This window comes from Deltaproteobacteria bacterium (assembly GCA_018668695.1).
GTDB lineage: Bacteria > Myxococcota > XYA12-FULL-58-9 > XYA12-FULL-58-9 > JABJBS01 > JABJBS01.
The window spans coordinates 1-47,339 of sequence record JABJBS010000292.1 but is presented as its reverse complement, the minus strand read 5'-3'; the positions used below and the strand labels follow the sequence as shown (position 1 = coordinate 47,339).

41 protein-coding genes and 1 pseudogene are annotated in these 47,339 nt (G+C 49.2%); 19 read left to right on the top strand and 23 right to left on the bottom strand.

Annotation, left to right across the window (positions count from 1 at the left end; genetic code table 11):
* Window positions 1–155: hypothetical protein (locus tag HOK28_15660; protein MBT6434535.1), on the bottom strand; the 155-nt coding region annotated here is incomplete at its 3' end.
* A 254-nt stretch (window positions 156–409) separates the two neighbouring features.
* Between HOK28_15660 and HOK28_15655 the strand changes: the two genes are divergently transcribed.
* On the top strand, window positions 410–2,119 hold the full coding sequence (locus HOK28_15655; protein MBT6434534.1) for a phosphatidylserine/phosphatidylglycerophosphate/cardiolipin synthase family protein: 1,710 nt from the start codon (window positions 410–412) through the stop codon (window positions 2,117–2,119).
* Window positions 2,120–2,142: 23 nt separating this feature from the next.
* On the opposite strand, the gene HOK28_15650 is transcribed toward HOK28_15655, so the two are convergent.
* Together HOK28_15650 and msrB are read right to left on the bottom strand one after the other, a co-directional pair.
* Window positions 2,143–2,901 carry an alpha/beta hydrolase gene (locus HOK28_15650; protein ID MBT6434533.1) on the bottom strand — a complete coding sequence of 253 codons (759 nt, stop codon included), beginning with the start codon at window positions 2,899–2,901 and terminating at the stop codon, window positions 2,143–2,145.
* A gap of 81 nt (window positions 2,902–2,982) precedes the next feature.
* A complete protein-coding gene (gene msrB / locus HOK28_15645; GenBank protein MBT6434532.1) occupies window positions 2,983–4,047 on the bottom strand; it encodes a peptide-methionine (R)-S-oxide reductase MsrB in 1,065 nt (354 codons plus the stop codon).
* Window positions 4,048–4,198: 151 nt separating this feature from the next.
* Here msrB and HOK28_15640 point away from each other — a divergent pair, with 151 nt between their 5' ends.
* The 3 genes from HOK28_15640 to HOK28_15630 all read left to right on the top strand — a co-directional run bounded on the left by HOK28_15640 (window position 4,199) and on the right by HOK28_15630 (window position 8,740).
* Entirely contained in the window at window positions 4,199–5,584 is a 1,386-nt protein-coding gene (locus HOK28_15640; GenBank protein MBT6434531.1) for a TldD/PmbA family protein, read from the top strand.
* Entirely contained in the window at window positions 5,581–6,918 is a 1,338-nt protein-coding gene (locus tag HOK28_15635; protein MBT6434530.1) for a TldD/PmbA family protein, read from the top strand. The genes HOK28_15640 and HOK28_15635 overlap by 4 nt, the downstream gene beginning before the upstream one ends.
* A gap of 118 nt (window positions 6,919–7,036) precedes the next feature.
* Window positions 7,037–8,740 carry an acyl-CoA dehydrogenase gene (locus HOK28_15630; protein MBT6434529.1) on the top strand — a complete coding sequence of 568 codons (1,704 nt, stop codon included), beginning with the start codon at window positions 7,037–7,039 and terminating at the stop codon, window positions 8,738–8,740.
* An 85-nt stretch (window positions 8,741–8,825) separates the two neighbouring features.
* Here the strand turns inward: HOK28_15630 and HOK28_15625 are convergent, their stop codons facing one another.
* From HOK28_15625 to HOK28_15600, 6 genes are all read right to left on the bottom strand, one after another.
* Window positions 8,826–9,749: a hypothetical protein gene (locus tag HOK28_15625; protein ID MBT6434528.1), complete on the bottom strand. Its 924-nt coding sequence runs from the start codon at window positions 9,747–9,749 to the stop codon at window positions 8,826–8,828.
* Window positions 9,750–9,877: 128 nt separating this feature from the next.
* A complete protein-coding gene (locus HOK28_15620; GenBank protein MBT6434527.1) occupies window positions 9,878–10,198 on the bottom strand; it encodes a hypothetical protein in 321 nt (106 codons plus the stop codon).
* Window positions 10,198–10,515: a hypothetical protein gene (locus HOK28_15615; protein MBT6434526.1), complete on the bottom strand. Its 318-nt coding sequence runs from the start codon at window positions 10,513–10,515 to the stop codon at window positions 10,198–10,200. Before HOK28_15615 ends, HOK28_15620 begins: the two co-directional genes overlap by 1 nt.
* The gene (locus HOK28_15610; protein ID MBT6434525.1) at window positions 10,512–10,970 is read right to left on the bottom strand and encodes a hypothetical protein; all 459 of its coding nucleotides are present in this window, start codon (window positions 10,968–10,970) and stop codon (window positions 10,512–10,514) included. Before HOK28_15610 ends, HOK28_15615 begins: the two co-directional genes overlap by 4 nt.
* Before the next feature lie 87 nt (window positions 10,971–11,057).
* On the bottom strand, window positions 11,058–11,915 hold the full coding sequence (locus HOK28_15605; GenBank protein ID MBT6434524.1) for a hypothetical protein: 858 nt from the start codon (window positions 11,913–11,915) through the stop codon (window positions 11,058–11,060).
* 19 nt (window positions 11,916–11,934) lie between these two features.
* Window positions 11,935–12,510 carry a hypothetical protein gene (locus tag HOK28_15600; GenBank protein ID MBT6434523.1) on the bottom strand — a complete coding sequence of 192 codons (576 nt, stop codon included), beginning with the start codon at window positions 12,508–12,510 and terminating at the stop codon, window positions 11,935–11,937.
* Between the two features lie 268 nt (window positions 12,511–12,778).
* Between HOK28_15600 and HOK28_15595 the strand changes: the two genes are divergently transcribed.
* Window positions 12,779–13,792 carry an alpha/beta fold hydrolase gene (locus HOK28_15595; protein ID MBT6434522.1) on the top strand — a complete coding sequence of 338 codons (1,014 nt, stop codon included), beginning with the start codon at window positions 12,779–12,781 and terminating at the stop codon, window positions 13,790–13,792.
* Window positions 13,793–13,844: 52 nt separating this feature from the next.
* Here the strand turns inward: HOK28_15595 and HOK28_15590 are convergent, their stop codons facing one another.
* From HOK28_15590 to HOK28_15570, 5 genes are all read right to left on the bottom strand, one after another.
* Window positions 13,845–15,191 carry an acyltransferase gene (locus tag HOK28_15590; GenBank protein ID MBT6434521.1) on the bottom strand — a complete coding sequence of 449 codons (1,347 nt, stop codon included), beginning with the start codon at window positions 15,189–15,191 and terminating at the stop codon, window positions 13,845–13,847.
* A 74-nt stretch (window positions 15,192–15,265) separates the two neighbouring features.
* Window positions 15,266–16,552: an aminotransferase class I/II-fold pyridoxal phosphate-dependent enzyme gene (locus HOK28_15585; GenBank protein MBT6434520.1), complete on the bottom strand. Its 1,287-nt coding sequence runs from the start codon at window positions 16,550–16,552 to the stop codon at window positions 15,266–15,268.
* 156 nt (window positions 16,553–16,708) lie between these two features.
* Window positions 16,709–18,340 carry a PQQ-binding-like beta-propeller repeat protein gene (locus tag HOK28_15580; GenBank protein ID MBT6434519.1) on the bottom strand — a complete coding sequence of 544 codons (1,632 nt, stop codon included), beginning with the start codon at window positions 18,338–18,340 and terminating at the stop codon, window positions 16,709–16,711.
* 91 nt (window positions 18,341–18,431) lie between these two features.
* Window positions 18,432–20,006: a sulfatase-like hydrolase/transferase gene (locus HOK28_15575; protein MBT6434518.1), complete on the bottom strand. Its 1,575-nt coding sequence runs from the start codon at window positions 20,004–20,006 to the stop codon at window positions 18,432–18,434.
* Window positions 20,007–20,176: 170 nt separating this feature from the next.
* Window positions 20,177–21,442 (bottom strand): O-acetylhomoserine aminocarboxypropyltransferase/cysteine synthase, encoded by a 1,266-nt coding sequence (locus HOK28_15570; GenBank protein ID MBT6434517.1) that lies wholly within the window; start codon window positions 21,440–21,442, stop codon window positions 20,177–20,179.
* A gap of 538 nt (window positions 21,443–21,980) precedes the next feature.
* On the opposite strand from HOK28_15570, the gene HOK28_15565 reads away from it, so the two are divergent.
* Window positions 21,981–22,340 (top strand): hypothetical protein, encoded by a 360-nt coding sequence (locus tag HOK28_15565; protein MBT6434516.1) that lies wholly within the window; start codon window positions 21,981–21,983, stop codon window positions 22,338–22,340.
* A gap of 23 nt (window positions 22,341–22,363) precedes the next feature.
* Here HOK28_15565 and HOK28_15560 read toward each other — a convergent pair whose 3' ends face one another.
* Complete coding sequence (locus tag HOK28_15560; protein ID MBT6434515.1) at window positions 22,364–23,542, bottom strand: hypothetical protein; 1,179 nt, start codon at window positions 23,540–23,542, stop codon at window positions 22,364–22,366.
* Window positions 23,543–23,932: 390 nt separating this feature from the next.
* Here HOK28_15560 and HOK28_15555 point away from each other — a divergent pair.
* Together HOK28_15555 and HOK28_15550 are read left to right on the top strand one after the other, a co-directional pair.
* Window positions 23,933–24,133, top strand: a pseudogene (locus HOK28_15555) (DUF4397 domain-containing protein).
* Between the two features lie 312 nt (window positions 24,134–24,445).
* Window positions 24,446–24,835 (top strand): VOC family protein, encoded by a 390-nt coding sequence (locus tag HOK28_15550; protein ID MBT6434514.1) that lies wholly within the window; start codon window positions 24,446–24,448, stop codon window positions 24,833–24,835.
* A 6-nt stretch (window positions 24,836–24,841) separates the two neighbouring features.
* On the opposite strand, the gene HOK28_15545 is transcribed toward HOK28_15550, so the two are convergent.
* The 4 genes from HOK28_15545 to HOK28_15530 form a co-directional block, all read right to left on the bottom strand.
* Window positions 24,842–25,642 (bottom strand): hypothetical protein, encoded by an 801-nt coding sequence (locus tag HOK28_15545; protein ID MBT6434513.1) that lies wholly within the window; start codon window positions 25,640–25,642, stop codon window positions 24,842–24,844.
* Window positions 25,635–25,940, bottom strand: coding sequence for a DUF2007 domain-containing protein (locus HOK28_15540; GenBank protein MBT6434512.1), 306 nt, complete (start codon window positions 25,938–25,940; stop codon window positions 25,635–25,637). The genes HOK28_15545 and HOK28_15540 overlap by 8 nt, the downstream gene beginning before the upstream one ends.
* 112 nt (window positions 25,941–26,052) lie before the next feature.
* Window positions 26,053–27,402 (bottom strand): 7-dehydrocholesterol reductase, encoded by a 1,350-nt coding sequence (locus HOK28_15535; protein ID MBT6434511.1) that lies wholly within the window; start codon window positions 27,400–27,402, stop codon window positions 26,053–26,055.
* Between the two features lie 154 nt (window positions 27,403–27,556).
* On the bottom strand, window positions 27,557–28,102 hold the full coding sequence (locus tag HOK28_15530; protein MBT6434510.1) for a hypothetical protein: 546 nt from the start codon (window positions 28,100–28,102) through the stop codon (window positions 27,557–27,559).
* Between the two features lie 206 nt (window positions 28,103–28,308).
* On the opposite strand from HOK28_15530, the gene HOK28_15525 reads away from it, so the two are divergent.
* Window positions 28,309–29,697 carry an adenylate/guanylate cyclase domain-containing protein gene (locus HOK28_15525; GenBank protein ID MBT6434509.1) on the top strand — a complete coding sequence of 463 codons (1,389 nt, stop codon included), beginning with the start codon at window positions 28,309–28,311 and terminating at the stop codon, window positions 29,695–29,697.
* A 71-nt stretch (window positions 29,698–29,768) separates the two neighbouring features.
* Here HOK28_15525 and HOK28_15520 read toward each other — a convergent pair whose 3' ends face one another.
* On the bottom strand, window positions 29,769–30,560 hold the full coding sequence (locus HOK28_15520; GenBank protein MBT6434508.1) for a hypothetical protein: 792 nt from the start codon (window positions 30,558–30,560) through the stop codon (window positions 29,769–29,771).
* Window positions 30,561–31,110: 550 nt separating this feature from the next.
* Window positions 31,111–33,531: a TonB-dependent receptor plug domain-containing protein gene (locus tag HOK28_15515; protein MBT6434507.1), complete on the bottom strand. Its 2,421-nt coding sequence runs from the start codon at window positions 33,529–33,531 to the stop codon at window positions 31,111–31,113.
* A 348-nt stretch (window positions 33,532–33,879) separates the two neighbouring features.
* Here HOK28_15515 and HOK28_15510 point away from each other — a divergent pair, with 348 nt between their 5' ends.
* A complete protein-coding gene (locus tag HOK28_15510; GenBank protein ID MBT6434506.1) occupies window positions 33,880–35,070 on the top strand; it encodes a hypothetical protein in 1,191 nt (396 codons plus the stop codon).
* A gap of 21 nt (window positions 35,071–35,091) precedes the next feature.
* On the opposite strand, the gene HOK28_15505 is transcribed toward HOK28_15510, so the two are convergent.
* Together HOK28_15505 and HOK28_15500 are read right to left on the bottom strand one after the other, a co-directional pair.
* Entirely contained in the window at window positions 35,092–35,817 is a 726-nt protein-coding gene (locus HOK28_15505; GenBank protein MBT6434505.1) for a YebC/PmpR family DNA-binding transcriptional regulator, read from the bottom strand.
* Window positions 35,818–36,136: 319 nt separating this feature from the next.
* Window positions 36,137–36,376: a hypothetical protein gene (locus tag HOK28_15500; protein MBT6434504.1), complete on the bottom strand. Its 240-nt coding sequence runs from the start codon at window positions 36,374–36,376 to the stop codon at window positions 36,137–36,139.
* On the opposite strand from HOK28_15500, the gene HOK28_15495 reads away from it, so the two are divergent.
* From HOK28_15495 to HOK28_15455, 9 genes are all read left to right on the top strand, one after another.
* A complete protein-coding gene (locus HOK28_15495) occupies window positions 36,375–37,427 on the top strand; it encodes a pirin family protein (protein ID MBT6434503.1) in 1,053 nt (350 codons plus the stop codon). The two genes, HOK28_15500 and HOK28_15495, sit on opposite strands and share 2 nt — an antisense overlap.
* A gap of 390 nt (window positions 37,428–37,817) precedes the next feature.
* Window positions 37,818–38,465: a hypothetical protein gene (locus HOK28_15490; protein MBT6434502.1), complete on the top strand. Its 648-nt coding sequence runs from the start codon at window positions 37,818–37,820 to the stop codon at window positions 38,463–38,465.
* A gap of 19 nt (window positions 38,466–38,484) precedes the next feature.
* On the top strand, window positions 38,485–40,362 hold the full coding sequence (locus tag HOK28_15485; protein ID MBT6434501.1) for a hypothetical protein: 1,878 nt from the start codon (window positions 38,485–38,487) through the stop codon (window positions 40,360–40,362).
* Window positions 40,363–40,786: 424 nt separating this feature from the next.
* A complete protein-coding gene (locus tag HOK28_15480; GenBank protein ID MBT6434500.1) occupies window positions 40,787–41,458 on the top strand; it encodes an SRPBCC family protein in 672 nt (223 codons plus the stop codon).
* Window positions 41,455–42,468, top strand: coding sequence for a 3-oxoacyl-ACP synthase (locus HOK28_15475; protein MBT6434499.1), 1,014 nt, complete (start codon window positions 41,455–41,457; stop codon window positions 42,466–42,468). The genes HOK28_15480 and HOK28_15475 overlap by 4 nt, the downstream gene beginning before the upstream one ends.
* A 22-nt stretch (window positions 42,469–42,490) precedes the next feature.
* A complete protein-coding gene (locus HOK28_15470) occupies window positions 42,491–44,248 on the top strand; it encodes a thiamine pyrophosphate-binding protein (GenBank protein MBT6434498.1) in 1,758 nt (585 codons plus the stop codon).
* A gap of 29 nt (window positions 44,249–44,277) precedes the next feature.
* A complete protein-coding gene (locus HOK28_15465) occupies window positions 44,278–45,030 on the top strand; it encodes an O-methyltransferase (GenBank protein MBT6434497.1) in 753 nt (250 codons plus the stop codon).
* A 59-nt stretch (window positions 45,031–45,089) separates the two neighbouring features.
* Window positions 45,090–46,082, top strand: a complete 993-nt coding sequence (locus HOK28_15460; GenBank protein ID MBT6434496.1) for a MerR family transcriptional regulator — start codon at window positions 45,090–45,092, stop codon at window positions 46,080–46,082.
* An 85-nt stretch (window positions 46,083–46,167) separates the two neighbouring features.
* Window positions 46,168–47,073, top strand: coding sequence for a DMT family transporter (locus HOK28_15455; protein MBT6434495.1), 906 nt, complete (start codon window positions 46,168–46,170; stop codon window positions 47,071–47,073).
* Window positions 47,074–47,339: the final 266 nt, after the last annotated feature.

Genomic DNA, 47,339 nt, shown 5'->3' with positions numbered 1-47,339 from the left:
TGGTGAACGCCTTTGTCGAATTCAAAATGAGTTTCTTCCCCAAAATGAATGGCCAACTCATCCATTTCTTCGAACAAGGATTTAGCTTCCTTTTTCGAGCAGGCATAAACCTCAGTAGACGGTAGCTTACGGTGCACATGTACTTCTGAACTCATTCTAATGTTCTCCCTCTCCGCATAGCTTAAAGGTAACCTCTAGACCGATTCAATGGGGTGACTCTTTAAGGGTGAAATTTTAGCTTTCGTGAGTTCCCAAATCGAATTTTCATCTCTCGCACCCTCCAGTCATTCAGTACCAAAAGCCAAAACCCAGGAGGTTCTCGATACTTTAACGCAATGCCCCAAATTACTCGCAACACATGGGTCAAATCCGCCGATAATATGGCTGACACCTAACCGAGGATTTTACCATGCTGCAGAACATTCAACCCAATCTCAGCCTACCAAAAGCTCAACCATTACAAGGCCTTGGCAAAAACATGCAGACGGTGTCGGCATCTGGTTCAAAGCGTTTAGGTGTAACCGCGGAACCCGCTACTCGAGCTGAGCCCTCCCAATTAATCCTCAATACAGGCCGGCTGGTCGATCATCCCACCGATAAAAGCAGCGCTGAGATGATTAGCCACATGCTCAAACTTCGTGCTGAGGCTGCCAAGGGCACCACTATTAATCCGAGTGACCTGATCGCTTACGGGAAAACCAGCGTCGGAAACCAGGTCGATGTTGCTTTGGACCGAGCCTATTTTACCGAATTTGTCATCCCCGAGATTAAGAACGCCAAGGACTCTATTCATATTGCAATGCTAACCTTCGACGGTGGACACTTCGGTCAATACCTTGTGGATCTCCTCATCGAGAAGAAGCGAGAAAATCCTGAAATGGCCATTCGAGTCTTGGTCGATGCCGGGATGAGCGATGCTTCCTATCCGTGGAGTCAAGGACGCAAAAATCTGAAACGTCTTGAAGATGCGGGCATCGATCTGAAGCTCAGTTCACCACTTGAGCATGGGTTGGAACATCGAAAAACAATCATCATCGATGGTACCACCGCCTTGGTCGGTGCCTCATGTATTGGAGACGAGTACTTCGCCAATGATGCATATTGGGATGCTTTTACCAAAGCCAGTGAAACCACGTCTCTCAAATCAGCTAGAGAAGCTGCCTTCTCACCCGGCACAGGCGTTGGCGAACCTGCATTTGTGATCACGCCTGAAATGCTTCGACCCGAATACCAAGACTTTGGAATGAAGATTCAAGGCCCCGCCCTTCACAATCTACAAGCTGCCTTTCTACAAAGCTGGATTGATAGAGATAAATCACTGGAGCCCGGCACCAACGATGCAGACCTCGTCGAACGATATTTTCCCGCAGCACAAGTCGCTGGGAAAATGCCTGTTAAACTTACCCACGGTGCACCTTGGGGCCCTGGCGAAATGCAACAAAACCTCTTGGCTATTATTCACGGCGCTGAAAAAACTTTGGATATTGAAATGGCCTACGTCCATGTAGCGGAGTTCCACGAAGCACTGACCGAAGCCGCTAAGCGAGGCGTTAAAATACGTCTGATCACCAACTCCAAAGATGGAATCGACTTCGAGCCAAGCTGGCATATCTACCGGCAATACTACGAAGGGATTCTTTCTGAGCCGAATATAAAGATATTCGAATTGAAGAATTACTCCCATCGTAAATTTATGGTCGCCGATTCAGAGGTTGTCTTCAGCTCCAGCGGTCAAGCAGAGTTCAACTCGTGGGAGCGCGGTTGGGACGACATCGCTCTCATTCACAGCAAAGAACTGGCGGCGAGTATCGAAGACAAAGTTTTTAAGCATTCACTCGATGACGGTGCTTGCGACGAAGTCACATTGGCATCGCTTCAGAATGAAAGCATGTGGACACAAATCAAAACCGCAGTGATCACCTTTTTCTACAATCTCTTCGCCAACAGTTATCGCAGCCTTGTAAGCCCTCACCTCAACGACGAACCCCGCCGCGTCATGGTTGGCCCCTCCTCTTCAAAGAGCAAGCTGCTGCCTGTAAATTCGTGGATGCAACCACAAGACACAAATGTGCTCTCGCCTGCTCCCAGTATAGATTCGCAACGCTCTATTTTTAGATAATATCTTATTATGAGACAGACTGTTCAACGAGAGAAAGAACCGACGAGCGCTTTAATGTGCGAGACAATGTCCTCACCTTTACCCATCACTAAATCATTGTGACCATAACCTGTATAATGCGCAAAGGCATGAAGGTTTGTCGCTGAACGGGCCAGAGATTGCCCCATTGAGAATGGTACAATCTCATCTTGCTGGCTGTGGACAACCATAACCGGACACCGGATACTTGGTAGCTTCTTTAACGAATCCATTTTCGTAGGAACGAGAAACTTAGGCACACCAGGGATGAGCTTCTGGGCCATATCCGGAATACTCGTAAAGGTCGACTGAAGCACCAACGCACCCGGTTCGTGACGAAGGGCAAGCTCCGTAGCCACCGCACCGCCAAGGGATTTCCCATACAGAACGATGTCATGGGAAGAAAAACCAGCTGCGCCTGTTAGCCACTGCCACACGGCCTCGATGTCGCGGTAGAATCCTTTTTCACTCGGCTTGCCGGAACTCTTTCCGTAGCCCCGATACTCGACCATCAACACACTTACGCCTGCTTGGGTGAGCTGACAGCCCCACTCGAAACGGTCGGCAATACTTCCCGCGTTACCATGGTAGTAAACAAGGACTTTGTCAGATGATTCATTTTTCAAAAACCACCCATGAGTGGTGACACCGTCTTCAGCCTCAAAAAAAACATCTTCAGCAGCGCACGAGCCACGCCCTTGAGTCTCCCAATTTCCTTCTGGATACAAAGATGGGTAAAAAATCAGCGCGCCATCAAAACTCATGGCTAAGACTCCTACAAACAGGACGCCGAGTAGAACCCCAATGATAATTCTCACTGAGTATCGCCCTTCATCACAATGAGGCTAACGAAAAAACTTCGAGAATTCTTCGTAGCCTGCTGCGGCGAGTTCATCAACCGGTACAAACCTTAAACTTGCAGAATTGATGCAGTACCTTAAACCTGTTGGTTTCGGACCATCATTGAAAACATGGCCAAGGTGAGAGTCCCCGTAGGCCGAACGAACCTCCGTTCGCACGCTAAAAAAGGATGCGTCGCGGTGCTCGGTAACATGCTCTGGGACTAAAGGGCGCACAAACGATGGCCAACCTGTACCCGACACAAATTTATCCTTCGAGCTAAAGAGAGGTTCTCCAGAAACAATATCAACGTAGATGCCCTCTTTTTTATGATTCCAATAAGCATTCTTAAACGGTCTTTCGGTCCCCTCTTCCTGCGTCACTTTGAATTGAAGCGGTGTCAGCATCGCGCGGATTTGAGAGACATCCGGCTTCACATACCGAATCGACTTTTTCTTTTGGTCTTTCCATACCCGTTTCAAGAAGCCCTCTCTCCCCGACCCGCGGCGGTACCGTTTGTAGTGAGATTCATTTTTTCGGTAGTAGTCTTGGTGGTATTCTTCAGCTGGGTAAAATACCGTGAATTCAGTGATTTCCACCCGGATAGGCTTCGAGAAAACACCTGATTTCTCTAGGCTTACCTTGGATGCCAAAGCTTTCGCTTGTTGGCCCTCGTTGTGAAAAAATATACCTGGACGGTACTGGGTCCCGCGGTCGGCAAACTGCCCATGAGGATCCGTGGGGTCCATACTGCGCCAAAAAATGTCCAGTAACTTATCAAAACTAACCAGGTTAGCGTCGTATGTAATTTGAACGGCCTCGGTATGGCCGGTCTTACCACCCGCCACCTCTCGGTAGGTTGGGTTCACCTCCGGACCGCCGGTATAACCAGAGATCACGCTTTTGACCCCGCCGATATTCTCGAATGGAGGCTCCATGCACCAAAAACAGCCACCCGCAAATGTGGCTTTTTGTTCACCTTTTTCCGAGAAACCATCCTTGGCGGCCTGGGCCGAGCTCATCCCTACGGCCAGCAGACAAACCGCTGCTCCGAAGGCTGTGAATACCATTTGCTTGTTCATCACTGACTCCCGTTCCTTGGCTCAGTTCCCCTGATAACCGGCTACAAGGAACAGATATTCCATCTCCCTTCAATTGACCACATATGGCCGTTGACAACCGCTCAAATAAAAGCAGACTGGACGTCTAGAGGAGATAAAGATGTTGAATTCCAGCGTAGCTCAAGCGGTTATCGACCGTGGACTTTTTCTCGGTGCTGATTTTGTGGATCTCTTTGTTGAGAATCAAAAAATCACCGAGGTAGAACTGCTTTCCAGTAAAATCGAGAAAATAAATTCAGGTATCGACTTCGGTGTGGGTATTAGAATGGTCGTGGGTAGGAGCGTGCTCTACGGATACACGAACCACACTGCTCAGGAAGAATTGCTCCGCGTAATCTCTCTCATCGCAGCTCAGCTCGACGATAAAGGTGAGAAACGTAGCACCCAGTTTACCAAGCAGAATCTTGCCGACCGCCACCCGGTCCAACACCCACTTTCTGCAAGTTCAAACATCGACTCAAAAGTGGACTTCCTGAAAAGAATGGATGTCTCCGCACGAGCAGAGCACAATCACATTCAACAATTTATCGGTCGTGTTCTTCAACGTGAGCAAGCCGTAGAGATTTTCAACTCAGACGGCCTTCATGCCCAAGATGTTCGCCATTACTGCCGGATTGCTGCCACCGCAGTAGCAGAAGACTCAGGGCTTCAATCCTCTGGTTATGTTGCTCCTGGCGCATTACAAGGCTGGGAGTTTAACACCGGCCACGATGCAGCAGACCTGGCACAACAAGCCGCCAAGCAAGCACTGATCAAATTACATGCTGACGATTGTCCGTCAGGCGAAATGCCAGTAGTGATTGGCAACGGCTTTGGCGGTGTTATCTTCCACGAGGCCTGTGGCCACCTACTCGAAACCACATCCGTCGAAAAGAAAGCCTCGGTTTTTCATGACAAGATGGGTGAGATGATTGCAAACCCCGTGGTCAGCGCCGTAGACGACGGCCTGCTCGAAAATGCCTGGGGCTCTATCAATATTGACGACGAGGGCATGCCAACCAAACGCACGCAGCTTATCAAAGACGGTAAGCTTACGTCATTTATGGTCGACCGTGTAGGAGCCATGAAAACTGGCTTTGAAGCAACGGGTTCAGGAAGACGGCAGAGCTACAAATTCGCTCCGGCCTCACGGATGCGTAACACCTTCATCGAAGCAGGCGACTCCAACTTGGACGAAATGTTGGCAAGCGTTGAGCACGGAATCTACGCCAAGAAAATGGGCGGCGGCTCCGTTCAACCCGGCACCGGCGAGTTTAACTTCAACGTCCAAGAAGGCTATCTGATCAAGAATGGTAAGATTGCTGGCCCACTTAAATCGGCAACGCTTATCAGCACCGGGCCCAAGGTATTGAAAGAAATCAGCATGGTTGGGTCCGACTTAGAACTCGCTGCCGGCATGTGCGGTTCAGTGAGTGGAGCAGTTCCCACCACTGTTGGCCAACCCGCTTTGAAAGTAGACAAAATTCTCGTTGGAGGTCAGTCATGAGTAGTACCAATCGTGAAATTTTAGACTCTGTTATAAAAATCGCTAAGGATAAGAATGTCGATGCGGATGTCATTCTGACACAAGAAGAGCAACTTGGTCTCAAGGCAGACCGCGGAGAACTTTCCGAGTATAAAGTGACCTCTTCGCGCTGCGTTGGTATTCGAGTTGTGCAAGGTGACCAAGTCGGCACAAGTTATTCCGAATCCGTTGAGCCATCGAGCCTAGAGACCATGGTCCAAACCGCCATTGAAAATGCGGGTTATGCCAAAGAGGATCCGAATGAGAAGATCTGTGCCAACGACCAAAAGATTGCAGATTGGTCCAGTAGAACCTGCTTAGAGGACGAGGCCACCGTAGAAGAAAAAGTGGCACTCACTTTAGCACTTGAGAGTGGGCTTGAGGGACGAGATATCCCCGCCAAAGCGCCCTACAATGCCTTTTCCGAAATCAATTACGAGATCTCTATGGCCAACACTTTAGGTCATACGTGTTCCCACCAGGAGCGCCAAGTAAGCTGTTACACCTATGCTCTCCTGGACCAAGAGGGTCAGCAATCGATGCACCTTGGCTATGAAGTGGGTCGTCAATTTCAAGAATTAAGTGCTCAGCGCGTAACCGATGAAGCCTATGAAACGGCCAAGGACTTACTCACCGGCACCCCAGTTTCTACCGGAGCCTATGAAGTGGTCTTTACCACCGATTGTCTCAACGATTTACTCTCTGCCTTTGGCATGTGTTGGTCTGGGCAATCCGCAATGAAGGGTCTGAATCCACTTCGAGAAAAGATTGGCGAAACCATCGCTCATTCTGAGTTCTCGCTTTTCGACGACCCATCCGTTGATGGCGGCTTTGCGCTGCAGGCTTTCGACAGCGAAGGATTTGCAACGGTTCGAACGCCTATCGTTGAAGCTGGTAAGCTTTCGACTTTTCTCCACAACAGTGCCACGGCCAACTTCTTTGGTACTGCTAATACTGCAAATGCGGCCCGCGGAACCAAGAGCGCACTCTCGGTGTCACCGAGCCACCTTTGTATCGGTACCGGAAGCCAAACTGAGAAGGACCTTAAATCAGGAACCTACCTCGAGCTGGTCAGCCTCCAAGGTGTACATTCGGGTGCCAATGCCATCAGTGGCGACTTCTCCTTCGGAGCCAGCGGGTTTCTTCATGAGAATGGAGAACGCAAACAAGCTGTTCGAGGCGTTACAGTTGCCGGGAACTTTTATAAAATGTTGCAAGAAATTTCAGCGATTGGTGACACCACGCATTCAGACCATTCTCGGTCATTCTTTGCGCCACTGATACGTTTCGACAAGCTGAGCGTGGCTGGGGCTTAAAAGTCTTGCCAGCAATCATCGAACATTCCTTGCAGTTCACCTCGCTTCTTTCTATCACCTGACTAACCTAAGCGCCTCGCTCGTGATGCGGTCTGGCGCTCTTTTCCCGGGAGAAACTATGCAGCTCTTGAATCCACATGACTACAAACGCAGCCACAACGACAAACGCTCACAAGAGATTGCAGAAAAGACCATCGCATTCTTTGAAGGCAAGGGTCTTACTCAGATTAAGAAAGATGACCAAAGCGCAATTTGGTACGACGACTTTTTAAACTTTGTAAAAGAGAACGAGGTTTTCTCGACTCTTCTCACTCCTGAGGGTTACGGCGCAGACGATTCACGTTGGGACATGTGGCGCATCAGTGAGTTCAACGAGATTCTAGGATTTTACGGACTCTGCTATTGGTATACTTGGCAAGTAACGATTCTTGGCTTGGGCCCTATCTGGATGGGCAAGAACGAGGAGCTAAAGCATAAAGCTGCGAACCTTCTTAAAAACGGTGGCGTCTTTGCCTTTGGCCTGTCGGAGCGAAACCACGGCGCGGACATTTATTCCACGGGAATGATTCTTAAAAAACAAGAAGACGGTACCTATCTCGCGAACGGCAGTAAGTATTACATTGGCAACGGCAATGTTGCCGCAATGGTTTCAACCTTCGGCATGATTGAGGAAACCAAAGAGTATGTATTTTTCACCGTTCGAAGTGACCATGAACAATATGAATGTGTTAAGAAAATCGAGACGTCAGGGGTTCGGCAAGCATTTGTCTCAGAGTTTACCCTCACGGATTATCCTATCACCGATGCAGACATTCTCACCGTAGGCCAAGAAGCTTGGAACTCTGCACTCAACACCGTCAATGTTGGTAAATATGAGCTTGGGTTTGCTTCAATTGGTATCGCTACGCACTGCCTCTACGAGGCAATCAACCATGCTGCCAATCGTAAGCTATACGGGCAGTACGTTACCGACTTCCCCCATGTGAAAAAGCTATTCACCGAGTCTTACGCTCGGTTGGTGGCCATGAAGCTATTTGGTGCAAGAGCAGCAGATTATATGCGAGTTGCATCCGACGATGACCGTCGTTACCTGCTTTATAATCCGATTATGAAAATGAAGGTCACCGGCCAAGGAGAGCAAGTTGTAGGAATGCTCCACGACGTCATTGCGGCCAAAGGCTTCGAGCAAGACACCTATTTCGAAATGGCCATCCGAGATATCGGTATGCTGCCCAAACTGGAAGGCACGGTTCATGTCAACATGGCACTCATCGTCAAGTTCATCCAGAACTACTTCTTTGGGAACATCGATTACCCCGAAGTGGCGAAGATGGACGGCGTGAAGAACGACAGCTACCTTTTCAACCAAGCATCTGGCGGACTTGGAACCATTAAATTCCCTGACCACGCGCTGGCCTTTGAAGGTATGTCTACACCGAACCTAGACATCTTTAAAAACCAGCTGGCCACATTCAAGAAGACACTGATGAAGGCGCCCCCTACTCCCAAGCAAGCAAAGAATATGGATTTTATGCTGGGCGCAGGTGAGTTGTTTACACTCATCGCCTACTCGCAGCTGATTCTCGAAAACGCGAAAATCTATGATGTTAGCGAAGACATTGTAGATGCGATTTTCAACTTTATGGTCCGAGACTATTCTGAATATGCGCTTCAGATGGTTCTCAACCAAGATCTCAGTGATGATCAAGAAGTGCTCTTCAAAGAGATGATTCAAAAGCCGGTCAATGATGCTACTCGCTTCAACCGCGTCTGGGAAGAATCGGTCTACACTCTCAAAGACCTTTATACGATGAACCCGTAGATGATTCACATAGAGTGAAAGAATGGCTGAGTGGGCGTAAACGAATCTATCGTTTCGCCCTATTCACCTGAAGATACCTGCGCAATTACTCGGCGCAACCAAATTCCATATCGTAAGCGCTGCCTTCAGAAATTCCTGAATCGTTCACATTAAGATAGCTTTTCCAGTTAAGACCACTCGTGGTCTGAGGCATGAGACAAGACTCTCCAAGGCCCTGAACGGCCACAGCTGGCTGGTTCGGCGTGTACTTAAAGCCGCTGAATGTAAACTGACCAAAGCCGCTTCCCTGCCCTACAAAAAACTCATTGGAATCTAGCCATGCAGTGCCGAGATCTAGAAATGCGAACGCGTTTTGGCTTAGCTCCAAGTTCAAAATGTAACTATCACCAATCGTCGTTAAATCATTCGCATTCTTAAATGTGAGCGTACCGGACATGCTGGTACAGTCTTCGCTGGTTTCAACAACCGCCAAAACATCACCATCTGGGCTCGGGATCACTTGAACCGCAGGAATCACACCCGACATACTCCCAGCTCCATTACAGCCCTTCATGTAAATCGCATTAGAAGAAGCAATCTCAGTGGTTGACCCATCCAGCGTCATCTTTTGAAAAATAATATTCCGACGCTGGTAACGATAATTGCCTTCGGTGAACTCTTCCGATACCGGCTGCGTATGTCCAACAATCAGATAGCCGGCGCTGTTCATGAACCAAGCACTGTCCAAAATTCCTGGTAGGCGAGGTCCGATGGCCGTTCGACTATTGAGGTTGTTTGCCTGAGCCGTGAAAACCTGAAGTCTGTGGTTACGGGTCGAGTAATTCGAAGCACCAAACTCACGGCGCCGCTCGAAAATGTCTTTAAAAGCCAGCACAGCTTGTTCATCATCGGCCCAGATTCCACCTCGCCAATCTTCTTTGGTCTCCCAAGAGCCGCAAGCAGTGCTGCTAAACGCAAGGCCTATAATCAAGAGAAGTTGGACAACGCGGTTTAATATTATTCGAGTCATGGCAAAGTATCCTTATTCTTAAGTTATTTTCCTCGCCCATAAGCGCGGAAAACGAACCTGTCTAGATAGGAAAGACGATAACCTTGAGAGAATATTGAGCTGGAAAGGGTATGGCTACTTAAAAATGCCTATTCGCTGCAGTAAGCCTGCATAAGAATCACATTGGTCCAGGAAAAAAAGCCGTGACTGGTGCTGTGGCGGGTTTGAATTCCCGTAATCGTTCCGTTTGGACACTGCTTTTTAAGATCTGCGAATGCTGCATTCGCGTAATCTGTTTCCCCAATCATCCCCATCACTACAAATTGTTCCTGCCGAGACTGAATAAAGCGATAGTCATTGAATGGGCGGTCCAACTGGTAGTCGGATGTATGATTTTGATGCAACGCGTGGGTGCAGCCCATTGTGATAAACATAAGAACAAGCGCAAAAGCTTTGATACAATAGATCATCACTGCACTCCCGATACGCAATACCCAGAAGCCGTGATCCTATACGCATGTGCAAAAAGCGGAACATAGGTGAGCAACTCTTGCTTGGTGAGCACGCCTTCAACTTTTCCATTAGGACACTGCTCGGCCAGATCCAACGCCAAATCGTTCACATAGCTCGTGCTAAAGCTAATCAGAAATGGCAAAAATTGAAATCTCTCAACCTCAACAGGGCGGCTTCTATCCGCGGGAATACTCGAAGTGGATACCGAGCCAAGGTGGACGCAACCAACCAAAGTAAAACTCAATATTAAACTTGTAACAATAGATTTTATCACGTGTTCTCTCCCTCTAAGCAGTAGCCAATCAGCTTCACTATTTCGCCACTTACAACTGGGTATTTTGACGTCTCACGAATTGAAGACAGTCCACTGATCCGGCCACTGGGGCATTTTAATTTTAATTGATGAATCAAGTCGTCGGTGTAATCATCGCTGAATACAGGGTTTCCTGTTTTGGGACCCATTTGAAACAATGCGATAATTTGAGAGGCCTCCCGAATACCTTTTGCTTGACCAGCAGTATTCGCAAATGCCTCAACCAGCTTCGCGCCTTCCTGAAGATTAAAGCCTTGCTCACTGATACGAATCTCAAACCGCTTGCCTTCGAGAACCACCTTCGAATCGACCTCGCTCAACTGAACGGAATGCAAAAAGACACATCCACTGCTCAATACGCTCAAACTCAAAACCAATGCACATTGCCAGGCATGCCTACCTATGACTTTCCACACATCTTGCTCCATTTTTGGATATTTCGAATTTTACTAGCCTGGGACGACGGCTAGCTAGTTATATTCAACTCTCACTCTAAAAAAAGACTATCTAACCACCGGAGCTTCAACCCGTTGATTTAAAACTGACAACCCTTGGTACTCAGAGCACTTCGGGTCCAGTGCTACCTGGGCGATGTCCTCGCTCGCCCATTTCTCACCATCATAGAGCACCACCACTGAATGGTCGCCTGGTCGTAGAAAATGAGTTTCTCCAAACTCCGTATAGCGAGTGGCTCCAACGCTCACGAGCGCTTCCTTTGGATACCCTGCCCGGCTAATCCACCGTGGAATATCCTCAAGTGGACCCTCATCGCGTTGCGTGTTCATCCGAACCACGAGCCAATCCACGAGCGTCTGGTAAAAATAGCTGTAACCCGTAATTTCAGAATCAAGCCCGTAGGGGTAAAGTGTTCCCTCTCTCCACAAAAATGAGGCTAATCGGCAGCGGTCTAACACGCCTCCCTCAGCAAATTTATCGATGGCGATGGGTTGAGACGAGGTTCCCTTCGATGCGGGTCCCCAGTTCTTCTTTTCACTGATCTTCTTGGCCCCGGCTCGGCGGATAGAACAGTCATTGTGAGCCATTGCCAGCTTGGGAATGATATCGGTAACCTTCTCGTTTTCATAAACGAGTTCACAACTTAAAGAGAGTTCTGGTTCGATTTGATGGTTTTCCTCTAAAGAGCCCAGGATAATTTTATCCGAACTGACCGGCATACAGTTTAAAAAATGGGATTCTTTACCTGGCTCGCCATCGTGGGGAATATAAAACGGGAAGATTCCTTTAGGAGCAGCTGCCTCGGAAACCTTTACATCAAGAAAGTCACTTGCCTCGCCTGCTTGCTCAAGATGCCCGGTAAAATTCCCTGCCACACCAAACCCAATGGTTTTACTCCAGAGCATAGCCACCTCCATCACTTGGTTATAAATTAATATTTAAAAGTTCGAAAACGTTTTCATTGGCGCATATCAGAGCCGCATGCTCTTTTGAGCCCTGAACGACGGCTTGGCAGCCTGCCTCCTGGGCATATCCAATATTTCCCTCATCGTCGTCCAAAAACAGAATTTCGTGGGCTTGAACCTGATTCTTTAGTTGCTCAAATATCAGCGACCAATGATAAGCTTTTCGGTCGCCTGAAAACTTTGCAATAACATTATGATATTTTGTAATCGTTCCCTCACCATCTCGTTCGGGACTTCGGAACACTGATTGGTCCCTTCCAAAATGGTACTGCATATAACGCTCGATGAGTGCGTGACCCGCCACTTCCTCATCGTTCCACGCGAAGCTATCGTCTCCATAGGTTGCAATATAAATGTGCCACTGACGACGGATGGCGCCACGAATAAACTCTGAGAATCCATTCTTTGTATTATTATGAATATACTCATTTTCCAGAAAAGAAGGGCCAGCAGCCCGACCTCCGGTGTGTTCCTTGGTAATCGTACAGTCGAAGTCCAAGACTACAGCCTTGATATTGTTCAGCTCACTAAGCATGAGCCATGCTAATCGAAAAACGAGAAAATATTAAGCGCGATATTGCTGGATCGCGATTTATGGCCTCACAAACACCCACACCTTAAGAAACTCGCCGAGTAACGCCCCGCCTCAACATCTGCTCAAGAACTACAAGCTTAACTGTTGGTAAATGCGTGTTGAGAGCTGTAAGGGATCCGAATCGACGGAGGTACGTTGTTATGTTCTCGCAACGCTCAGCGTCTACTATTCTTGTACACCTCAATCCGATGAATATGGAGATAATAAGATGAATCTAAACCCAACTCATGTAGCCGGAATTTTCTGCATGGTCACCGCTTTGACGTTTGGCTGCGCGGGTACCGAGACCGAGACGGCGCCCGGTACAAACACTGAGACCAACGCAGAAAATGCATTTCCAACCCGCACATTTGAATCAGGCTTTATCGATGGATGCGAAGGAAACAGCATCTCTTACAACAAGTGGACCGATGACGACGAGGCCTACGCCACTCTTATTTTTTCGACCGGCAGAAGTGAATACACCGACAAGTACCATCACCTAATTCCTCTCATCGACCGGCATATCAACATTGTATTCTATGACCATATCGGCCAAGGACGCTCTGACGGGACGAGAGCTCATGTGAATAATGTGGATACTGAATTTTCCTGTGACCTCCAGGAAGTGGTTCATCAACTTACGGATGAGACACTTCCCCGGTTCATCCTAGCCCACAGCATGGGAAGCCTAGCAGTTGTTCGCGCCCTTCAGCTTGAGCCAGATCTCGCAGTGGCCGCCGCTTTCTCATCACCCATGTGGGGCCTTCTTTTCCCTGGCGGCATCGATGTGGAGACAGCTCGTATCCTAGCGACGGATCAAGTTGCACAAGGTAATTCTGAACAACCTGTCATTCCGTCTGACGGCAGCCCTATAGCCACGTGTGAAGAGGCCAAGATTACCCATGACTGCGAACTCTACGACCAATTCGCCGATGACCCACTCACGATAATCGGCTCAGCAACTTGGGGAGCAGGTCTCGCTTTTATCAATGCAATCGACTCCATGATGGCTTCTCTCGCCGATATTCGAGTACCCTTTTTCATTCAATCAGCCGGTGACGAGCATTGGGTAGACGATTCATCCCACCCCGCTCTTTGCGACGGTATCAATGCTATTTATCCAGAGCAGTGTTCTTTAGTGGTTCATGAAGGCGATTGGCACGAGCTACTCAATGAAGTCGATAGAGAAACCTATATGGAAGCCTATCTCGACTTCTTTGATAGCCACTTACCTCACTAGGCCATGTTTCTCTTGTGCCGAGCAACGTTGCCAACAAGTCTTTATTTGGGATTCAATCTTTTCTAAAATTCATGAACGGTTTCTCGATAAAGAGATAGGTCCCCGCAGAAAAAACCAGAGTAAGAACCAGGGTGATTGGCGCAGCACTTTCGATGAGCTGCGTAAGGGTTAAGCCCGGTGATGCATCCATCATAAGCTGATAAACGCCCAGTATGATCACAATGTGGAATAGATACATTGAGTACGATAGCTGCGCGATGACATAGAACAACCGAGCACCAAGCACACGGCCAAGGCTTCTGGCAAATCTACCCTTCGAGTAAATACAAAAGAGTATCAAATACGCCGTGCCGAAACTGAAGATGGTTTGCGAGAAAAAGCTCCTGAAGACCCGAAGCATCAAGGGGTCCGTTATGAGGAACAGGTCGAAAAAACCAATCCAGAACCCAGAGAGCGCAAGGACCCCACAAACATTCGGTGCCACAGGTCTCAGGAAGAATGTTTCGAGATGCGCCTTGCTAAACACTTGCATGTAGCCGGCAACGACCCCAGCAAAGAGCGTAACGAATTTGGTATACATATTGTCGTAAACGTAATCCCATTGGTAAAGCCCAAGGCAATAATTCAAATCAGACACAAAGCTGGTGAGGTGATTCTTTTCAAGCTCCGCCAGGCTTTGAGCGACGGGCGATCCACATTCACGCACCATCACTTCCAAGGCGTAACATTGTGCACCTCCACGGGCGATGCCGTAGAGGGCCAGGACCCCCAGGATGGAACGGATCGGAGCTTTATATAAATTGAATTTAAAAAATCCTAAAATCAGAAAGGGGAAAATGAAATAGAATTGTTCTTCCACCGCCAGTGACCAAGCATGACCAAAGAATTGGTTTTGTGGCTCAATGAAATTGTTTACGTAAAGTAAATTTGACCACACGTATTCAATATTATTCTTCACCGCTCTATCAAATACCTTGTTTGGGCCAGGCGCTATCAACAGGCCTACTACCGAAGCCCCAAGCGCAAACCAGTAAATAGGCATCAGCCGCCAGAAGCGCCTCGTAAAAAACCGTTTCAGATTTATGGTTTGACGTTTCTGGTATTCTGAGAAAAGAAGCTGCCCGATGAGAAAACCACTCACAACAAAGAACAAGTCAACCGAGGTCTCTCCCCGCTCGAGCCATTTGATGTAAATCGGATATTCGAGATACTGCTCGTAGGTATCAGCGATAAAGAGCTGAGCCGACCAGAGCCAGTGGTAAGCGAAGACGGTTAATATGGCGAAGGCTCTAAACCCATCGATGACGGGTTCGTGATGCGCTGGTCGAATGAAGAGGCCGCGAATATTGCGATTCAGTGAGAATGCACGTTTTAGGCGGTCGGTTCTCTCGTTAACCATGGGCTGCACCCTTAGAAAGTTTAAGTTAGCCCATACCAAAAACGTCACTCAAACCGGGCATGTCATTGGAACAGTTATGCTCCAGCAACCTTCTGACACGCGGCATGTAGATTCGCGAATAGCTCAGCCAAGACCGCTTTAGGGGCCGACGAATACGCTACGCGTAAAAGCCCTGCCGTTGCAATGAGCCCTGTATCAAAATCAGAAAGCAATACCTGTCGAACAGCTTCAGGATCTGCCTTCACCGGCTTCACACACATGAAGTAACCGGAATTGAACGGCAGTGGTGCAAAGCTCTCTGCATATTCTGGGTGGTCCTTGAGAATGCTTCTTACTTCAGCATAACGCTGAGCCAAGATTTCATACTTCTCTTTCTTCCAGTCAGAAAATGCCGAGTCACCGTAGGTCTTTAAAAGAAGCGACTGTGAGAGGTGCGGAGCATTGGAGATATTTCCACGCACAGCCCCTGCTGTTTTATCTTCTAAAGACTTCATGGCCGCAGCATCTGCACCCTTGAAAGCGTAAGTGATAAAACCAACCCGAAGGCCCCAGGCATAATCTTCCTTCGTAGCACCATCAATCTTCACTGCGAGAATACCAGGATGTGCATCCGCTAAGAGCGAAAAAACCGATTCGGTATAAACGCCGTCTTCGTAAACAAGACCAAAGTAAGCGTCGTCAATCATAACGACAACGTTGTTGCCTGCCTCAGCAGACGCAACCAAGGTGTCTCGAATGGCCTCAGCCTCTGCCGGTGTGCAAGTGTAGCCCGTTGGGTTGTTTGGGAAATTCAAAACAACAACCTTTTTACCTACCTCGCCCTGAGCCAGTGCAGCCTCGAGACCCTTAACGTTGTAGGCTCCGTTTTGAAAAGTGTCGTAAGTTTTTAAGACTGCATCGTGACCGTGAGCGAACACGAGCCGATAATTACCCCAATAAAGGTCTGGTAAAATGACCTCGTCTTGAGGATCTAGAAACAGGTAACCACAGATACTTAATGCGTGAGTGAGGGCTTGGCTAACGACGGGCCGACTGATCATCGTATCGCCCAGTGCCGGGTTCTTCTCCCGAATCATTCCCTGCCAGCGATCTCTTAATTGCGGCTTCCCATAACTGGGCGCGTAGGGAAACGCATCTTTTGGTTCAACTTCGATTTGTGACTCTAAGCCCGGCAAGCGCATAGGTGAACCGTCATCCTCCAAGGCGATACCTATGGTCGCGTTGATTTTACGCCCCTTGGCTTCTGCACTCTGGCCTAAGATCCCTTTACTGGGGAAGAAAATCTTCTTTCCTTTATTCGAGAGCATAGCGCAAATGCGCTCTGGGAGGGCTGCGTTGGCTTCTTCGGCAAGTGCATGCATCTTAGGACTCCTCTTAGAGTGAGCTTGGCCTATAGCGGATCTCACCCTCTCAGGCTAGAGTCTGCGAAGCGGGAAATGTCTAAAATCTTCAAGTTTTCTAGTGGCGAAAACCCCCATGAACCTTTGCAAAACCAGGATACCCAAACGGGCTATATCCTATTGCACTGCCTTAAACTTAACCAACCCAAGCGTTGGGCGTTCTTCCGTGGCGATGATGTTCAGCAGCCCGAAAAGCGTAACGTAGAGGGAGCCTGACTTATCGATTGTGGTCGTGGAGGTAGAGTCATCTGTTAGCGGCGCTTCCCAAACTGGTTCCAGAGTTTGACGGTCATAGATCGACAAATAATTCTCAGTCGTCGCAGGTAACACATTTGTCATCAACATCTCTTCTGACTCTACGTAAGAAGTCGTTGAGCCAATGAGATGATTATTCGTAACCGTCATCACCGATGACCAATCTCGGTCGGCATCGAATCTCTTGGAAACCTTTTCTTGATCTGGGCCGAAACTGAATAAGTCACCATTTTCGTAAAAGTTTGCAAAGTCCAAACCCGACTCCCAGTAATAGACCGTACCATCATCCGCGATGGGAGGTGCTCCAGACATTGAACCTCGTTCAAGCTCTACCCTCTTGAGCCTGCCACACACATTCGGGTCGGGTTCTGAATCTGTGTTGGCATTGCAGGCCTCAAGGTCGACCAAAATAACATAAGCGGAACCTTCAGCTTGGCTCATAGCCGTCCCCGTGGATGCACCATCGCTCATCACCATGTAGCGGCCGTTGCGGCTTATGGATGGACTGGCGGCGCTGCCACCTTCCGCGAGAATATACCAACCTTTTTCCAAAGTGGGTCCTGTATCGGATTCAGTTAAGATAAGCTGAATAATGGACCCGTCGGCGGCGGTAGGGCCTCCACCTTGCACATAAATCTCATCGCGTATGGAAACAGCCACTGTGTTATCCGTGAAATTGCCGCTAACACCGAGAAAGTTGCCGAGGGTAATATTCGCGGATTCTTTGGTGCCGAATGCAGCAACAAAATCATCTTCAACAGATTTCGGAAAAAACGAAAGTATATCGATTCCGGCAGGCAGTGCAGGCTCCGGCGCCACAAAACCATATTCCGCGGCTACATCAAAACGAAGCGCTATAGAGCCCGTTTCTCGGTCCAATAAAAATACATTCCCCGGGATTGTCACGGTCGTAACGTAGCCGCTTTGGGTAAAATGAAGTCCAAAGGGTCGATGGCCTAAGTCTAAACCATCGGCACCATCAAGCGGCGTGACCCAACGCTCTTCGCCGTCCGGTGTATAGGAAAATATCTTCGCATCTGCCGCCACGTAGAGCATACCTTTGGAATCAACTTCTACGGACCCACCGGCGATGTTGCGCGCCAGCTCCTTACACCACTGCACTTCTCCTGTTTCAGCGTTAAGTGCAAAAAGACTGCACGGGTCCTCGGCGTTGGGAAAAGCTGTAACATATGTGGTGGAACCATCGGGGCTGAATGTATTCGGTTGCGCAATCGCGTGCCCTTTCAGCACATGCCACGCCTCCTCAAAAGCATTTGCACTTTCGCATGGAACAATATCACTGTTACCGGCATCACCATGAATACCAAGGTATGGTGTGGTCGAGTCGTAAGGGCTGTTTTGTTCAGGAGTACACGTTAATACTTGTGATTGGGGCTCATCTGGTTCTGCCCCGGCAGTGTCATCTTGACACCCCGCCGCCAAAACCATGAGCACCAATGTCATCCAACTTACCCACAAAGACCCAGTCGACATATTTTAAACCCTTCCCTAAACTGGAGGCACTCTCTGGTACCCCAGCTTTACTTTAGCTCACTCGCGTTCTTAATCACCATAAAGAAAGACCTTATTTGGACTCTTTACGCGAAGCGAGGCTACCTTCCCGGCAGCTTTCTAAACTCGTCAGTAATTGGTCACGCACATGGCCAAAACTTGTATCGGAGAATAAATTGTCCATTTCGCTGGGATCCTCATCAAGATTGAAAAGACTCCATTCATCAGAGTCATGTGCCCAGTCTTCTTCTGGAGAGAAATATCTCACAAGTTTCCAGAGCCTAGTTGCACCGCTTGAATCACTCACGTGCTCTGTGACCGACTCCACAGCCGTATTGAGTGCTTCCAGTGGCTTATACTTCATCGGCCAAATAGCGCCGAACCAGGGAAACCGTCGACCAAAAGCTGCCTCGCGGTGATTGCCCTCAAGAATATGGTCGTGGGTTACAAAGTAGGATGGCTTTGGCGCTGGGCTATTGAGTAAATCCACTCCTGAGAGTGCAGGTACACTTTCAAATGATTCACAAAGAGATCCCGGTAAACTCTCAGGTAAGCCCGCCAGACTTAACAATGTGGGGACAAGGTCTAAGTGATCGGAACACCTTTCCACAATTTCCCCCGCTCTTTGACTGTGCCTCGGTGAAGAAATCGCTAAGGGCACCCGTATCGTCTCTTCATATGCATTGTACCATTTTTGATGGAGTCCTCCGTGCGCGCCCAAAAGCTCACCATGGTCGGAAGTCATTACAACATGGGTCGATGCTCGTAATTGAGTTTCATCGAGGCAGTTTAAAATTTGGCCAAGGAGCCGGTCACTGCGGCGTAAAAGTGAGCAATAAAACTTACGGTACCTCTCCGGGTTTCTATCGTATAACCAATTCACAATGGACGCGGGCCCATAGGCTGAAGCATACTGCTTACGATAGGCGCGCAAAACAGCTGCTTCCTCTTTCGGAATCCAGGCTTGCGAAGCTGCCTCACCTATATGAGGAATGCCATCTAACTCCAAAAACTTCGATTGCCACAACGACCATGGAGGCCAAAAGACAATATCATGGGGATTGACTAGACTGATAACCAGTAAAAACGGCGCATCATTTTGAACCTTTGCTCTGCTTCGTAACCACTCTTGAGCCTGCGTCACATAACCTTCGTCGCGAAACAGTCCTGAGTTTTTAATATCTGCCCCATGCGGTTCAGGTCCTACCCATTCATTAAAACCATAAGCAGCCAGTGGGTCGGCCGCTTGATAGACAGTAGGCTCCGTTGCGCTGACCACAGCACCTTGCTCATGATGTAAGTTGGCATAAGACAAATGCCATTTACCGAAATAGACGGAATCCCAATCATGAGCTTGGAAACGATGTCCTAAAGTGGGAATACGATCTGAAGGAAGCCAGTTGAGTTGAGGGTCGTCGTGAAATTTAGCAAAACCGTCGGTCTGCTTGACTCCGTGTACCCATGGCGAATAACCGGTCAATAAAGAGACGCGGCTTGGAACACATGCACTTGTACTGACGCGGTGTTGATTAAATCGAATGCTTTCAGAAAATAACCGTCTCCGAGCCGGCAAACAGTTTTCCCGAAACGAAGCCATACCCGCGGACTCAAAATTGCCGGAATCCCGCTCTTGGTCGGTAACTATCATGACGATGTTCTCAGGCAACTTGGTCCCCCGCTGGTCTACAAAAGATAAGCCATCAACATTCTCCACGCATCATCGCACCACAATTTTTAGCAGGAGAAAACAAAAAAACCTCTCCCTGCCGTTGAAAAGCGGGGAGAGGTCATTCACTTCAATCGAAAACCGTTTAAGGCTTAAGCAAGTGCTTGCTCCAGATCACCAATGATATCATCGATGGCCTCGATACCCACACACAAGCGGATCATATCTGGACCAACGCCTGCTGTTTTCAGTTCATCCTCTGTGAGCTGACGGTGGGTTGTGGATGCCGGGTGCGCTGCCAATGACTTCGCATCACCGATATTCACAAGACGCTTGAAGAGCTTGAGCTTATCGTAAAACTCAACCCCCGCCTCAAAGCCACCCTTGATTCCAAAGGTAAGCAGTGCCGAAGGCTTACCGTCGGCGTACTTCTTCGCGAGGTCATGGTACTTCGATGTCTCAAGACCACCGTACTCAACCCACTCAACCTTGTCGTGATCCGAAAGAAACTTCGCAACCGTCAATGCGTTATCGCAATGGCGCTCCATACGAAGGGCCAGTGTTTCCAAGCCTTGAAGAATCAAGAACGCATTCAGTGGACTGATCGCTGCACCTGTGTTGCGCAGCGGAACTGTACGCGCGCGACCAATATAGGCTGCTGGCCCGAGTGCCTCGGTGTAAACCACACCATGGTAAGAGGCTTCAGGCTCATTTAGCATAGGGAAACGCTCAGCGTTTTCCGCCCATGGAAACTTACCTGAATCAACGATGAGCCCGCCCAAAGAGTTACCATGTCCACCGATGTATTTCGTCAATGAATGAACCACAATGTCGCAGCCATGCTCAATCGGACGAATCAGCATCGGCGTCGCTACAGTGTTGTCTACAATCACCGGAACACCATGTTTGTGCGCCATGGTAGAAATGGCTTCAAGATCGACGATGTTACCAGCAGGGTTACCAATACTCTCGCAGTAAACCGCAGAAGTCTTGTCGTCTATCAGCTTCTCGAGTGCCGCTGGACTATCATCTTCAGCGAAGCGTACATCGATTCCCTGGCTGGGCAGCATGTGAGCAAATAACGTGTATGTACCGCCATAAAGCAGGGGGACCGAGACAATGTTGTTGCCGGCTTTCGCAAGGGTAAGAATCGAATAGTTTACAGCTGCGCTACCCGAGCTTACTGCGAGTCCTGCGACTCCGCCTTCCATCTCTGCAACGCGTTTTTCCAATACGTCCGCAGTCGGGTTCATAATTCTGGTGTAAATATTACCGGGCACGGCGAGGTTAAAGAGGTCAGCCCCATGCTGAGCATTATCAAACTCATAAGCTACCGTTTGGTAGATCGGTACTGCAACAGACTTGGTTGTTGGATCAGTTTCGTATCCAGCATGAATCGCAAGCGTATCTAATTTCATCGAATTTAAACTCCGGTCTAGTAAAGATTATCGAGACCTCAATCGTTCTCGATGCTTAAAAATACCCAAAGTCGATTTTGAATCAATAGCCAGATGAAAACGATTTTTGGACTGTTTCCCGTTAGCTTCAAATGGAATCCGGGCGAGTTAAATATGGCCAGCCTGATTTATTTCCATGCATTCTTTGCAAACCGGCTCTCTTGGCTCAAAATTTCATTCTCAAATTGAATCTTCGGAACAAGATTTCTACCCGCGGCCTCTCTCATCGGAGTATCCATGAGCCAAAACCATGAAAGATTCAAAGTTATGGTGGGCTCAAGGCTACAACTTCAAACTTTCCACATTTTGGAAGGTTTCAAATATTTAGGTAAACACGTGACAAAATGACGGTATATTTGGCCCTACCCCCACCATTCATTAACGTGAAGTTAACAGTGTCTTTAGATTATTCAAATTTACAAGCAATAGGTTCTCTGAATTAATCATCTCTATTAACCCCCTCCCCCTGTGGGTTCGTAACATGTTGAAGGAGAATTACATGCGCATTTTATCACTCACTTTACTCATCCTTAGCCTGGCACTCTCTGCATGCGGCACCCAAGAGACGAGCGATGCTCAGCCTGAATCAGGCGAGCAGCAGAATACAGAAACAGAAACAGAGACTGGAGACGATGAAGACTCCATTCATGTTGGAAGTTCACCGACAAGTTGTGGCAGCGAGTCGCAGGGCCTTGAGCCCGTAGATTGCACCATGCATGGCGACGTCAATGCTTTTTGCGTATTCTCCAATCACTGCTTTTGCTCGGCAGCCGATGGCTTTCAGTGTGAATCCGAATCTCAATGGCAAAGCTTGGAAGAATGCAACCCCGGAAGTACTTGTATTCCCATTGAGGACTGAGCAGCGGGAAGTCGCCAAGCTCTTTAATAAGGAAGACCTGAACCTTCAGCCTTCGGCACGATGACATCTTCTATGTCGGCGCCTCCTATAAAATCATTGAGCCAAGCCGCTAAAGCTATCCCATTTTGAACCGTTTGCAGTCCATCGCTAAAGTCGCTGAATAGCATCACGTGACCATTGCCCTCTGCTTCGTAAATATACGTATTTTCTAAATCATGAGTGGCATGACGGTAGTCCTCAAGCGCCGAATGAAATCTATCCGCACTGTAATCAGGGCGGTTGGCTGAGTCCCACTGACTGCATTCCTCTGTACCGTAGCTAAAATAGGCCCGAATCACATAATCCTCAGCTTCCGTAAGCAGGGCATAACGTCGCTCCGGTAGTTGGCGACGTGTGTATCGTAAATGGGCAATAAAACTATCAGCTGAATCAAGGCAATCTGTGCAGTCACTGGGGAATACGACGCTTTGGTTCCAAAGCTGTGAAACTGTTTTGTGAAAACAATTGTCTAAAAACGATGATGTAAAAAATGGGCCTGAATCATCGATGACATCAACAGGGACAGGATTGAATGCTTTTTGAACTCTTAACCAGTTATATGTTGCGCCGAACCCACCTGCACTCGAGCCCATGAGAACGACTCTTTGAGCCGTTTTAAATGTAGGAACCAAACGCTTCAGGTAATAACTGATGTTTTGATACCCCCAGTGAGCTTGCCCTGCGTAGCCCTCTCCAAAAGGAACGCTTCCTGAGTGCATATCACCTGAGCAATATGGGATGTAAACGTGAGTCCATGCTTTAAAAGGATTGTCATCGTCGTCCAAGTTGAAGATCCCAACCTGTTTACCCTCACCAAAATCCTCGGCACCAAACTTCGATGCGAAGATATTTTCGCAGCTCCAACTGTTGTAACAAGCTCCCCCGCCCTCTAGGTAGAGCACAACTTTCTCGGGTTCCTCGCCGATGCGAACGCCAAAGCCCGTGGAGGAACCATCCAAGCATTTTGAATCGCTGACCGGGTACCACGCCCATTCGACGGTCATATTCTCGATCGGATCTCCACAAGCCTCCGATTCCGTCATCGAACACTCGAAATCCGACGGCAAGCCCGGTGATACATCGACCGGCGCCGGACTAATCTGCTCAACGCCGCATCCAACCAGCACCAAAAACATCCCAATCAAGTGAACTCGCCCGGCCATCGATCGCCCCTCTCGGACTTCTTACCTCGGGAATAAAACCCGATTTGAAATCCAGATTTAAGTGGTGTGGGTGCCTGTAGGACACCGAAAACATTTTAATATCGCGGGACTAGAGGCTCAGCAAGAAGTAGCAATGTTCACTATCTACTATTTAATCTCTTGATATGGTCGTCGGTAAAGCCCCCATCAGCTCGTTTTTTATCGGTTTTTCGGATCAAAACACTTGAAAAATGACGCATGAAGACGCTTATAAAGGAGTTGACGATCACTTATCTACTCAGTAGTAGCTAACGTCATAACACTCATCACTCTCAGGAGCCCATCATGAAAAATATCCTCCCACTCAATGCCATCGTACTCGGACTAACCGTCTCCATGACCCTCTTCGGTATGGTCGGTTGCGGCGAAGATGCAGAAACGACTGACAGCACTGAAACTGCAGACGAGACCAACACTGACGGCACAACTGACGGCACAACTGACGGCACAACTGACGGCACAACTGACGACACAACTGACGACACAACTGACGACACAACTGACGACACAACCGACGACACAACTGACGACACAACTGACGACACAACTGACGGTACTGAAGTTTCTGAAAACTGGGGCGCATACTGCACCGCCGATAGCGATTGCGGCGCTCCAACTGACTTCTGCATCAAGCAGCCTGGTGCTAGCGACGGATACTGCAGCATTCAGTGCGCTTCAAACCAGGTTTGCTACGACGCCGGCGCAGACACTGCAACTTGGACATGCAACGCCGTTTTCTCTTGCCTGATTGCAAGCCAAACTTGGTGTGGCCCGTCTACTGAAATTGGCCAAGGCCCAGTTATTGAGTGTGAATAAAATACAGAGCTGCTAATGTCCTTCCGAGTCTCCGTACGAGGATAGGACATGTGTAAAAACAATCATGCTCTCTTTGAGCAATCTGTATCGTTCTACTACACGCCTGATCTGCACCGCTCTGCCAGCTTTTGGGAGGATAAAGTTGGATTGGAGCTGGTGCTCGATCAAGGCAGCTGCCGAATCTATCGCGTTAGCAAAGATGGATTCATCGGCTTCTGCGAAAAGCCCAATAGCTCTCCTGGCGATGTCATTATCACGCTAGTCACTCAAGACGTGGACAGCTGTGCTCAAACACTCGTCCAAAGGGGCGTCACGTTTGAAAAATCGCCAACGTTCAACTCCAAGTTCAACATCTACCACGCTTTTTTTAGAGACCCTGCGGGTTATCTCGTAGAGATCCAAAGGTTCGATGACCCGGCGTGGCCCAAGTCTTCCTAAGAGGGCTCAGGGCATATCTGAAATCACACACTGGTTTTGGACACATTCTAAATCCGCACCGCAATAAACAAGACCCGGGATACAAGGTTGCCCGAGCCCCGCACCTACACAAGCACGGGCTTGCGGCATGCAAGATGCTCCATAAGATGCGCATTGCACACGAGCAAGCTGCTCAAATGGACTACAGAGGGTAAGCACATCGTCGTCGAGGCATTCAGGAGGACTACCCGAATCACAAGTTCCAAAATTTGCGATGCAACCCGAAACACCGGCCGCCAAACCGCAACCAGATTGCTCACCGGCACAGGGCGCGAATCGCACCGACGATTCAGTGGCACTCAGTAGGCAAGCATGACCCAAAGGCGCGATACAATCATTGCCCCAATTCTCGTTAACAAGACCGCAGGTTCCTTCTCGGTACTCAAGAGAGCAAATCATGTCGAAGTAATCACCGTCCTGGCAAAACGTAAGAACATTGTTTTCGCAGGCCCCAAATTGACCGATTTCTTCACACCAAGCCGGATCTGTTTGACGCTGACACCGGCTATCGCACCAGCCATCATCCTCGGAGCCGCCATCGTCACACTCCTCACCCGCGTAGCCGTTTAGGTAACCATCGCCGCACTGAGGTAAGGTGCAATCGCTGTCACAAGTTTCGGTATCGTAGCCCGCATCGCATTCCTCCCATTCTTCAGCATAGCCGTCTCCACATAACTCAGGGCATGTCTCAAGCGTACAAGGTTCCTCGCAGCCGGTCTGCGTCAAGACCCATAAGGATACAATCACGACGTGCCACAAACTATGCATCGCGTTCACCACCGCACTTCCAGCATGCTGTGAATTGTGGCTCCAACTGCTCCGAGCAACTTTGGCAAACCCAAGGCTCTTCCCGAGAGTGATTCACCCTGCTCTCTAACTCAGCGACCAAGCTCTTTGCATCCTCAACATCGGCCGCGTTAATCACCCAGACATGCTGTTGGCTTACAATGGGTGGAACTTCCCCCAAGCTAGAGGAACTCTCATCCTTAATTAGATGCTCGATCCCCGCATCCCGGAGGTTTGCTCGTAAGGATTCTACAAAAAATCGGTCGTGAGAAGCATACACTTTTATCATACTTATATAGTGGTCAAGTTCGCAGCATCTGGCAATGCCTAGAACCTCAACCAAGTATATTTAGTATATTTCAAATCTTACCTTAGATACCGGAACCGACAGCTTACACGACGCCTGGTACAATCTTGTAGGGCACGCGTTCACAATAAGTTTTCCAATCCTCACCATATTTAAAGGCGCAGCGATTATCGTCTCGAAACGCACGCTCAGTGAGCAAAATCGCTAAAAACACGACGTAGAAGTAAGGCAAAAAATGGTCAAACATGGCTGGTAGTGTCCAGAAGAAAGCCCCCAGAACTTCAGGTATATAATGAAAATGCCGAGACACGCCCCACCACCCTGAAGCGAGCAAAAGGCTTTGTTTTTTCTCACCCGCCTCAGTTACATAGTTTCCCACAATAACCTCGGGCTTCTTGCCCCAAACTTTGCAGTCACCGTCTGTTGCTCGCACTGTCTGCCGCTGAAGGTCTGCCCAGTAGTTTGTAAAAATTGCCAAGATACCGCAAACCATAATCACCGCAGACCAAAACAAACCAAGGGTATGGGGGTTACTCACCATATAAAGCGAATGTGAGGTATAGACCGCGGGTACCCAAACAAGGCATCCCCAACAAATGTAGAAGCCTGCTCGGTCGTGCATAATATCGAGAGAGCGCAAATAACCGGTCTCCCACCAAAAGAACTTGGCGATGTAGATAAGCTGCAGCGCAACCGAAACAAAAAGAGCATCGGTGAGCCCCATTGTCTCATGTTGGGCGGCCGCGAATGACAAAAGAATAACGGGCCAACCCATCATTCCAAATCTACAATTGGTGAACATCTTCACGTCCCACCCAAAGATTCGCGGATAGAGCTCAGTTCCCCAATAGTAATCAAAAATAAAATTACCCGTAAAACTGGAGTCGCTGCTCGAAGGCTTTAACCGGCCTTTGATATACAGCATTAAACAGAATCCAAGGCTGAAAACATTCAACGCGCCAAGCAAGCCACCAAAATTCTTGTAGATGATGGCAGGGTCGAAAAGACCGAGCGGATAAGAGCATAACCAGAAGGTAAAAAGAGTAACGCAAAACGCCGCTACACCATTGGCTTTGTATACGGGGATATTCCCTGAGGGTGTCACGGGCCCTTCGAATCGTTTGCCCGGCAAAGCTTTCATAAGAAATAGTTCAAATGCCGCAAATACGAAAATCATCGTCCAGGCAGTTTGAGTTCCAAAAAATACGGGCGACCAGATGTTGTAAATTGCGCCAAGAATGCCCTGCTCTGAAAAGAGCTGAGCTAACTCAGCAACGGAGCCATTCAAATGCACACAGGTGTACCACATTAATATGGCGACCGGTGGACATAGAGTAATCAATAGAAGAGATGAAAGTGTTCTCCTCGCGAAAACGAACCACCCCGTGCCTTTATCGAATGAGTTACTCCATGTGGTTGTCTTAAACTCAGCCATGCAATGGTCTCCCTGGTATTTTGGTAATACAGCTTGAGAGACTATTAAATGGGGTCGGTAAACGAGTCGAGAATCAACTTGTCAAAACATGTAGTCGTCGACATAGACCGTATCATTTTGACACAGCGCGACAGGCGGCAGGGCTTCGTCCATTTTAAGGTTTCGTCGAAAGAGAACGAACGAGGGTATCGAGTTCTTTAACTTGGCCGGCCGAGTAACCCCGGTCTGTGAACCACGCCACTTGCCCGTTTTCGTCCAAGAGCACAATGCGACCATTCGAGGCGTTCTCGTTACCCGTAAAAGCAACTATCGGAGCGGCTTCGTCATAAACCGTCACCACCGAACCCCAGTCTTCTTCCGGAATTCCCTTACGCATCCCATTGTCGATTTGGTTGGCAAAGAGCCCGGGCACAAGCCCTTTAATGGTTGGCACTTCAATGATCCGAACCGGTGTTCCCAACTGGACTAAACCCAAAATCCAACGGTCAAGATCAAACTGCGTGCGCTGCTTGTAACCGATCAGAAGAATGACAGGTGCGCCCTTAAAATCCCCGGGTATTAGGAATTGTTCGCCAGCCAAGGACTGGCCTCTAACATTTGGGAAACTCTCCCCCACAGGCTCTCGGTTTACAATTGTCGAACTGCAAGCTTGTGCCAGCACTAAGACCGCTACGAGACCTATTAACCGCATATACATCATTTTTCTCCTACAATAAGGTAGGTACGATTACTCAGCGGGGCAACATCCGTTGAAGCGATAATTCTTCGAAATGCTAACGTCGGAGAAGTTCTAAGGTGAGTTTCCCCTTGAAAAACAGTGAAAAAATTCACATTGTCTGGGTCAGTGTTGCCTTAACGTGTGCCGCGCGGTTCTTTAAGGTAGCAAAGTAGGGAATGTCATTGTCCATGCTAAAGAACGCCAGTACGACATCTACGGTCGTTCAACCAACAATCGAGCAGCCTTCGCTCGCCGAGGAAGTGCCGCGTCCAAGCAGCGGAGCTTTCTCTGGCCTACCCCGCAGTCGTTCGCTCGAACATGCCATGTTCGTTAACATCTACCGCGGCGAGCAGCTACGCGGGCAGATCATCGCAGTGTTGAGCGTGGTGGGAATGGCACTTTTCATTCCCCTAAGCTATCAATACAGCGACAACTTTCAGGCAGTGTTCGCGAGGCCTATTCCCAGAGTTGGAATCCTACAGATTCTGTGCGCCACGATGCTCTATGGCTATATCTCGGCGCGGATCTTTGGGAACCGGGGCCGACTCTCTGTAAAGCGGTTTCAATTTGCCCGCTATGTAAACGCCACCATTGAGAGCGCCCTGCCAAGCATCATGCTCATCGGGGTCGCACAAATCCTAGATGGGCCTGAGACGCTTGCTTCACCACCCGTATTTCTTTACTTCCTCTTCATCATCCTATCTGCCCTTCGGTTCGACTTAGGTCTTGCGATTTATACTGGCCTTATCTCAGCGGCAGGGTACATCCTCGTTGCCATGTATTTTGTGCCCGGCGCCTGGATCAGCGGAAGCGGCAACGTACTCACAGAACCTCTGACCCATTTTGAGAAAGCCGGAATTATGGCCGTTGGCGGTCTTATAACGGGAATCGTAACCGTTCAGCTGCGTAAGCTTATCTTCAGCACTTGGCATTCCCACCAAGAACAAGGGCGTATCAAAACGCTCTTCGGTCAACACGTCTCCGACGTTGTCATGGAAAAGCTTCTGGGTTCCTCGAGCAATCACGACTTACGAGAAGTGGTTGTTCTCTTTTTTGATATCCGAAATTTCACCAACTTTTCTGAAAACAAAGAGCCCGCCGAAGTGGTCGATTTTCTCAATACCCTTTTTCAAGAACTCGTCGAAGTCGTCGGCGAAAATGATGGGTTTGTGAACAAGTTTTTGGGAGATGGTTTTATGGCAGTGTTTGGTGCGCCACTCGACGACCCCTACGCAGCCGAACACGCAGTTCGCGCATCCAAAGAGTTGCTCGTCAGGCTCAGCTCACTCATCGAATCGGGGCGAATTCCTGCCACTGAGGTCTCCATGGGCCTGCATGCCGGAACGGCGCTCACAGGTACAGTGGGTACCGATCAGCGTAAGGAATACACGGTCATTGGTGATGCGGTGAACACTGCCGCGAGAGTTGAATCCTTAAACCGTACGTTTAACTCGACTCTTCTGGTCACGGGTTCGGTGTTTGAAGCTGCACCGGAAGCCTGCTTGGGTGCCGTTTCTTTAGGAAATGCTCAAGTAAAAGGCAGAGAGCAGCCCGTTGCAGTTTACAAGCTGGCATAATTAGCCTCGCTTGTTCCTGCTCGCCTCATTCAGTCTGAAATGAGGTATCCAACTTTGTCAGAGAGAAGAATCTATTCTTCGGGCTCGTAGCCATAGGCCTCATTAGGCGATTGACCATCAACTATTTTTTTAAGGCATGCACTTTGGTATTTCAACACATCGAGATTAAGTCCGGTCACACATGCAATCATCATCAGATACCGGTTTGATATGACCAGGTCACAAACCCGGTGAAGCTGATCAAGGATATCTGTTGTCGCCTTCCATTGGCCGCTCTTGGCACGGTTCACAGTTTGCCCGTCCAGGGGATCCAAACTCGATTGCTGGGCGACTTCTTCCTTAGTAAGATTCAAGTCTTCCGAATTCTCTTTTTCCTCAGCCGAGCTCATCACCGAATAATAAATTCTGCGAATTGAACTCGGTGAAAGAGACAGCGCCTCCAAGCCTTGAACATCACCCAGCTGCAGTGCATCTGCTGTTGCGTAGCAAGCCGCATGTACGTCCCACCCCGCACTCACCCGCTGACGAACGTCCTCAAATAAAGCTTGATTACGGTGAGTTTGAGGTGGACGACCTGGTTTTGCATCTACAGATACGGCTGACTCTAACGACCCACCATTGGCCCAGCTCCCGAGGCCTGTAAAAATAAACTCTGTGAGCGTTCCTGATACGCCAAGCTGGCCCCAAAAATCGCCCCCGCCTTGAAGATCGCGTTGAAGATCACAAAATCGGCGAACCAAGTTTCTCGATAATTCTATGCGACGTGCGCCCGTTGCCGACTTTATTGCTTCAAGCTCTGCCTGAAGTTCTGCATTATCCTGAGAATATGGTACTTGTTCGAGCTTCTTTTTGGCCAATGGCATTTACAAAGTCCCTTTCCAAAAAGGCCAGCGGGTAGCTGACGAGATACCCCTCAATGGGTGGGGTGGGGTGGAGTCCAGCCCAAGTACAATTATAACTATAAACTATGAGAATTGATGATTCGTTCAAGTAATCTCGTGCTCAGAAACTATGGAGGTTTACGCACACTAATGTAGTTAAACTGTTAAAAATGATTCTACAAGGAAAACTGGCTAATGAACATGTTCAAGGTTTGGGCTAGGAACGAAAACTCGATTGATTTCGTGATTTAAGGCGCTTAATCTCTTGGGAAAATAAAACCTATAACATGTTTTACCTGTTTAATTGTAATTCAAGAGCGTAGGGGGACTCACATATTATCGGATTAACATGTTTTAATTGTTTACCGAGAGTGAATATCATCCCCTACTTAAAACATGTTTTAGAGCTAAAACATGTTTAGCCTGATTAACCGTAAATGATCGCTAGAACCACGCAGTTGAATTAAATGAACCTCTCCGATTCTAATTAGGTGGTTCAAGCGCAAGACCAAGAACCCAAAAGGCGGCTCTGCTACATATCAAGCTTCAACGTCATCATGAAATTGCGTAGAGCTTGGGGCACCAAAGAGTTTCGGTAGCCTGTTGCCCGCACAGTTGTATCCATGGTGCCATCAGGCTTCACAACCCAGCCATCACCCGCGTTGGCCTCCCCATCACCTGGATGGTTATAGTCAGCATTGGTAATGTTGTAGATTGAGAAGTTCAAAGTTGCGATACCGTAGTGCAGGCTCATAGAAACATCGCCAACGAAGTGCTCGTGGAAATAATCCGGTTCCCCACCGTCTGGGCGAGATGGGTCGCGCAATGGGTTCGAGAGGAACGGTATCTTCGCGGCAATGTAACGGCCACGCACGTTTAAGTTAAAGTACTCCGTCATCGGAATATTCATACCCAAGTGGAGTTTCACTGGCGCGATGTCCCCGGTATCCTGCGTCTGGTTATCCCCAACAACTGTCCACTCGCCTGTCTCAAAATCGTAATAGCGGTAAGACTCGCTCTTGGTATAACTCAGGTTCACATAGCTGGTAATTTTAGCAGAGCTTGGAATCGGGTTCTCAAGCTCAAGGCGACCTTTGTATTCAGCGCCCCAAATACGGCGACGGCCCGCATTATCTGCTGGTGCAACGTGAACCTTTTGGTACTCAGCGAAAAACATCGAAATGTCACTCAGTACTGGCCCCGTCTGAAGCAAGGTTACGAGTTCGTAGTTACGACCACTCTCTTCCTGCAATCCAGGTGCTGCTGCACGGCCTGACCAACCTCCCCAAAGCTGAGTCGGCGCGGGTTCCTGAATGGCTGTACCATAGAGAAACTTAACAGCTCCGTTTTCAATAAAGCCCAAGTCACTGAATTTGTAGATAAGACCTACCCGAGGGCTGATTGCTTTATAACCACGGTGCGAAGTTGGGTCGTCTTCATCTTCAGGTGATACCTGAGGGTTTGTATTGATATCGTACCGAAGACCCACGTTCAGCTTCAGATCACCCCAGCGGTAGCTACCCTCGACGAAACCACCGATGTCTTCCGTAAGAACCATATTGTCCATTGGCATACGATAAGAAGATGGTGAGCCTGCATCATAAGGGCCGCACTCTCCGGTTTCATAATTCGTAAAACCTGTATCATCGGCTTCGCCATCACCATCGGAATCAATGTCACAAGGAAATGTATCCCAAATAGCAGATCCATCATCAGGACCATTGCTGTTGTAACCGCCGAAATACCCATCACCAATATCATAGGCCTTGGTCAATTGCTTACGCACATAGCGATAACCAGCCGATAATTTCATATCGTCGGTCATGTCCCAAAATACGTTTTGGCGCCATTCCAGCGCATTGTTATCGGTTCTAAAATCAATCATCGACAAATAAGAGTACTCGCTTTGCCCCTCATTCCAGCTTGGATAAGCATCAACCCACAAGCCATATCGACCCGATGTACGGTAAGACAATTCCGAAAAGATATGAAGAGAATCATCTACATCATAATTATGAGCAATGGCACCACCCATACCTTTAGCTGGCCAGAAGTTAGAAGCTTGGGAGTGGTCACCAGCATACTGAGGTCCATTACTGCCGGCTATTTCATACATGTAGCCATCTAAAGTGAAATCACCGATTTCCAAAGAAGCCATAAACATACGGTCATCGTCTGGATTGGAAGAGATTCCAAAATCATAACCGTTGCTCGACATATCCAAAATGGGACCATAAATCGTTTCGCTGTTGAGAAAATCAGTGCTCATCCACTTATTGTCTCGTTCGCTGATATCTGCTCCATCTGAACGACCAAAGCGAGCCGTTAAAGTAAGAGCTAAATTCTCAGAAATTTTTGCGCGTGCGTGAATATCCGCCCGGCGCGTGGCCCAGCTACCCATCGAGAAAGCCGACCGCACATCGTACTCGCCAACATCCAAATCAGCTGCCGTGGTGGTAATCACATTGATTACGCCGAGAAAGGCGTTGGGCCCGTAAATAACACCGGCAGGACCATAAAGGACCTCGATACGTTCAATAGCCTCCACTGGTATCTGGTGCCCAATCTGCGCATCCTGAAACCAAAGGGTGTTAAACGTGCGTCCGTTGATAAGGAAAAGAGTTCTGTTGTTGAAGACCGACCGAAAGCCTCGCTGATAAGCGAAGTACTCCGTGTTACCACCCACATTGCTGATATCAAAACCAGGCAGGTCATCCATGATTTGGGTGAAATCCGTATAGCCCCGATTTTTAATGTCTTCCCGGGTAACAATATACATCGGCGCCGGTGCATCAAGAATCGATTCAGCCGACATTGAAGCCGTGGTGATTTCCAAATTGAGTAGCTCACTCAAATCGAGACTGTCCATACCATCAAGCTCTTGAGCAACGCCCAGAGATGTATAAACCAGAATGAATAAGAAAGTTACGACGCGAGTAATTGAATGGTTCATGCGTGCCCCCCACGTGTTCCATTGCAGTAACCTCAACGAATCTACTGCAGCTACTTAATGGTAGTGACTTTTCAGGAGCGGTCCAAGCATTTTCGTTTAAGACTACCTACACTTACATCCGAAAATTTGTCGGGTAAGAGGTTCATCAAGGTTCGACACCCGGCACTGCCCTGCTTCAAAAAAGTGGGCTCAAGCTTCTAATATTACGATATTTATCTCACAACATGTGCACGTGGCTCAGGTTTCATTGCTCGGCAGTGTGTTCGGTGTCAGAATAATCTTTAGGTAATTAGGAGACTCGTTAACTCTCTGCCTGAAGCGCTCAATATTAACGACCCGGAGATTCAGATGAAAAGACTACCATTAGGACTGATCGCTATATTGCTGTGTGCCTCTTGCACAGGTGATGATCCAGAACCCGTAGACCCATCAGAAACGACAGATCCAGCTGACCCGTCAGAAACGACGGACCCCTCTGATCCGAGCGAAGTTACACAAGCAACCAAAACGCTGGCAGTTGCAACCTATAACATGGGGTTGGCGCCGGGTTATGTTCCCTATGCAGCTGAACGCCGGGACCCTGTTGTGGCAGCGGTCGCGACCTCAACCGCCGATGTGATCTGCCTGCAAGAAGTTTGGTTTGATGAAGACCGTGAATATGTCTTAAGCCAGCTCGCGGACTCATACCCTCATCAGTATTCGCAATTTGAAGAAGTTGAATCCGGAGGCGACCCTGCATGTACCCCAGATGAAGGCGCCCCACTGATGGAATGTGCCACCGCTGCCGAATGTGACTCTGCTACAGATCTCGGCAACTGTGTTCTTACAAATTGTGTTACCGAATACAGCGCTTTAGGACCCGACTGCCAACAATGTCTCGCGGCCAATTTAGGGCTTGGGAATATGGATGATATCTTTGTGGCATGCACTTCCGGGAGCACAGAATGGCTCTACGAGGGACGCCATGGCGCCGTGTTACTGAGTAAACAACCGATGACCAATACCCAACTGATTCCACTTAACTCCTGGCTGATTGTTCGACCTGCACTCTACGCCGAGGTCGATGGCGCACAGATCCTATGCACCCATATGAGTACCGAGCTTGGAGTTGATTACGGCGGTGATTTCGAATCTTACGAAGCTGAGCATAAAGACCAGCTGGATACACTCATTGCAGCCATGGATACGAACAATTTGGGTGGGCCCCAGATTATTTCCGGTGATTTCAATGCTGGTCCGGCGGTAGGTGACCTAAGCGGAGAGTGGGCTGAAAACTACAGTGCTTTGGATGCAGCAGGCTACGCCGATGCCAACTGCGCGGCAGATGTCCCATTTTGCACTTGGTGCGAAGCCAACCTGATTTCGAATGATCCTGTCAATAGCGCCATCGATCATATCATGGTTCGGCAAGCGTCCACATCAGCCCCTCAGCGGCTCTATGATGGGTCGGTTACCATTGAGTCAGAAACAGACGGCACTGTGGAAGTAAGCCTCTCAGATCACTTTGGCATGCAGGTGGATGTAACTTGGGAAGAGTAGATTGCTTGGTAAAATCGTAGATTAAGCCAGGTTATGAAAGACTTCCTGAACGTCGTCATCTTCCTCTAAGCGATCTATCAATTTGAGAACCGCATCCACCTCTTCATCAGACAGCTCAGCCATGGTCTTCGGTATCCATTCAAATCCCGAAGAATCGACTTCAATCTTACGCGCTTCGAGTTCATCCTGAAGCGTCCCAAAACCCTCTCGCGCACAACGCAAAAGAATCAATGGGTCACCGTCATCGTTGGTACCATCATCTAATTCCTCGAGCCCAAAATCGATGAGTTCAAGTTCAAGTTCGTCGCGGTCAACTCCGTCAGGCTTGAGTCGAAACACCCCGTATTGGTCGAAGAGAAACGAAACACTTCCAGCGTTGCCTAAGTTGCCATTCTCTTTTTTGAAAGCAGACCGAACATTGGCAACCGTTCGAGTTGGGTTATCGGTGGCCGTATCCACAATCATCGGAACACCATGAGGACCATAGCCTTCATAAAGCATCTGCTCAAAGCCAGACGTGTCACCAATCTTCAGTGCCTTATCGATGGCATTTTGGATTTTATCTTTGGGCATATTGGCTGCGCGTGCGTTTTGAATGGCACGTCGTAGCGCTGGATTGCTATCGGACTCGCCGCCTCCAGATTTAACAGCCATGCTGATTTGCCGGCCGCAACGCGTGAATGCTTTGTTGTCTCTTGCACCGCGCTTCATGATCGCATGTTTACGGTTCTCGAAAGTCCTACCCATATCTATTCAGTCCTTATTCGTGATTGGCTCTAAACACTGAGGTAATTCAAGTGCTTCGAATATCCAAGCCCCAAAATCAAAATATCCAGGAGAAATACAGCCCCAAACCCTAAAGCAGACAAATTTACCCGATTTATAAAGGTATTCAGGCTACCCTTCTTCATCACCAACGTAAAATGTATGAACGTCCCCGAGAATAAACGCCGACTTAAGCAATGACCATCGGCTTTATCGATACCAATTATCTTCATTTTATCGATTTACCAGATACCAAATGATTCCTACTGTGTACAAGTAGGCAGTAGGTTCGTAGATGAGATCAGTTGAACTCGCCCCTGGACCAAATGTAAGCCGTTGAAATATTGAGGTTATCAACGAGGCGTACCGATTCCGATTCAGGAACGTCATACGACTCAAAGAGTATGATGACACAGTTGGCCGTTAGAGGATGATTGATGGAAGACATTACCCGTAGAGAGCTGATAAAAATACTCGCCGCCGGGGCCGCTGGAGCAAGCCTTATCTCATGTTCACCCTCTAGCCCCAAGGATACCGTCATGGAATCACAACCAAGCGCCCCACTCTTCACAGGAAACCCAATTCAAGGCATTCGGCCACTGCCCGCGTCTGGACCTTGGCCCACCCAAGACCCCTTTTTGTTCTGTGTGCATCATAACGACCGATACCCCTCTGGCAATCCTGAGAGTGGTCCCAATGCAAGCCTCGCCGGTCGCCAGCTTGGTCAAGACTTTTCGGGAATAGACGGCTGGAGCATGTACCACGGCCAAACCGTACCTGGTTTTCCGCGGCACCCGCACCGGGGCTTTGAAACCGTCACCGTGATGCAGGAGGGTCTTGTTGACCATTCTGACTCCTTGGGTGGAGCCGCGCGATACGGCGCGGGGGACGTTCAGTGGTTAACCGCAGGGCGCGGTATCAATCACGCTGAGATGTTCCCCTTGCTGCGCCAGGATGGTCCCAACCCATTCGATTTCTTTCAAATTTGGCTCAACTTACCGGCTAAAAATAAAATGGCAGAGCCCCATTTCTCGATGCTTTGGAACAAGGATGTTCCCGAATTGAGACACACCGATTCGGCGGGCCATGAAACGAAGATTCGAATCATCGCGGGAAATTTTAACACGACTAAAGCCCTGAACCCGCCGCCAAACTCATGGGCAGCGCAAGCCGATACCGGCGTTGGCATCTGGACTATTGAGCTTGCTCCCAATGCAGAGTGGGTACTTCCAGCCACACAGAAAAACTCACTGCGGGCTCTCTACCTTGTGGACGGAAACCCGCTGAACCTCGCAGGCGAAGAACTCGACCAAAAAGTCCAGGTGCTGCTCCACCCATCGGCCAACATCACCATCCAAAACGGGGCGCGTAAAAGCCGCCTTCTTTTGCTTCAGGGGCGCCCCATTGGCGAGCCGGTCGTTCAACATGGCCCGTTTGTCATGAATACCCGAGAGGAAATCGTCCAAGCCTTTGAGGACTACCGAGCAACTCAGTTTGGCGGATGGCCTTGGAGCGGTTCTGACCCGACCCATGGCCGCGGCTCAAAACGATTCGCCAAACATCCAGATAACTCACGCGAGGAACCCATATAGATGGAGCCGATATTTCGGCGCGCCATTACCATTTTATTCGAAGCCTTCAATCACTCCCCTTAGTGTCTAATATTATTCAACATTATAGAAATCAGTCGTATTTTTCATCCTGATCTTCTGCGAGAATCGCTTACTACGAGGCTCCCGAGGTTCATATTCAGCCAAAAAGTTAAGCTTTGGACCATCCAACTAAGCCGTTTTAGAAGATTCAAGCGACATTTTGGCTTTTGGGGGCAGTATCCAAACTGTCTCATCAAAACACTTATCAACTCATGGGTATAATTCCTCATTTCATCAATTAAAATAATGATTTAAACGAGCGCCGCGAACCATCTTCAGCTTGGCATATTCTGTGCTTAACCTACTGCGTCAATTAACGAGGATGAGATTATGAAAACGAAATACGTATACATCGTTATAGGGGTGCTCGCCCTGGGGCTCATCGGTTGGATGACCCAAAGCAAAGAGACTGCGACGCTCGAAACCAGTAAGGCGATTCAGCCACGAATCGTAAAGCCAATCATCGCAGCACCCGTACAGGCACCAGCCCGAGTTGCAATAAAGGCGCCGACCCCAAAAACCACGACTCCTAAAATTGGTAAACGCGTAGAGTACACCCCACCTGCCCTTCCCGATCTAGACGCCCTTAAGCTGCAGCAGACCGAGACCGGCGGATACATGCTCTTTCCGGTAGACAGTGGCGAGAGTCAGGGACACATGGAAATTCAAAAGGACCTTCGCGACCCTCTTACCACCGTCGGTGCTTGTACCCGTTGGATTGTAGGATGCGTCGAGCCCGGTCAACGCTCTCTCGACGACTGCGCACTAAGCGTGCCGCAATGCACTACCGATAAACCCTGGGAAGAAGAAGCACACTGCTGCCCGGCTAGCTGCTTTGACTCCTACGCAACTCTACGAGAATCCGGCGTCGAGCCGATTACCGCTTTTGATACAGTCTACTTTGCGGATGGCTCTTGCTTTCCAGGTCTTGAAGATCTGCTCACCGGTGTTTCACCGGCACCACCCGCTCACTACTAATATATTAGAGGAAATAAAGATGTACACCCAAAACACCAAACCATCATTATTCTCAGTCATTCCTATTATAGGAATTATGTTAACGTGCTCTTCTGCCTTCGCCTTTGATTCAGGATGTAAGCGTGGAGATAAAGAATGCGCACCAGGACCAGAGAGCGCTCGCGGCAGCTGGCATCAGTCATTAGAGCATCAGCTTATGTGGCAGTACACGTCAGATATCGCAGGTATCCCTTCCGAGCTTCTGGAATCCTACGAAGTCACTGCTTACACCAACGGCGGGTCAGTTAACGTTGATGGTTCTATGGAGCCTTCTTTGATGCCGGCTGAATTCAGCAGCGCAACACAAGCCCATAACCGTTCCATCTACATTGCCGACTTCAGCCAGCTGGCTGACCTATCCTACTCCCTGTGGGACTGGGCATCCGGTAATGAGACATGTCCATTGGGCAATGGGATCGCTACCGAAGCTTGCCATGATTTAAAGATCCACAATGGTGCAGTAAACTCAAACCACTTCGTTCCGCAGGCATTTGAAACCTATAAGCACTACCATGGCTTGGCGATGGAAATGGCGAATCAATGTGCAAGTGTTGCCAATGCTGCGGGGCCCAACCCGTCGGCTCATATTCTAAACGACTATCTTTTGCCCTGTGAAAAGCTCGCCTTGTTGTACGAGTCTATCGGCCACCACTTCCTTCAAGACTCTTGGAGTATGGGACACATGTGGGAACGCTGGGGAGCCTCAGATAAAGATTTAATGAATGACCACTTTGATGCCCTCGCGGTAGGCGCAACAACCGGCCTCATTCACGGTGTTCGCTCAAGCCTTCAAGAGCAACTCGGTTTTCTCGGTGACTTCAATGACGCGCTCTGTGCCCCCGTGCATGAAGAGGTACGCTTTAAGTATCCTAATAGTAACGTGACCTATCCTGCGACGGGTGACCTATACTTCGACGCTGTAATTGCCGCCGATGAATCAGCAAACCTTCATCCCCACGGTGAATTCTCAGAACAAAAACGCCGGTTACTCTCATGTGGTGCACAAGGCATGCTTGAAGTGTACCGAGCAAGTGGACAATTCCACGGTGCGGCAAACCCAAACAACGATATCGAAAATGTTAACCCCACTTCAGAAGAAGATTGCTTCGGTCAACGCGCTACCAATGCAGCCATGAAAAAGGGCGGCGGTATTGATGTACTTTGGGGCGGATTCTGGCCCTACCATCTCGAAATCGACAGCTACCTGGCCACCACGACCGTTCTTGTAGGCAGCGCCGACGCTGCGGAAAACTACGACGACCTTAGCTGGTGGGAACTGTGGAGAAAGCAAAGCCAGTATCGCCGCGACCTTTCTCGTATGGTTAGCAAGATGGCCCTTTACGCAAAGATTGATCCCGAGGGAACGCAACTGGCCACCGGAGGTCTTGGTGACCTCATGAACATTAAGCCAAACGGTCACTACGTCGATATCGGGCGAGGAGTTGCAAGCTACTCCGATGTGAATCTTCACAAGCACAGTGAAGTTCAGCCTTCAAAAACTCTCGCATCCACCGCCGTCACTCGTCTCTTCCAAGATGCGTACGGACCGGTTTGGTGTGAACGGTACAGCGGTTCTCAAGGCTATACAGCTCTTCACACTCTCAAGCAGCGCGTGGCTGCGGCTCCCAACAGCGAGCGGCTGGCTGCAGCATGCGGCCTCTGTTCAAGTGTTGTGAAGCGACACATCCGCACACCAATAGGCAGCCAAGCAGCTGGCTCTGGCCAAAAGCCTTTATGCCAGTACGCCTATGAAGCGGACCTACTGGATGCTCCAGCAGCGACCATCTATCACGATGGCCCTGGCTCCACGCCAACTGAACTTGCATCTGATTGGTGTGGCTGTCCTACGCTCCACTGATAAGACGATTTAACACTCCCACCCCACCCCGGGGTGGGAAACTCGTCTTCCAGCATTCCCTGCCAGGCTTCCTGTCTCTACTTTCTCCTCTTTGCCCCTAAGATTCTTCCCGCGAATCTGTCCTCAACCGAACCTGTACAAAAACTTATCTACTTAAAAGTACATTAAGTGCGGATTTTGATCATTCTCTCCCTTGAAATTATTAACGAACAATTTCAGTAGGTTAAGTGTTCACGAATCCCGCCAACGGCCTGACCTGAGTCATGCATGACCTGTACAAGCACTCTACAGTGGCATTTCACACCTTGACGATTCCTGTACAAATCCCCTACCTGCGCCAAACCTACTCATGAGTAGTTAACCGGTTCGGCCCCTCCCCATGTGAGCCACCCCGACCAGAACATACGCAATAGGAGATGACACAATGACAGCAACACACCACATAAACGATGTACCCGAGCTACAGAGGATCGAGAACTTTTCAAGAGACGAGATGTTTGCGACCTGTATGGAGCTAACCCACGCGGTTTATCCACACGACAAAATCTACGGCCAATATTGCACGATTCAAGAGTACATTGATTGCCCGCCCGAGCTGGCCTTCAAGTACCTCGCTGATCCCCATAATCTCGCAGAATGGACTTGGAGCACCCGTGACTTTGTTGAGTCGGGCGAAGAAGGCCTCCTTATCGGCCACGACATGCTTGCCGACAGTACTAAGATTTTCTGTCGAACCATTACCCACGAAGGTGCTGGCACCGTTGATTTCCACTGCGCCTGGGATCAGCCCGATCAGATGTGGATGGTGTATTTAATGCGAGTCGTTCCTGCTCAGCTCGTGTTTAACAAGCCAGGCTCAGTAATCACCTGGACCAACTGCCACCACCCCTTCTACGACAAGAACCCCTTCCCTCAAACGGCGCCTGCTGACCGTGACGAATGGGTCGGCGAGATGTGGCCATTTTTCTACGCCGGTCACAAAGTTGAAATGGATAATCTCAAAAAGATTCTCGAATACCGTCACGCTAACAACATCGCAATCGGCTCTTATCAAGAATGCCAGCCACTTTACCGAGGATTGGAGGCAGTAGCATGAAGCCCATCAGTTTAATCGCAACCGCCAGCTCAATGCCTGCCCACGTGGTGGCCAATGACCACTTTGATATCGCCAGTACAACGGGGCCCATGTTCAAAGGAACAAAAGAACGACGCCATATGCAGCATGACGAGCGCTCCGCCGATATGATCATGGATGCTACCGAAAAGCTTTGCGACCGTTTGAATATCGACGGTTCTAAAGACATCGATATCATTCTCACAAACGTAAGCCTTCCCGACCTCCCCTTTACAGGGTGCGGTGCTGAGATAGCGCATCGTTTGGGCGCCAACCCGCGCTGGGTTCTCGATGTACACAATACCGGCTGTGTATCGTTTGTATTTATGATGGAACTTGCCCGCAGCCTCATGGCAACAAGCAATGCGAAAAGCGCACTAATCTGTAATGTACAAACTGCAGCGGGTCGCATTTTCGGACAAAAATCGAACCTTAAAGAAGCTCAATCTGCAGTACCGGGCGATGGATGTGGTGTTGGATACCTCGTTGCAAATGACGAGTCACCCGTTCAGTCCATCATTACCCGAACCTTCGGAGAGTTTGCTTGCGACATGCAAATCTCAACACCGGATGAGCGCAAATGGTGGCAACCCGGAGAGACCAGCTTTAAGATCGACTTTAGCCGGCGTAAAGTTGGGAGCATTGTACGCAGAGCCAATACACTGGTTCCCAACATTATCAATGAAGCTTGCGAACAAGCATCCATCACAAAAAATGATATCGACCTCCTTGTTACCAATCAGCCCAATCCAGTCTTCTTAAGAAACTGGCGCGAAGCGCTTGAAGTGCCTGAAACCAAGCACATCGATACATTTGCCGAATATGGAAATCTCTTTGGCGCAGCCATACCCGTCTCTTTTGAGCGAGCGGTCATGCAACGCCAGGTAAAACCAGGCTCCAAGGTCATTCTCGGTGGATTCTCCCATGCTGGAGATTATGCCGCAGCGGCAGTTGTGGACTGGCAAGCCCGCAGCGCCTCCACCAAAAACTAATTATGTTTCCAGGTAGAATACGATGAAACTATCAGATGCACTTGTCACGACGCTTCAAAACTGGGGCGTTCGTTCTGTATTTGGCGTGAGCGGTGCCAATATTGAACACTTTCATGACTCCATTCACAGATTAGGTGGAGATACATTAAAATCCGTTTTGGCCAGAACCGAGATGGGAGCAGCCTTCATGGCCGATTCCAATGCTCGGGTTCACCGCACGCTTGGTGTTTGTTGCTCAACTTCGGGTGGCGGCATGATGAACTTAGCGGTTGGCATAGCCGAATCCTTTAACGACTCAGTGCCAGTCCTCGCAATTGTAGGCCAACCTCCAAAAATCCTTGAAGGCTGTGGTGCATTTCAAGACTCGTCAGGAATTGGCCGAAGCGTTGATGCTCTGGCACTCTGGAATGCAATCACCAAATACACCGCCCGCATAGAGCAGCCATCAGATTTTTGGCCCTGCCTTGAGAAGGCTGTTCGGTTGGCCCTCAGTGGGCGTCCCGGACCGGTGGCACTCTTGATTCCAAGAGACCTTAACGAAAGCGAAGTTGGAGATGTTCCAGATTCGATTTTAGAATTATTGAACAACCGGCCCACACTGGTTCCAAAGTTTGAAGACATTTTAAGCTTGGACCTAATGATTCGTCAGGCCAAAAATCCGGTGATGATTATCGGCAGTGGAATGCGACGCGCTAGCCACCCCAACGTTGCTAGAGACTATGCAATCGGGGCAAAAATCCCTGTGGTGACAACCATGGCTGACCCGGCGGCGTTTCCAAACGGCCATCCGCTCTATCTTGGCATGGTAGGAGTTGCAGGGCACCCCTCTGCGCATCGTTACCTAAATGAAGAGGCAGATCTCATCATCGCCGTGGGAACTGGTTTCAATATCATGGCCAGAGCCCCCATCGCCATGGGCCTAGGCCGTGCGAAGGTCGCTGTCGTGAATATCGATGTTGAAAAAATTCTCAATGCCATCACCCCCGCGCTTACCGTCAAAGCCGACGCATCCCCAACCTTTAATGCCTTAATCGCAAGGTGGCGCGCGGAGCCTTTCTACGCATCTGCGGTCATGAACTATAAGCTGACCCGATTTGTTGCAGAATTGGATCCGCCATCTCAAAAGAAGAGCGAAGAATACGATAGAGACTCCGTACTTCTTCAAAGCGAGGCACTCTCGATACTTCAAAGTCACTTGCCTGCTAACGGCCACCTTATCTTTGATGCAGGTAATTGCGCCGCAAGTGCGCTGCATTACCTGGCGATGCCCAAGGGCAGTTCTGCTACCATCGCACTCGGCATGGGAGGTATGGGATACTCAATCCCTGCAGCCATCGGTGCTCAAATTAGCAGTTCTAATAAAACCCAAACAACGGTTATCTGTGGAGACGGAGCATTTCTCATGCTCGGGCTAGAAGTCCACACGGCCGTCGAGCTTGGGCTCCCTATTCTCTTCATTGTCTTCAACAACAACAAACACGGAATGTGTGTGACTCGGCAACAACTCTTTTTTGAGGGTCGAACCGAAGCCACAGAATACCAAGGTATTCAAATCAAGGATGTAGCTCGCGGCCTCGCCGGTTCGGACCAGCTCTGGGCTCAGACCGCATCAACCGGAGCTGAACTAGAAAAGGCGTTGGAAGACTTTCGTAATCAGAACTTCACCAAGCCGGGCATTCTGGAACTCCAGCTGCCCCTAGAAGAGTTACCACCCTTCAGTCCATTTTTACCGAAAGAAGCCAAAACCTATGAGGTCTCGTCCTGCGAGATGGCTGCTTAAGACCTACTTTACAAAACGGAGATAAGAATATGATTCCCATTACTATAAAACTAAAAAGCCTTCTTCCTTGGCTCTTCTTTGGACTTCGAGAGCTTTTTCGTATGGCCTTCGATTTACTTTTGATGCGTGGTGCTCGTGAGAAGCAGCTGGCTGATTATGTAGAGCGTCATGCGGAAGCTGGCAATATCGACGACGCCCTTAGAGTCATCGATATTTTCGCTAGAAAACGTTTCCTCATGAATGTGGGAATCGAAAAGGGTCGAATCCTCGATGAAGCCCTTGAAAAGGCAAATGCACAGCGTGTGCTAGAGATGGGTTGTTACTGTGGCTACTCAGCCCTTCGTACTGGCCGTATTCTCCAGCAAACCGGTGGTAAACTTATCTCACTTGAAAAGTCTGCTGAGTTTGCAAGTTATGCCAAACGGGTAGTCGACCACGCAGGCTTATCCGACCAAGTAGAAATAAGAGTTGGTAGCGCCGAAGAACAAATCCCGAGCCTTCAAGAAGCATTCGATGTTGTATTTATCGATCATTGGAAAGACTCATACCTCCCAGACCTTCTCGCCCTTGAAGAGAAGAACTTGCTCGCACCGGGTGCGACGGTCATTGCCGACAATGTTGGTATCTTCGAAAACACGCTCGTTCCCTATCTAGATTACGTTCGCACCGGCGGTAAATACACAAGTGTTCATTACAAAGCACCCATGGAATATTTTGAAGCCATCGATGATGGCGTTGAAGTCTCAATTTGGCATGGAAGTAACCTAGGTGCATCAGCATAATGCTTCCCACCAAAAGACAGACCGACTTTGAGCCGCGACTTGTGGAAACTCCACCAGCAATGGAAATGTTTTCAAATGAGCGGAAGCGAAGTAATCAGACAGCCAACGGGGAACCTCAATTGGTCCCCGATGGCCTCTACCCAATGCGTGCCGTAGTTCAACTCACCGGGCTAAAAGCAGAGACCATTCGCGCTTGGCAAAGGCGCTATAAGGCAGTTGTGCCGAGACGCTCACAGGGCAATGCTCGACGCTTCACCATGGAAGACGTTCGGCGCCTCGCTCTATTGCGAGAAGCTATTCGAGCCGGCCATGCAATCAGCGAAATTGCCAGACTCGAAGAGGACCAACTCCTGCAAATTGTTCATGCCGACACGCTTGACCCTGTTCAGCCTGCTGAGAAAGTTGTTGAGGACGATTCCGTTGTTTACGAACATACACTCAACCGTTTTCTTCAAGCTATTGACGAGTACGATTGCGCCGAAGCATCCAACGTTCTCACCAATGCATCTCTCTATTTAGACACGCGGTCATTTCTTCTCTTCATGGTCGCTCCGTTAATGAGAAAGATAGGTGAACTTTGGGCAGACGGCGACATCGGAGTAGGACAAGAGCACTTGGCAACCGAAATCGTCAAAGGCACGCTCTACACCGTTCGTAAGCAAGCTGGTTTTCACCTTGATGGCCCCAAGGTTATTATTGCAACTCCTCCTTCGTGCCTGCATGAATTCGGAGCCAATATTGCGGGTATCTTGGCGACCCACCAAGGCTGGAACCCGGTCTATCTGGGGCCCAACATTCCTTATGAGGAAATCCAAGAAGCGGCGCATTGTGTGAAACCCCAAGCGGTCCTCTTGGCTGTCCAAACTATTCTCAGCCCAGATCACGCCAGTGAGATTGAACAAGGCATTATGGAATTAAGTACACTCTACAATGTATGGGTCGGCGGTCCGGATTATCTCCTAAACCAACTTCAACTCCCGCCCAGCGTCCAACGCATCCCAAGCCTTGAGTCTTTGCACCTTTTTTTCGGTGACCAACTAAATCAAGTTTAAACGGTTTCATATCTAGCCCCTCTAGATTAAATTCTATAAAGCTACCGCGTGTCTCCAATGCCCTTCGAGACGCGAGGGATTTTCCATGATGTATACAGGTGAACTCGCTGCACTCAGTGCCGCTGGTCTATGGGCCAGCGCAACATTTATGTTTGCGGCAGCTGGCCGGCAACTCTCTCCAATCCAGCTCAACATATCTAAGGGCGTCATTGCATCGATTCTACTGGGCGGCTGCGCCGTGGCTCTCGAACGAATTCCAGAAGAAATCTGGACCATGCAAGGTCTGCTTTTAGGACTTAGCGGAATCCTTGGCATCACAATTGGTGACACAGCTTTTTTCGGGGCGTTGAGCAGAATAGGCCCCAGACGAGCACTTCTTATCGAGTCACTCACTCCCCCGCTCACCGGCCTCATCGCCCTGGTGGCCATCCAAGAAGAACTCACGTTGGCTGCTTGGTGCGGCGTGCTGGTAACCGTTGCTGGGGTTACATCAGTTGTCTTAGAGCGCAGTCAGCCCGGCGAGCTGCAAATTGCACCAGACGTATTTCGAGTTGGACTGATACTCGCGGTCATCGCTTCCATCTCTCAAGCCACTGGCGTGGTGATGGCGCATATCGTTCTCATCGATCATGCCTTGGATCCGTTATGGGCTGCGTTCATTCGTTTGATGGCGGCTCTGGCCGGCCTTCTCATTGCGGGGAGCTTTATGCCAAAACAGGGTACCGCCGCGCTTGGAAGAAAAATTTCACAGGGCACCTTAGGTAGAAAACTATGGGTGATGGTTTTTTGGGCCACCGTCATGGGGACATTTCTCGGGCTTTGGCTCCAGCAAATTTCCCTAAAATACACCTCAGCCGCTGTGGCCCAGACGCTGCTATCCACCAGCCCGCTCTTTGCTCTGGCCATCGCCAAGGTGAGAGGTGAAGAGCTAAGTAGAAGAGCGATTTTAGGCACATTTGTGGCTCTCGTCGGGATCTACCTACTTACCTAACCCGCTGCTAACCTCTTGTGCTGCCCCTACTGAACCCCGAAATAAGTTTTATCACGGGAAATAGCGCAAAGTAGAAACCTTCACTTGCTACATTTGAATCTGTGGCATACCGTACCCATCTTGGGATGTGGGAAGATGGGAGTAGCTTGCCCGGCTACTTCAGTGAACCCTCTATAGTAAAAGTGAGGCGAACATGAATGCACGACAACTTATCCTCTGCGCTCTGACCATTGGCTGTGTGGCCTGTGCTGAGCAAAACATTACCG

Excerpts from the sequence above, each read along its gene's own strand:
- HOK28_15655 (MBT6434534.1), top strand. The coding sequence starts at position 410 with ATGCTGCAGAACATTCAACCCAATCTCAGCCTACCAAAAGCTCAACCA.
- HOK28_15650 (MBT6434533.1), bottom strand. The coding sequence starts at position 2,901 with ATGAGTTTTGATGGCGCGCTGATTTTTTACCCATCTTTGTATCCAGAA.
- msrB (MBT6434532.1), bottom strand. The coding sequence starts at position 4,047 with ATGGTATTCACAGCCTTCGGAGCAGCGGTTTGTCTGCTGGCCGTAGGG.
- HOK28_15640 (MBT6434531.1), top strand. The coding sequence starts at position 4,199 with ATGTTGAATTCCAGCGTAGCTCAAGCGGTTATCGACCGTGGACTTTTT.
- HOK28_15635 (MBT6434530.1), top strand. The coding sequence starts at position 5,581 with ATGAGTAGTACCAATCGTGAAATTTTAGACTCTGTTATAAAAATCGCT.
- HOK28_15630 (MBT6434529.1), top strand. The coding sequence starts at position 7,037 with ATGCAGCTCTTGAATCCACATGACTACAAACGCAGCCACAACGACAAA.
- HOK28_15625 (MBT6434528.1), bottom strand. The coding sequence starts at position 9,749 with ATGACTCGAATAATATTAAACCGCGTTGTCCAACTTCTCTTGATTATA.
- HOK28_15620 (MBT6434527.1), bottom strand. The coding sequence starts at position 10,198 with ATGATCTATTGTATCAAAGCTTTTGCGCTTGTTCTTATGTTTATCACA.
- HOK28_15605 (MBT6434524.1), bottom strand. The coding sequence starts at position 11,915 with ATGCTCTGGAGTAAAACCATTGGGTTTGGTGTGGCAGGGAATTTTACC.
- HOK28_15600 (MBT6434523.1), bottom strand. The coding sequence starts at position 12,510 with ATGCTTAGTGAGCTGAACAATATCAAGGCTGTAGTCTTGGACTTCGAC.
- HOK28_15595 (MBT6434522.1), top strand. The coding sequence starts at position 12,779 with ATGAATCTAAACCCAACTCATGTAGCCGGAATTTTCTGCATGGTCACC.
- HOK28_15590 (MBT6434521.1), bottom strand. The coding sequence starts at position 15,191 with ATGGTTAACGAGAGAACCGACCGCCTAAAACGTGCATTCTCACTGAAT.
- HOK28_15585 (MBT6434520.1), bottom strand. The coding sequence starts at position 16,552 with ATGCATGCACTTGCCGAAGAAGCCAACGCAGCCCTCCCAGAGCGCATT.
- HOK28_15580 (MBT6434519.1), bottom strand. The coding sequence starts at position 18,340 with ATGTCGACTGGGTCTTTGTGGGTAAGTTGGATGACATTGGTGCTCATG.
- HOK28_15575 (MBT6434518.1), bottom strand. The coding sequence starts at position 20,006 with ATGATAGTTACCGACCAAGAGCGGGATTCCGGCAATTTTGAGTCCGCG.
- HOK28_15570 (MBT6434517.1), bottom strand. The coding sequence starts at position 21,442 with ATGAAATTAGATACGCTTGCGATTCATGCTGGATACGAAACTGATCCA.
- HOK28_15565 (MBT6434516.1), top strand. The coding sequence starts at position 21,981 with ATGCGCATTTTATCACTCACTTTACTCATCCTTAGCCTGGCACTCTCT.
- HOK28_15560 (MBT6434515.1), bottom strand. The coding sequence starts at position 23,542 with ATGGCCGGGCGAGTTCACTTGATTGGGATGTTTTTGGTGCTGGTTGGA.
- HOK28_15550 (MBT6434514.1), top strand. The coding sequence starts at position 24,446 with ATGTGTAAAAACAATCATGCTCTCTTTGAGCAATCTGTATCGTTCTAC.
- HOK28_15545 (MBT6434513.1), bottom strand. The coding sequence starts at position 25,642 with ATGCATAGTTTGTGGCACGTCGTGATTGTATCCTTATGGGTCTTGACG.
- HOK28_15535 (MBT6434511.1), bottom strand. The coding sequence starts at position 27,402 with ATGGCTGAGTTTAAGACAACCACATGGAGTAACTCATTCGATAAAGGC.
- HOK28_15530 (MBT6434510.1), bottom strand. The coding sequence starts at position 28,102 with ATGATGTATATGCGGTTAATAGGTCTCGTAGCGGTCTTAGTGCTGGCA.
- HOK28_15525 (MBT6434509.1), top strand. The coding sequence starts at position 28,309 with ATGCTAAAGAACGCCAGTACGACATCTACGGTCGTTCAACCAACAATC.
- HOK28_15520 (MBT6434508.1), bottom strand. The coding sequence starts at position 30,560 with ATGCCATTGGCCAAAAAGAAGCTCGAACAAGTACCATATTCTCAGGAT.
- HOK28_15515 (MBT6434507.1), bottom strand. The coding sequence starts at position 33,531 with ATGAACCATTCAATTACTCGCGTCGTAACTTTCTTATTCATTCTGGTT.
- HOK28_15510 (MBT6434506.1), top strand. The coding sequence starts at position 33,880 with ATGAAAAGACTACCATTAGGACTGATCGCTATATTGCTGTGTGCCTCT.
- HOK28_15505 (MBT6434505.1), bottom strand. The coding sequence starts at position 35,817 with ATGGGTAGGACTTTCGAGAACCGTAAACATGCGATCATGAAGCGCGGT.
- HOK28_15495 (MBT6434503.1), top strand. The coding sequence starts at position 36,375 with ATGGAATCACAACCAAGCGCCCCACTCTTCACAGGAAACCCAATTCAA.
- HOK28_15500 (MBT6434504.1), bottom strand. The coding sequence starts at position 36,376 with ATGACGGTATCCTTGGGGCTAGAGGGTGAACATGAGATAAGGCTTGCT.
- HOK28_15490 (MBT6434502.1), top strand. The coding sequence starts at position 37,818 with ATGAAAACGAAATACGTATACATCGTTATAGGGGTGCTCGCCCTGGGG.
- HOK28_15485 (MBT6434501.1), top strand. The coding sequence starts at position 38,485 with ATGTACACCCAAAACACCAAACCATCATTATTCTCAGTCATTCCTATT.
- HOK28_15480 (MBT6434500.1), top strand. The coding sequence starts at position 40,787 with ATGACAGCAACACACCACATAAACGATGTACCCGAGCTACAGAGGATC.
- HOK28_15475 (MBT6434499.1), top strand. The coding sequence starts at position 41,455 with ATGAAGCCCATCAGTTTAATCGCAACCGCCAGCTCAATGCCTGCCCAC.
- HOK28_15470 (MBT6434498.1), top strand. The coding sequence starts at position 42,491 with ATGAAACTATCAGATGCACTTGTCACGACGCTTCAAAACTGGGGCGTT.
- HOK28_15465 (MBT6434497.1), top strand. The coding sequence starts at position 44,278 with ATGATTCCCATTACTATAAAACTAAAAAGCCTTCTTCCTTGGCTCTTC.
- HOK28_15460 (MBT6434496.1), top strand. The coding sequence starts at position 45,090 with ATGGAAATGTTTTCAAATGAGCGGAAGCGAAGTAATCAGACAGCCAAC.
- HOK28_15455 (MBT6434495.1), top strand. The coding sequence starts at position 46,168 with ATGATGTATACAGGTGAACTCGCTGCACTCAGTGCCGCTGGTCTATGG.